Origin of the sequence: Bacillus sp. JJ864, assembly GCF_036963045.1 — a bacterium.
In the GTDB taxonomy this organism is placed as follows: domain Bacteria; phylum Bacillota; class Bacilli; order Bacillales; family Bacillaceae_G; genus Bacillus_A; species Bacillus_A pseudomycoides_C.
Genome location: NZ_JBALLY010000078.1, coordinates 7,801 through 54,700, shown reverse-complemented (window position 1 = coordinate 54,700; position 46,900 = coordinate 7,801). Strand labels below are relative to the sequence as shown.

The 46,900-nt window shown below is 35.2% G+C and carries 44 protein-coding genes and 1 riboswitch; of the genes, 8 read left to right on the top strand and 36 right to left on the bottom strand.

Translation table 11 applies throughout. The features are described from left to right. The 8 genes from V7024_RS13130 to V7024_RS13095 all read right to left on the bottom strand — a co-directional run. Window positions 1-550: AAA family ATPase (locus V7024_RS13130; RefSeq protein ID WP_335520651.1), on the bottom strand; the 550-nt coding region annotated here is incomplete at its 3' end. 64 nt (window positions 551-614) lie between these two features. Beyond that, window positions 615-1,601 carry an ABC transporter permease gene (locus V7024_RS13125; RefSeq protein WP_335520648.1) on the bottom strand — a complete coding sequence of 329 codons (987 nt, stop codon included), beginning with the start codon at window positions 1,599-1,601 and terminating at the stop codon, window positions 615-617. Continuing rightward, window positions 1,598-2,341, bottom strand: coding sequence for an ABC transporter permease (locus V7024_RS13120; protein ID WP_335520646.1), 744 nt, complete (start codon window positions 2,339-2,341; stop codon window positions 1,598-1,600). Before V7024_RS13120 ends, V7024_RS13125 begins: the two co-directional genes overlap by 4 nt. 11 nt (window positions 2,342-2,352) lie before the next feature. Beyond that, window positions 2,353-3,291: an ABC transporter ATP-binding protein gene (locus tag V7024_RS13115; protein ID WP_335520643.1), complete on the bottom strand. Its 939-nt coding sequence runs from the start codon at window positions 3,289-3,291 to the stop codon at window positions 2,353-2,355. A gap of 173 nt (window positions 3,292-3,464) precedes the next feature. Further along, window positions 3,465-4,514 (bottom strand): type 2 isopentenyl-diphosphate Delta-isomerase, encoded by a 1,050-nt coding sequence (gene fni / locus V7024_RS13110; protein WP_335520640.1) that lies wholly within the window; start codon window positions 4,512-4,514, stop codon window positions 3,465-3,467. 12 nt (window positions 4,515-4,526) lie between these two features. Then, on the bottom strand, window positions 4,527-5,675 hold the full coding sequence (gene rpsA / locus V7024_RS13105; RefSeq protein ID WP_335520637.1) for a 30S ribosomal protein S1: 1,149 nt from the start codon (window positions 5,673-5,675) through the stop codon (window positions 4,527-4,529). Window positions 5,676-5,874: 199 nt separating this feature from the next. Then, on the bottom strand, window positions 5,875-6,552 hold the full coding sequence (gene cmk / locus V7024_RS13100; RefSeq protein ID WP_335520633.1) for a (d)CMP kinase: 678 nt from the start codon (window positions 6,550-6,552) through the stop codon (window positions 5,875-5,877). Between the two features lie 209 nt (window positions 6,553-6,761). Further along, window positions 6,762-6,935 carry a DUF5359 family protein gene (locus V7024_RS13095; protein ID WP_335520630.1) on the bottom strand — a complete coding sequence of 58 codons (174 nt, stop codon included), beginning with the start codon at window positions 6,933-6,935 and terminating at the stop codon, window positions 6,762-6,764. Window positions 6,936-7,209: 274 nt separating this feature from the next. On the opposite strand from V7024_RS13095, the gene V7024_RS13090 reads away from it, so the two are divergent. Next, on the top strand, window positions 7,210-8,181 hold the full coding sequence (locus V7024_RS13090) for an asparaginase (RefSeq protein ID WP_335520625.1): 972 nt from the start codon (window positions 7,210-7,212) through the stop codon (window positions 8,179-8,181). A gap of 87 nt (window positions 8,182-8,268) precedes the next feature. Here V7024_RS13090 and V7024_RS13085 read toward each other — a convergent pair whose 3' ends face one another. The 11 genes from V7024_RS13085 to V7024_RS13035 form a co-directional block, all read right to left on the bottom strand. Next, window positions 8,269-9,255 (bottom strand): YpdA family putative bacillithiol disulfide reductase, encoded by a 987-nt coding sequence (locus V7024_RS13085; RefSeq protein WP_335520622.1) that lies wholly within the window; start codon window positions 9,253-9,255, stop codon window positions 8,269-8,271. A gap of 108 nt (window positions 9,256-9,363) precedes the next feature. Further along, complete coding sequence (locus V7024_RS13080) at window positions 9,364-9,894, bottom strand: peptidoglycan recognition protein family protein (RefSeq protein ID WP_335520618.1); 531 nt, start codon at window positions 9,892-9,894, stop codon at window positions 9,364-9,366. Between the two features lie 79 nt (window positions 9,895-9,973). Next, entirely contained in the window at window positions 9,974-10,207 is a 234-nt protein-coding gene (locus tag V7024_RS13075) for a DUF3961 domain-containing protein (protein ID WP_098915306.1), read from the bottom strand. 522 nt (window positions 10,208-10,729) lie between these two features. After that, the gene (gene gudB / locus V7024_RS13070) at window positions 10,730-12,013 is read right to left on the bottom strand and encodes an NAD-specific glutamate dehydrogenase (protein WP_335520615.1); all 1,284 of its coding nucleotides are present in this window, start codon (window positions 12,011-12,013) and stop codon (window positions 10,730-10,732) included. A 247-nt stretch (window positions 12,014-12,260) separates the two neighbouring features. Continuing rightward, window positions 12,261-12,866: a genetic competence negative regulator gene (locus tag V7024_RS13065; RefSeq protein WP_335520612.1), complete on the bottom strand. Its 606-nt coding sequence runs from the start codon at window positions 12,864-12,866 to the stop codon at window positions 12,261-12,263. 77 nt (window positions 12,867-12,943) lie between these two features. Continuing rightward, window positions 12,944-13,843: a MerR family transcriptional regulator gene (locus V7024_RS13060; protein ID WP_335520608.1), complete on the bottom strand. Its 900-nt coding sequence runs from the start codon at window positions 13,841-13,843 to the stop codon at window positions 12,944-12,946. 26 nt (window positions 13,844-13,869) lie between these two features. Beyond that, window positions 13,870-14,646: a metallophosphoesterase gene (locus V7024_RS13055; RefSeq protein WP_335520606.1), complete on the bottom strand. Its 777-nt coding sequence runs from the start codon at window positions 14,644-14,646 to the stop codon at window positions 13,870-13,872. Between the two features lie 186 nt (window positions 14,647-14,832). Beyond that, entirely contained in the window at window positions 14,833-15,324 is a 492-nt protein-coding gene (locus V7024_RS13050) for a LysM peptidoglycan-binding domain-containing protein (protein WP_335520602.1), read from the bottom strand. Continuing rightward, window positions 15,296-15,910 carry a CPBP family intramembrane glutamic endopeptidase gene (locus tag V7024_RS13045; protein WP_335520599.1) on the bottom strand — a complete coding sequence of 205 codons (615 nt, stop codon included), beginning with the start codon at window positions 15,908-15,910 and terminating at the stop codon, window positions 15,296-15,298. The genes V7024_RS13050 and V7024_RS13045 overlap by 29 nt, the downstream gene beginning before the upstream one ends. Continuing rightward, window positions 15,910-17,436: a RecQ family ATP-dependent DNA helicase gene (locus tag V7024_RS13040; RefSeq protein WP_335520596.1), complete on the bottom strand. Its 1,527-nt coding sequence runs from the start codon at window positions 17,434-17,436 to the stop codon at window positions 15,910-15,912. The genes V7024_RS13045 and V7024_RS13040 overlap by 1 nt, the downstream gene beginning before the upstream one ends. Then, complete coding sequence (locus V7024_RS13035) at window positions 17,426-18,487, bottom strand: helix-turn-helix domain-containing protein (RefSeq protein WP_335520809.1); 1,062 nt, start codon at window positions 18,485-18,487, stop codon at window positions 17,426-17,428. Before V7024_RS13035 ends, V7024_RS13040 begins: the two co-directional genes overlap by 11 nt. Before the next feature lie 227 nt (window positions 18,488-18,714). On the opposite strand from V7024_RS13035, the gene V7024_RS13030 reads away from it, so the two are divergent. After that, window positions 18,715-18,963 carry a ferredoxin gene (locus V7024_RS13030; RefSeq protein WP_017152544.1) on the top strand — a complete coding sequence of 83 codons (249 nt, stop codon included), beginning with the start codon at window positions 18,715-18,717 and terminating at the stop codon, window positions 18,961-18,963. 152 nt (window positions 18,964-19,115) lie between these two features. Here V7024_RS13030 and V7024_RS13025 read toward each other — a convergent pair whose 3' ends face one another. Then, the gene (locus V7024_RS13025; protein WP_335520589.1) at window positions 19,116-19,694 is read right to left on the bottom strand and encodes an ECF transporter S component; all 579 of its coding nucleotides are present in this window, start codon (window positions 19,692-19,694) and stop codon (window positions 19,116-19,118) included. Between the two features lie 164 nt (window positions 19,695-19,858). Further along, window positions 19,859-19,995, bottom strand: a riboswitch (FMN riboswitch). 234 nt (window positions 19,996-20,229) lie between these two features. Between V7024_RS13025 and V7024_RS13020 the strand changes: the two genes are divergently transcribed. Further along, a complete protein-coding gene (locus V7024_RS13020; protein ID WP_335520586.1) occupies window positions 20,230-20,913 on the top strand; it encodes a hypothetical protein in 684 nt (227 codons plus the stop codon). A 33-nt stretch (window positions 20,914-20,946) separates the two neighbouring features. On the opposite strand, the gene V7024_RS13015 is transcribed toward V7024_RS13020, so the two are convergent. The 13 genes from V7024_RS13015 to V7024_RS12955 form a co-directional block, all read right to left on the bottom strand. Next, window positions 20,947-21,561, bottom strand: coding sequence for a peptidoglycan DD-metalloendopeptidase family protein (locus V7024_RS13015; RefSeq protein ID WP_335520585.1), 615 nt, complete (start codon window positions 21,559-21,561; stop codon window positions 20,947-20,949). A gap of 84 nt (window positions 21,562-21,645) precedes the next feature. Further along, window positions 21,646-22,227: a cob(I)yrinic acid a,c-diamide adenosyltransferase gene (locus tag V7024_RS13010; protein ID WP_335520582.1), complete on the bottom strand. Its 582-nt coding sequence runs from the start codon at window positions 22,225-22,227 to the stop codon at window positions 21,646-21,648. A gap of 341 nt (window positions 22,228-22,568) precedes the next feature. Beyond that, window positions 22,569-24,305: an ATP-binding protein gene (locus V7024_RS13005; protein ID WP_335520808.1), complete on the bottom strand. Its 1,737-nt coding sequence runs from the start codon at window positions 24,303-24,305 to the stop codon at window positions 22,569-22,571. Window positions 24,306-24,337: 32 nt separating this feature from the next. Next, window positions 24,338-25,054, bottom strand: a complete 717-nt coding sequence (locus tag V7024_RS13000; protein WP_335520579.1) for a response regulator transcription factor — start codon at window positions 25,052-25,054, stop codon at window positions 24,338-24,340. 415 nt (window positions 25,055-25,469) lie between these two features. Continuing rightward, the gene (gene ccsB / locus V7024_RS12995; RefSeq protein ID WP_335520576.1) at window positions 25,470-26,627 is read right to left on the bottom strand and encodes a c-type cytochrome biogenesis protein CcsB; all 1,158 of its coding nucleotides are present in this window, start codon (window positions 26,625-26,627) and stop codon (window positions 25,470-25,472) included. Window positions 26,628-26,641: 14 nt separating this feature from the next. Continuing rightward, complete coding sequence (gene resB, locus V7024_RS12990) at window positions 26,642-28,264, bottom strand: cytochrome c biogenesis protein ResB (RefSeq protein ID WP_335520574.1); 1,623 nt, start codon at window positions 28,262-28,264, stop codon at window positions 26,642-26,644. 152 nt (window positions 28,265-28,416) lie between these two features. Continuing rightward, on the bottom strand, window positions 28,417-28,938 hold the full coding sequence (resA, locus tag V7024_RS12985; protein ID WP_335520571.1) for a thiol-disulfide oxidoreductase ResA: 522 nt from the start codon (window positions 28,936-28,938) through the stop codon (window positions 28,417-28,419). 440 nt (window positions 28,939-29,378) lie between these two features. Next, on the bottom strand, window positions 29,379-30,107 hold the full coding sequence (gene rluB, locus V7024_RS12980; protein ID WP_335520568.1) for a 23S rRNA pseudouridine(2605) synthase RluB: 729 nt from the start codon (window positions 30,105-30,107) through the stop codon (window positions 29,379-29,381). A gap of 290 nt (window positions 30,108-30,397) precedes the next feature. Then, on the bottom strand, window positions 30,398-30,928 hold the full coding sequence (gene spmB, locus V7024_RS12975; protein WP_098915351.1) for a spore maturation protein SpmB: 531 nt from the start codon (window positions 30,926-30,928) through the stop codon (window positions 30,398-30,400). Continuing rightward, window positions 30,925-31,521, bottom strand: coding sequence for a nucleoside recognition domain-containing protein (locus V7024_RS12970; protein WP_335520563.1), 597 nt, complete (start codon window positions 31,519-31,521; stop codon window positions 30,925-30,927). Before V7024_RS12970 ends, spmB begins: the two co-directional genes overlap by 4 nt. Further along, a complete protein-coding gene (locus V7024_RS12965; RefSeq protein ID WP_335520560.1) occupies window positions 31,514-32,635 on the bottom strand; it encodes a D-alanyl-D-alanine carboxypeptidase family protein in 1,122 nt (373 codons plus the stop codon). Before V7024_RS12965 ends, V7024_RS12970 begins: the two co-directional genes overlap by 8 nt. Before the next feature lie 130 nt (window positions 32,636-32,765). Next, window positions 32,766-33,680 (bottom strand): superoxide dismutase, encoded by a 915-nt coding sequence (locus tag V7024_RS12960; RefSeq protein ID WP_335520556.1) that lies wholly within the window; start codon window positions 33,678-33,680, stop codon window positions 32,766-32,768. 107 nt (window positions 33,681-33,787) lie between these two features. Beyond that, on the bottom strand, window positions 33,788-34,279 hold the full coding sequence (locus V7024_RS12955) for a DUF3907 family protein (RefSeq protein WP_335520553.1): 492 nt from the start codon (window positions 34,277-34,279) through the stop codon (window positions 33,788-33,790). 537 nt (window positions 34,280-34,816) lie between these two features. On the opposite strand from V7024_RS12955, the gene mprF reads away from it, so the two are divergent. Further along, window positions 34,817-37,390: a bifunctional lysylphosphatidylglycerol flippase/synthetase MprF gene (gene mprF, locus V7024_RS12950; RefSeq protein WP_335520550.1), complete on the top strand. Its 2,574-nt coding sequence runs from the start codon at window positions 34,817-34,819 to the stop codon at window positions 37,388-37,390. A gap of 4 nt (window positions 37,391-37,394) precedes the next feature. Here mprF and V7024_RS12945 read toward each other — a convergent pair whose 3' ends face one another. Further along, window positions 37,395-38,168, bottom strand: a complete 774-nt coding sequence (locus V7024_RS12945) for a hypothetical protein (RefSeq protein ID WP_335520547.1) — start codon at window positions 38,166-38,168, stop codon at window positions 37,395-37,397. A gap of 388 nt (window positions 38,169-38,556) precedes the next feature. Here V7024_RS12945 and deoD point away from each other — a divergent pair, with 388 nt between their 5' ends. From deoD to V7024_RS12925, 4 genes are all read left to right on the top strand, one after another. Then, window positions 38,557-39,264: a purine-nucleoside phosphorylase gene (gene deoD / locus V7024_RS12940; RefSeq protein ID WP_035435171.1), complete on the top strand. Its 708-nt coding sequence runs from the start codon at window positions 38,557-38,559 to the stop codon at window positions 39,262-39,264. Between the two features lie 186 nt (window positions 39,265-39,450). Next, entirely contained in the window at window positions 39,451-41,268 is a 1,818-nt protein-coding gene (locus V7024_RS12935; protein ID WP_335520544.1) for a sensor histidine kinase, read from the top strand. A gap of 106 nt (window positions 41,269-41,374) precedes the next feature. Continuing rightward, window positions 41,375-41,905, top strand: a complete 531-nt coding sequence (locus V7024_RS12930; RefSeq protein ID WP_090915491.1) for a tyrosine-type recombinase/integrase — start codon at window positions 41,375-41,377, stop codon at window positions 41,903-41,905. A gap of 152 nt (window positions 41,906-42,057) precedes the next feature. Beyond that, on the top strand, window positions 42,058-42,252 hold the full coding sequence (locus V7024_RS12925; protein ID WP_020060167.1) for a DUF3924 family protein: 195 nt from the start codon (window positions 42,058-42,060) through the stop codon (window positions 42,250-42,252). Between the two features lie 144 nt (window positions 42,253-42,396). Here the strand turns inward: V7024_RS12925 and V7024_RS12920 are convergent, their stop codons facing one another. Together V7024_RS12920 and V7024_RS12915 are read right to left on the bottom strand one after the other, a co-directional pair. Next, a complete protein-coding gene (locus tag V7024_RS12920) occupies window positions 42,397-44,355 on the bottom strand; it encodes a beta-propeller fold lactonase family protein (protein WP_438824465.1) in 1,959 nt (652 codons plus the stop codon). 141 nt (window positions 44,356-44,496) lie between these two features. Beyond that, window positions 44,497-46,557, bottom strand: coding sequence for a hypothetical protein (locus V7024_RS12915; RefSeq protein WP_335520538.1), 2,061 nt, complete (start codon window positions 46,555-46,557; stop codon window positions 44,497-44,499). Window positions 46,558-46,900 lie beyond the last annotated feature (343 nt).

Sequence of the window (46,900 nt, the reverse complement as noted above, 5' to 3'; positions counted from 1 at the left end):
CCAATAATCTTCCTGAAATGAGAAAATCACCTATATAAAATTTAGGTTCTTCCCTCGTTAATAAGACAATGCGAACATTTTCTGAGGAATGCTTTAAAAAATATTCCATTGTCTTATTAACATCAACATCCGTTATATAATGAAAATCATCAATAATAATCGTAATATCATCTTTTGTACTTAATAAGTTAATTAAAGCTACAATAATACGTTTCATATCATCTTTATGCATAATCATCTGAAATAAAGAAAAAACCTCTTCTATTTCCTCAATATATACACGCATACTTTCTAACATATAGTACCAAAAAGAAAATACATTATTATTCTCTTTATCTAGTGTAATCCACGCAATTGAAAATCCTTGGTTTTCTTTTACAAAAGAAGAGCATATAGTCGTTTTTCCACTACCAGCTGATCCTTTCACAACTACAAGTTTATAATCGTACAATGTTTCTAATTTTTTTAATAAATTTTCTCTACGTACATAATTTTTCCTCGGCGTTGGAGTCATTAATTTTGTAGAAATGATTTGAACTTCTCTCTTCATTTCATCACCTTGTCATTTGTTTTATACATTTTATTTCCATTTTATATGGTTAACACAGTAAATATCAATATCGACCTTCCTGTACTCTTTTTTTACAAATGATGATACTGAGCATAATGAATAACAAGATAATAAAACTTATATACGTAATTGCGCCTCCATACCGTGCTATATTATAACCATTTTCAAAACCGTCAATAATCGAAAGATACTGTTTTTGCGGCAAAATACTCACAAACCAATCAACTATCCCATCATTTTGTTTAAAAGCAAAGAAGGACCCTGACAGAATAGAAGTAAAAACAATAATGGAAGAAGATAACATCATTGTATTGTCAGTAGTTTCTATAATCGTACTCATAAATAACGCAAAAGATGTTGCGATCATAACAAGGATAGCCAATAAATAACTATATTCTAAATAACTGAATCCTATATCTACCTGAAACACTATCTTCTCGACGATTAATATAATAAATGTTGGAATATATACAATAAGGAATGTAAAAAGAAAATGTGCAAATAAATAGTTACTAATACGTATAGGTGAAGATACAGTACGTGTAAATGTATGATTTTCTTTATCTTCTGTAAAAAAACTCATAAACATGATACTCTCTAGTAATACAAACATACAGAGATAGCCCAAAATATTCGTACCTATTTTCCTCACTCCACCTGGCTGAAGAGAACCGTTACTTTTTTGTTGAAATGCTATCTCCACTTTTTCTTTAAAATCATGCTCTTTAATCGTCCTTACTTCTATTTCTCCATTGTCTTTTGGAATCACTGCCGCATCATATTTTTTCATTACAAATTCAGACATCCTTGGCATCTCATTCGTATTTTTAATAGTAAATCCTTCTACATGTATATCACTCTTGCCTTCTTTTGTTACATACGCAATATTCCCTTTCATTTCAAATTTGGAAGTAAAAAATATGGCAAGCGATATAGAAATAAACGTAAGAAAAATTGTTAAAAGCAGATAATTCTTTTTACTAATAGCCTGCCGGATATTATGACGAAAAACAATTAAAATCTCGTTCATACATAATCCTCCACCTTAAATAGAAATTTACAGCCAACTAAGCCAAAACAAGTTAACAAAACTAACACACTGCCCGTTGTAAGGAAAAGGCTAAAATCTTGATCATATATTATCTTCATCACACATTCTACAACCCACTTTACCGGTGAAATATATGATATTGTCCGAACAGTATCCCCTAGTCCATCAAGAGAAAAGAATACTCCTCCTAAAATTGCTAAAGCGTTATTTAACAAACTTAATATTTTATTCGTTACCTCTTCACTTTTAAACATACAGCAAAACAATACTCCAATAACCGCTGATAAAAAATTAAACAACAACATAATGATAATGACATAGCCAACATTTCTCCCTCCAAATGTTACATGCAGGCCTATATGAGCTACATACATGACAACTAAATAACAAACAGACGTAAAAGTAAATGTAGCAAAAATTTTTGACAAATACAGATAAGAAAGATGAATCGGACTATACATAACTCGTAAATTACTATTTTTCAACCTTTTCTCCATAAAACTATTAGAAGCTGTCATAGACACATTCAAAATGCCATATATCAAAATCGTAACACCATAATAATCATAAGAAGTAATTCCATTCCCCCCATAATTCCCATTACTTAAATAACCAAAAATTAATATAAATAAAATTGGAGAAATTGTATTCGTTAGTAAAAGGACTGGATTCATGACAATATTGACTACATCGCGTTTATATAACACAAAGAAGCTCATTATTTTCACCTTCAATCTCTTAATTTTCTTCCCGTTAACTGTAAAAACACTGTTTCTAAACTTGCACTTTCACTCATAATATTTTTCACTTTCATTCCTTCATTTACAAGAAACGTAATAATTTTATCCAAATTTTCCACACCTTTTAATACAACAACTTCTATTACTCCGTCTTTTATTATTACTTCTTTCATCCCTTCAATTTTAAAAAAGCTCTCTTCTATACCAGCCGTTATCTGTTCACATTCTATGAAATAGCGTTTTTCATCCGCAATATACTTTTTGATCTCTTCTTTTGTTCCTTCTGCAATAATCTCACCATGATCCATAATGATAATTCTCGTCGATATCTCTTCCACTTCCTCCATATAATGGGTTGTATAAATAATCGTAGATCCTTGTTTTTGTAATTGTTGAATCGACTGTAAAATATGATTTCGAGATTGCGGATCAATACCAACTGTCGGTTCATCCATAATAATAACATTTGGTTTATGCGCAATCGCACATGCTATATTCAGCCTTCTTTTCATTCCCCCTGAAAAAGTTTTCGGTTTTTCACTTTTCTTATCCAGCAGTCCAACAAATTGCAGAGCTTCATCTACAGATTGCTGTAATTGTATTCCTTTCAAACCATAAAGAGCGGCAAAAAAAGCTACATTTTGTTCCGCTGATATATCTTCATAAATCGCTAAATCCTGCGGCACAATACCGAGGTTGCACTTTACATATCGCGTATGTTTTTTTACATCTTTTCCTTCAAATAAAATTTCTCCCCCGTCGTACTGTAAAATGGTCGACAAAATATGAATAGTCGTACTTTTCCCAGCGCCATTTGGACCAAGGAAGCATAAAATTTCTCCTTCTCTTACATCGAATGAAATACCCTTTAACGCTTTATAATGTCCATAACATTTTTTTAACTCTTTCACTTCAATTAGCTTTTTCATATCACTCTCTCCTTTCTTCTTCATTGTATGGATTTCATAAACAAAAAAAATCAACCGAATGGTTGATTCATTCGGTTGATTTTCATCTCGCTATTCGTGTGCAGTAAGACCTCACTGATGGAAGTTTCACTATACAGTAACCCCATCAAAAAGTTTCCTATAATGCATTTCATTTAACGCCTACTATATTTTGTTGTATCAATCCCGCGTTGGTTAAGCCAATGGTATGTATCACCTTTAATAACAACTGGTGCTTTCCTAAGCTCAGCGATTGTTCGTACTCCAAGCGCCGTCATAATAAATTGTAAATCTGTATGTAGTAATTCAATTTCTTCAATTAATTTCTCTATACCTTCTTGCATCAAAATCCGTAAAAAATGACCGGCAAATGCAGCTGCTGACGCTCCTAACGCTAATGCTTTCGCTACATCAAGTGCCGTTTGAATACCACCTGACGCAATAATAGAGAGAGAGTTTTGTGTAGAGGATACTTCAATTAAAGAAGAAGCAGTCGAAATGCCCCACTCGTTGAAATAGGAAAGTACTCGCTGTCTTCTTTCATTTTCAACCGCCGCAAAGTTTGTACCGCCATATCCACCAATATCTATAGTAGAAACCCCAATACTTGCTAAATCCTCTGCCGCCTCTTTACTCATACCAAAACCAACTTCTTTTACAATAACAGGAACAGCAGAATACTTAACAATTTGTTCGATTCTCTTTAATGCACCAGTAAAATCGCGATCGCCTTCTGGCATTGTCAATTCTTGAATGACATTCAAATGAATTTGTAATGCATTTGCTTCAATCATATCAACAGCTCGCTTCGCTTGTTCTACTGTTGCTTCACTGCCTAAGTTTGCAATAACAATTCCATTCGGATTCACTTTTCTCACGATTTTAAAAGACGCTGCTTCATTAGCGTCTTTTAACGCCGCCATTTGTGAACCGACAGCCATCGCAAGTTGATACTGCTGTGCAGCTTGGGCTAGTTGTTTATTTATATGTAGTGTGTGCTCTCCGCCACCACCAGTCATCGCATTGATAAAAATCGGCGAACTTAAAACAAGTTCGCCGATTTCTGTTTGAAATGATATACTTTCATAACTTATATTCGGTAAGCTTTGATGAACAAAAGCAACGTCACAAAAGCCATGTGTACGAGACTGTCCAGTAGAAAGAGCGTACTCAATATGTTCTAATTTACGCTTTGCTCTTACCACACACATCCCTCATTATTTCTTTAAATTTTTTAGCTGTTCTCCAATAATATCACCTAATTGGAATGTTGCAGAATCAGAAGTTGGTTCATATTTACTATAATCTTCTGTTACATTATTTTCTTCAAGTGTTTCTTTTATACTTAAAGAAATACGCTTTTCTTCTGAATGAACTTCTAATACTTTTACTTTCACATCTTGTCCGATGTTTAATACCTCATTCGGATTTTTCACATGACGATTTGCGATTTGTGAAACGTGAACAAGTCCTTCTACACCAGGAAAAATTTCAACGAAGGCTCCGAAAGTAACAAGGCGTTTTACTTTCCCATCTAATAGATCGCCTACTTTTACTTGATTTGAAACATTCGACCATGGACCTGGCTGCACCGCTTTCATAGATAAAGAAATACGCTGCGTATCAGCATCAACAGATAACACTTTTACTTTTACAGTTTGTCCCTCTGTTAATACATCAGATGGTTGCTCTACACGATCGTGAGAAATTTGAGAAATATGAACTAAGCCATCTACACCGCCAACATTTACAAATGCTCCGAAGTCAGTTAAACGTTGAACTGTGCCCTCAACAACATCACCTGCTTGTAAAGAAGAAACCGCTTCTTTTTTCTTCTTGTCTAGCTCTTGCTCTACAACTGCCTTATGAGAAAGAATCACACGATTTTTCTCGCGGTCTAATTCTACAATTTTTACTGCTAATGTTTTTCCTTTATAATCAGTAAAATCTTCTACATAATGCACCTCTACAAGCGAAGCCGGAATAAAGCCACGAACACCAAGGTCAACAACTAGACCCCCGTTAACAATATCTTTAATTGTTACATCAAATACTTCACCTGATGTAAATTGCCCTTGCAATACTTCCCATGCTTTTTCTGCATCTACTGCACGTTTAGACAACACTAAATCATCATCTTCTAATTTAATTACTTTCAATTCAAGAGTTTGTTCTACTTCTACAACATCGCTTGCTTTTTCAATATGAACATTCGCCAATTCACTAATTGGAATCACACCATCAGTTTTGTACCCAACATTTACAAATACTTGCTTTTCTTCAACTTTAGTTACTGTACCTGTAACAATATCACCTACTTGTAATGCCTTTGTGTTTACAACTTCTTCATTCATTTTTTCTACCATGGAAATACCTCCCTACTAAAATGGCAAAGCATCTTTATGTATATACGAAATGGAAACAATGGCTTCCATTTGCATGTATGTAAAATATTTAGAAAATATCCTCTTTTACTAACTTCTAACAAATTGATGAATTTGTCAAGAAAATTGTCTCTTTATTAACAGACAGAAACAAAAATAAAGGAAGGGGTTCCCCCTTCCTTTATTTTGCGAACGTTACCGATACAATATCCATAATCTTTTGAACTACTTCTTCAATTGATAAAGACGTTGTATCTAATTCAATTGCATCCTCAGCTTTTTTTAATGGAGACACTTCACGTTCAGAATCTAATTTATCACGGCGCGCAATTTCTTCTTTTAGTTGTTCTAAGTTAGAAGGAAATCCTTTTTGTGTGTTTTCTAAATGTCTTCTTTCAGCTCGCTCTTCAACAGAAGCTAGCATAAAAATCTTCACTTCCGCATTCGGCAATACATGCGTCCCAATATCACGCCCATCCATAACAACGCCGCCCTTTTCGGCTAAAGCTTGCTGACGACGTACCATTTCTTCACGTACAAGACGATGTCTTGCCACAATCGATACGCGATTTGTTACTTCTGGTGTGCGAATCACTTCTGATACATCTTTTCCGTTTAAAAAGACAAGCTGTACATTTTCACCTTGCTGAAATGAAATGTCTATATCCCTAATGATTCCCATTAACTGTTCTTCATTTTCAATATCAATGCCTTGCTCTAATGCCGCATATGTTACGGTACGATACATTGCACCCGTATCAATATAAACATAAGACAATTTTTTAGCAACAATTTTAGCAACCGTACTTTTCCCTGCAGCTGCCGGGCCATCAATTGCGATTGAAATTCGTTTTTCCATTGTAACACCCCATTTTCACTTATAAGAACAGAAGGAAAAGCAGGTATTCCCTGCTTTTCTCAACATCGTTTCGTTTTACATTAACTGGAAGTAAAAATCCGATTGGTTCCATTAACGATCAGCTTTTTTCACTAATAACCGTTTCACTTTACCCCGTTTCAAGTCCTCAACTATTGTAGCACACTCTTTCTTAGAAGCAAATGAAAAAACTATTGATTTACCTCCAAAATATTTGTTATAACCCCTTTTGTAACTCCTTCATAATAGACCACTTTCGATACATATTTCGCTATGTTTTCCTCTGTTAAAAGCAATTGGACAATACACAAACAAAGACATTGTCCAATTAGTAACCAAATTAAAATTTTCTCCATTGTTTTCAAGACATACAACTCCTTCTCTTTATTATTTCACTCTAGCGGACACTGAAACTTCCACCTTAAAATTGTAAAGTGGACACCTGTTGACGGACAGAATGAAACTCTCCTTTCTCACTTTCCCCCGCATTAACGGGCAGTAAGTCCCCCACTAACGGAAGTTTCACTTTATTTTCATTGTGATAATTGCTTAGAAGTTTTATACTTTTCCATTGTCGAATCCGATCAAATCATGTTATGTTCTTAATGTATTTGCATTGATTGGAGAGGAGTAAAGGCATTGAAAAAAATTCTTGTTTTACACACAGGTGGAACAATTGCGATGGAGGAAGATAAAGAAACTGGAGTTGTTCAACCAGGCGCACAAAATCCACTTTTAAAATTCATTCCAAATTTAGAAGAAGATATCGAATTAATTGTTGAAGATGTCTTTCACCTTCCATCTCCTCACATGACACCAAATGAAATGCTGCAATTGCAAGTCATGATTGACGAGAAGGTTAAAAACGATAACGTGCAAGGTATTGTCATTACACACGGAACAGACACATTGGAAGAAACAGCTTATTTCCTCGACTTAACTGTACAAGCCAATGTTCCAATTGTCGTTACAGGAGCAATGCGCTCAAGTAATGAGTTAGGAGCGGATGGTTTATATAACTTTTTGTCAGCAGTAAAAGTTGCGAGTAGTGAAGAGGCAAAAGGAAAAGGCGTTCTTGTCGTATTAAACGATGAAATTCACTGTGCAATGAATGTGACAAAAACACATACAAGTAACGTAGCAACATTCCAAAGTCCACAATACGGACCAATTGGGATGGTAACAAAGCGTGGTGTTGTCTTCCATCACGCATTAGTGCATCATGAAAAATATGCTGTCACACAAATTACAAAAAATGTTGTCATATTAAAAGCGTATGCTGGTATGGATGAAACATTATTGGCTGCAATTGAGCAATTGTCAGTTGATGGAATCATTATCGAAGCACTCGGACAAGGAAACTTACCACCGCGTACACTTCCTGCTCTGCAACGTTTAATAGATAAAGAGATTCCAGTTGTTCTTGTTTCTCGCTGCTTTAACGGAATTGTCCAAGATGTATATTCTTACGAAGGCGGGGGCAAACAATTGAAAAATATGGGCATTATCTTCACATATGGTTTAAATGCTCAAAAAGCTCGTATTAAGCTACTTGTTGCACTGGAAGTAACAAAAGAACAAACAGAGATTCAATCTATGTTTAAGCATTAAAATTTGATTGTAACAAAAAAACACCTCCGTCTAATCCTTAAGCCTACGAATTAGACGGAGGTGTTTTTCATTTTGTACCCGTTCTTACTAATGTTTCTGTTCTCGAGCTGCAATGAGCTGCGCAATGGCATCCCCATGAAATCGACCATTTTCTATAAAAATTTCATTTGCATTATTACCAGCAGCAATTACACCCGCGATAAAAATTCCTTTCACATTCGTTTCCATCGTTTCTTCGTTATACAGTGGTCTTCCTGTTTCAGAATCAATTTCCACACCCATTTCTGTTAAAAAACTATGATCTGGATGATAACCTGTCATGGCAAAGACAAAATCATTTGAAACCATATATTCTTCGGTACCCACTGTATATGTGACTGTATGTTCTGTAATTTCTTTTACATGTGCACCGAATTCCATTTTTATCGTTTCTTGTCGTACTAACGCTTCAAATTCCGGTAAAATCCACGGTTTAATACTAGGAGAATATACTTGACCTCGATATAAAACCGTCACACGTGCTCCGCATTTTACAAGCTCTAACGCTGCGTCTATACTTGAATTCTTTCCTCCTACAACGATAACATCTCGATTAAAATAAGGATGCCCCTCTTTGAAATAATGCGTTACTTTTTCTAACTCTTCTCCAGGAATATTCATATAATTAGGATTGTCATAATATCCTGTTGCGATAACAATATATTTTGCACTGTACTTCTCTCGCTCACCGTCACTCTTTAACGTTTGAACAAGGAAAGTATCTTCTTCTTTCCGGACTTCTTCCACTCGTTCAAACGCGTTCACACGTACATGCTTCCGCTTCACTACTTCCCGATAATATGCTAATGCTTGATTCCGAACAGGCTTACGGTTTTCTGTAATAAAGGCTACTCCACCAATTTCTAGTTTTTCACTAGAGGAAAAAAACGTTTGATGTGTTGGATAATTATAGATTGCATTAACAATATTCCCTTTTTCAATCACAAGTGGATTCATCCCAACATTTTGCATCGCAATCGCTGCCGCTAATCCGCACGGTCCGCCGCCGATGATAATTACTGTTTCCTTTTGCATGTAAGGCTCAACTCCTAGTCTTCTACTCTCTCTATCCAAATAAACAAGAAAAAACCTACTTTCAGCAGTAGGCACCTATCTTTATTGTATTCATTTTTCATATATTTGTCATCTATACGATACGTACATGCGATAGACGTCCGCTAAAAATTGTCGAAAAGGTATACCTTGATTATTTAATACGTGTTCCGGATCAATTTTACGAGTAGGATCAAGCTTTTTATGTGAAACAATATCTGTCCTTGGATTCAACCCAAAATTATGACACAAATAGGCATGATACCATGTAAAACGTGTATATGCATCCCAAAAATTTATATTCCCACCGTAGCAAAGTTCAACACCAATTGCTGCGCTATTAGCATTGTAACCATATATTTCATTATCTGTTGGAACATTGTATCGAACATGGTAAGCTGCCTCATTGATCGGAACAATCTCGAGTATGGTTGTATCATCAATAAATGTATGAGCTGAAGCTTTCGGTTGCACTTCGTTAAAATAGTCTCGATTCCCAATCGCATTACTACCCGGATTCCCAGTGTCATGACTGACAATAAAACGAACTTTCGGTAGTGGAATGCCCGGCCGAGAGCTTCCATAATTAATGTAATTTCGCTGTATAGGAAACTTCGCCATTCACATCATCTCCGCTCTTATAGAATAATCTTCCTAATCTTATATGTATTCAGATGATGTGTCCCTATCGCAAACATTATTATGAAAACAGAAAATCCATCATATTCGAAACAAATACCATAAATAATAACACACTTACTGCCACCGTATAGAAACCATAAAACCAAATTTCATCTTGCTTCGTTTCTAAACCAAAAAAACGATTCACTGTATGCAAGAAGGAATACTCTTTCACGTTCTTCTTACGTAAATTTTCAACTCGCTCCATTACATGTGTTGGCATCATAAAACGTTGCTGTGCAGTCGTTTTCATTAAAATCTCTCCTTTATAATTAGCAGATGTTTTCCATCAATGAATACCAAATAAACTTTTCACTGTGGAACTTTCACTTTATTTCCGTTTTTCTATCTAAGGAGAGCATAGCACAAATGTTCTGTTAGAACAAGTGTTCTTTTTTGTTTTTTTTACAAATTCATGTAACCCATAAGCAATACAACTAATGCGCATACACCTGTGATGATTGGACCGATAATACATATCCCGAACAACAGAGAAGCAAGCGCTTCCCCTAGCAGCTGAAAAGGCGATATTTTTCACGTTTGTTTTTCCTCTAACTTCTTTTCTAAATTCATAATTCGTTGTTCTAATTCAACTACTCGTTTCATTAGATCTACTTGCACTTTTCTCACCCTTTCCCTCATGACTTTTCCATATCGCTTTAACTGACAAAAGTAGAAAAATGAATGGATCTTTTACTTGATCTTGCAATCTAATTACGACAAAAAACCGCAACTTCCTTTAAGGAAATTGCGGTTTTCATAATCAATAATCGATTTATACCCAGCCTCTGAAGCGACTTGCTTCTGCCATTTTACGAACACCAACCATATAAGCTGCTAAACGCATATCCACTTTACGAATTTGCGCTGTTTCGTAAATAGAAGCAAACGAGCTTACCATTACTTTTTCTAAACGAGCCTCAACTTCTTCTTCTGTCCAATAGTAACCTTGGTTGTTTTGTACCCATTCAAAGTAAGAAACTGTTACGCCACCAGCACTTGCTAATACGTCTGGAACAAGTAAAATGCCACGTTCAGTTAAAATTTTCGTTGCTTCTAATGTTGTAGGGCCGTTTGCTGCTTCTACAACAATTTTCGCTTTAATATTTGCTGCATTTTCTTCTGTAATTTGATTTTCAATGGCAGCTGGTACTAAAATATCACAATCTAGTTCTAATAACTCTTTATTAGAAATTGTATTATTGAACAATTTCGTTACTGTACCGAAGCTATCACGACGGTCTAATAAATAATCAATATCTAGACCATTTGGATCATGAAGAGCACCGTAAGCATCAGAAATCGCAATTACCTTCGCTCCCGCATCATGCATAAACTTCGCTAAGAAGCTACCTGCATTTCCGAATCCTTGTACAACAACACGCGCACCTTTAATATCAATATTGCGCTTTTTCGCTGCCTCACGAATACAAATTGTTACACCCTTTGCAGTCGCTGTTTCACGACCATGAGATCCACCTAAAACAAGTGGCTTCCCTGTAATAAATCCAGGTGAATTAAATTCGTCAATGCGGCTATATTCATCCATCATCCATGCCATAATTTGTGAATTTGTAAATACGTCTGGAGCCGGAATATCTTTTGTTGGCCCTACAATTTGACTAATTGCTCTTACGTAGCCACGGCTTAATCTTTCTAACTCACGGAAAGACATTTCACGTGGATCACAAATGATACCACCTTTACCCCCACCATATGGTAGGTCAACAATACCACATTTTAAGCTCATCCAAATCGAAAGTGCTTTTACTTCATTTTCCGTTACATTCGGATGGAAACGAATACCACCCTTTGTCGGACCAACAGCATCATTATGCTGAGCACGATATCCTGTAAATATTTTAACAGTCCCATCATCCATACGAACTGGAATCTTCACTGTCATCATACGAATTGGTTCTTTAAGTAATTCATATACTTCGTTTGGATAACCCAATTTTTCTAAGGCTTCTTTAATAACAATTTGCGTCGAATTCAACAGTTCAAAATGTTGTTCTCTTTGTTGTGTTTGTGTTTGAGCTCCCTTTTCGGCTACCATAGTAAGTAAACCCCCTGTAATTTCACTTGTTTAGTAAACCTTCATTGCCTAGTATACACTCTTAAAATAGGAATGCAAGAGAAAACGCTAACAAATATATGCAAACCTTTTTTATTTTTGCAAACGTTTTCAACATCATTATAGTCTTTTTATTGTTTTTAGAAAAGCGAAATACTTAAAAAGTTAACATTTTTTATATAATATAATGTTTAAATACTTTATATAAAGAAAGCCTCAACTATATCACTTAGCTGAGGTTTTCTTTTGCGATAAAGTATTTGTAGATTTGTTTAATTGCGTCACTCGCCATTAGCTCTTTTCCATATTCCATCATTCGATAAATTGTAATTGTAGAAGAACTACCAAACTCTGCTAAAATGGCAATCATATCTTCTTTCAATAACGTAGCTGTTTCCTCTTCTAACCATAAATAAAAACGATCTTGCCACCCATAAAGCTTTCCGCCTGTAACTCCAAGACTATATAAACGACCAGCTAAAGCAATTATATCGTCTAATGAAGTAAATTCGTATAATATATGTTCACTCTCATCAAGAGTAACTTGCATTTCAATAAATTCATCTTGAAATTCTTCTTCCGTATCTAACTCTTGATTTTCTTTTGTAACAATAACAACCATACCTTGTGCTTGTAATGAAAACACTTCCACTGCAATTGGACCATCCGCTTCAAAACCGAGCTCTTTATTTGCTTCTTGCATCATATCTCGAAATAGTTGTTGTACTTTAGGAGCATTTTTCCATAAATCTTCTTTCGTGAGTCCACGTTCTGACAAATCATCGAACGTTAGAAAGATTTTTATTTTATTATAATTTAAACGTTCCAGCCTCATCCCGTAACCTCCTTACGCAACCGTTGCATCTAATTTTTATTATATGAAACAGAAAATAGATGGTTCTCTTCGAACAACTATTCTGACATTTTTAACCATTCATCCCATTCTTCTGGCGTATCCCCAACAAACAAATTACAAATCTCTTCTTTTTCTTCATTAGAAGCAAACCTAAAAGCAAAACCACTAAGTCCGATAGAAAGATTTTTATATTGTTCATGTAATCTCTTTGCAAGTTGAACACTTGCCATTATATTTTCTTGCATTGTACAAGAAATAAACAAAAATTTAGGATTTACTCGTGTAATTACATCATGAATGCCGACTTCTTCTATGCCTGTCCCAATATAGATTGTTGGAAAGCCTTTTCGGCGTAAATATGTTGTAAAAATAAACAATTCGAGTTCATGTAATTCTCCTGGAACGCATATAGAAAGCACCTTCGATGTTCCTGTATTCGTGGGTATACTATAATAAATCGCTCCCATACGTGATTGTAAAAGAGAAATTGCATATTGTTCCTCTGCACTTGTTATTTTTTCATTCAAGCGTTGCTCTCTTAACTTGACCAGCAATTTTATGAACACATCTGTAATCACTTTATCTATAGAAAAAATGCTAAAAGCTTCGTTCAATAATTCGAGAGCTTGTATTTCATCAAATTTTAACAAAGAATACAAGATATCGTCTACTAAAAGTTCTACTTTATTATATTCTTTTTCTAATAAATTGTGATTTTGCAATTGATTATTTTCTAATAAATTTACTGCTTGTCCAATGGTAAAACCTTGATTCAGTTTATTAATAAGCCATTTAAAAATTTGAACATGTTCTTCTGTATATAAACGATGTCCAGCATCATTACGTTTCGGTGTAATGATTTGATATCGTCTTTCCCAAGCTCGCAATGTTCCTGGATGTATACCGAGCATATTGGAAATTGCTTTAATATTATATTTACCGGTTGAATTTGGCATATATCTTCCCACCTTAAAAAACAACGTCAATCTTCTCTTCGTAATGTAATCAAATGCGTTTGTGCAGGAGCTCGAAACCGTAGTGGTACAAATGTTGTTCCATAACCATTACTTACAAACAAAGTCGTATGTGGATATTCATACATTCCACCTTTCAAAAAACGTGTAGCATGAAACAACCGAATTTGTCCACCGTGCGTATGACCACTTAATATACAAGAAATACGTTCCGTTCCATTTAATTTATATAAAATATCAGGATTGTGGCTCACAAGGATGCGAAAGCCCTCTTCTTCGCAATCCGCTAACGCTAAATCTAATCGATCACGCTTCAAACCTACATCATCGACACCTAGTAACCATATTTTTTCTCCAAGCTCCGATTCAAATAAAGTCCCTGTATTATCTAAAATTTTCACGCCATTTTGAAGAAGTAACGCGTCTAATTCGTGAAAATCAATTTCATAATCATTATTTCCCCAAACAAAATATACTTGTCCAAGTTCATTTAACCGTTTAATATTATCAGCTACTCGTGATAGAGGTACCCCTCGTTCCGCTAGATCCCCACCTATAATAACAAGATCTACTTTTCCTTTTACTTTCTGTATTAAAGATTGAGATACCGTTCTTCTGTGAATATCTGAAATGAAAAAAATTCGAACTTCTCCAAAACTTATTGGGAAATTCGCAAATGATATGCTGTGCTCTAACAATGTATCACGTATCGCTTCTTTATACATCATAATAAAACAAACAATTACAATACATAAAATGAAACAACCTAACACTATCCATGTCATACACTTTCCCCATCTTTCTTCTTAACAGAATATGACCACATCAATTTATGAAGAGAGAAGAATAACTTCCTGTAAAAATAAGATTGTTACGACTGAGCAGTTATCCCCCACCTCTCTTCTTCAAATTCCTCATAATCATGAGATGGGGGTCTTACTGTCCGCGAATAGCAGGATAAAATTTTCTTTTTATTTTTTCTGTTCTGACCCTGTCTTCTTCGGAATTTTCAACACCTGTCCTGGCTCTAATTCTCCTGCTACCTCATTGTATTTCTTTATAATCGCTATTCCATCTTCGTTCGGAAAATATTTCTTTGCAACCTCTTCCAAGGTTTCTCCTTCTTTTACCGTATGAAACTGAAATGTCTCTGATGATTTTGATTCATGATTTGTTTTCTTTTTTGAATCATAAAAAATAACTTCAAATGCACTATGTTCAGAATCAGTACTTGATTTTCCGTTTTTTTCCGCAATGTAACGCTCTGTATACCATAAAACCCCAATCGGGAGCAGGATAAATAATACTGTTAAAATTCGAACAAAAAAATGCTTTATTTTAAATTTTGATTTTTTATTTTTTTTGTCTTTATGAACTTCACTACGCGGCGGTAAACCCTCTTTTTCTGTTTGCGTTGACTCTTCCATATTCTCCTCAAACTCTGTTGTCTGTCTCGTCGTCATCTCGGTCACCACCATCTTTCGTTTGATTTCTTAATTGTAACCCCATTATGAAATCGACTAAAAAATGCGCAAAAATTGTAATTAATAAATTCCCTGTATATTGAAACACATAACCAAAAACAATGCTAATCAGCAATACAAAACAAAATAAAAACGGCTTGGTAATATAGCGAATATGTAAAACAGCAAATACCACACTCGCAAAAATTAAACCAAAATATGTTTGTATCACACCACGAAATAAAAACTCCTCTGCTGTTCCGATTAAAAGAGTAACAGCCAACACTTGAAAAACAGACATGCCTTGAAACATGCGATCATTAATTCCACCGTCATCAAACCATGATTCAGGAAAAAGATTCATTGCAATATAATCCAACAAAACAATACTACAAGCTACTCCTCCACCTATAAAAAAAACAGATGAAAAATCCCAGGACCACAAATTCAAAAATGTATCCATACTCGGAAAGAATGTATACGCTAATAGTATTCCCACACATATAACAATTGCTTGTGTAATATATAAATTCAGTCGGATTTCTTTTGGGCTCATGTCTTCAATACTTTTCTTACGTATATCCATCATTCCTTCCCTCTAAATCCGAAGAGCAATTGTAACTCTGTTTCCCAATTATAGTCGAAAACAGGTTGTCTCGCTTGCTTTTTTTTATAATCTTCCATATGAATCCCACAACAATTACAACAATTTTTCGGCTGTATTTCCTTTACATATCCAAACTTAGAAAGAATTGCTTCTCTTTTACAATCTGTTCGCCATATCCATTCTTTCATCGTTTCTAGTTGACCATATTTATTATAAAGCCGCGTTCTTACTTCTGTAATTAATTTCTGCTCAGCCTCATCTGACAAGAATTCAGTCATCAATTGCCTATGTTGGATGATTTTCATCTTTTCGAAATGATATCGAATAAATCTCCAGTATTGTTCATTTAACCCCGCTGCATTATAGCAAATTTCTTCTATATCTTCTAACGATAACACTTTCGTTTGTGGGGCTGTTTCTCGCAATAAAGAAAATAAAAAACGAATTTGTTGTTCATTTGGTAATTCTTCTTCAATAATGGAGAGAGGCAAATCATGATCAAGCGGGCTACATAACAAAATAGCAATGCTCGGTTCTCCATCACGGCCTGCTCGTCCAATTTCTTGTAAATAAGATTCTATATTGATTGGATAATGGAAATGGATAATATACCGTGTATTTTGCTTATTTACTCCCATACCAAACGCACTTGTACAGACAACAATTTGCAGTTGATCGTTCATAAATTGTTGCTGAATTAACATCCGTTCTTCGTGTTCCATTCCCCCGTGATAATATGCAATATCATCAATACCTTCATCTCTTAAGTACGCTGCAAGGCGTTCAGTCCAAGCCCGACTTGAACAATAAACGATTCCAGGTCCTTGTAAATATTTCACATAAGATAATAATGCTTCTTTTTTCTCTTGAATCGTTTGTACAAACTCGACTTTCATAGCGATATTAGGACGATCAATCGAATATAAGTGCTGCTTCACATCTTTCAAATGTAAGCTTTCAATAATATCTTGTAATACTTCTTTCGTAGCTGTAGCTGTTAAAGCAAGAACCGGCGGATAACCCATTGATGCAATAACTTGATCTAGCTTTTTATAATCTGTTCGAAAATCATATCCCCATTGAGAAATACAATGTGCTTCATCCACAACAAATAAAGAAATATGGATTTTTCTTAGTTCTTTTAGCAACACATCTGATTGCAACATTTCAGGAGATACAAAGACAAATTTATAGGAATGCAACCGCCGCATCGCTTCTTTTTTTTCTATTATTGTCCGAAAGCTATTAAGAGCAATAACTTGATTTTTCACTATATATTTTAATTGTGTAACTTGATCTTCCATTAAAGACAATAATGGTGAAACAATCAGTACCGTTCCATCTTGTACAAGACCTGGCAGCTGATAACAAAGTGATTTTCCGCCTCCAGTTGGCAGCATCGCTACAACAGAGTTTCCCCTTAATAAATCTGCAACGACTTCCTTTTGCCCGGATCGAAATGTTCGGTATCCAAACCACTGATATAAAATATCTTCAAGTCTCATATAATCCCCCTACTCGAGCTAATACAAGACGAATCTCAAAATAGGAAACATGCTCTCCAGCAGCTTGTTTTAATATTCGCAGCTTCCGTGTCTGTAACTTCTCAATCATGTTCTGTATTTGCTTCATTTTTTCTTTTTCTATAAAATGCTCCACCTGAAATTCTTTCTCACGTAATGCAATTTCTACAATATGATCTTCAATTGTTGCAACTTTTAATTTCCTGATCCGCGCAATTTCATCCATAGTTCTTCCTTGTTTCCATAATTGATACGTTTTTTGTGTGGATATACTAAATAAATCTGCTTTTTCGTTTGGATACGCAATGATTTCTGTTAACAATGGAAACTGCTGGTTCTGATGTTGCACTTGTTGAATGATGAAATGAATTGTTCCCCAAAACAAAAGATATACGCGAAGTGCATCTTGCTTCATCATATCGCCAAGCTGATCTGTTGTATAACCAATACGATGGTATCCCGTGAGACGGTACACTAAAATAGTCGCTTCTAATGAAGTCACATTCATTAATATTAAATTTATTTCTTTATATAACTGTTCCGCTAAATATTCTCTTGAAACAGAAGAGCTCATAATAAATCGTTTTACCCAAATCGTGATTTCTGTATCTTGTTGAATCGGAAGAAATTTCACATTTTGCTGCTTTAAATTTGATACAGTTTGTATAATTAAGGATAATCTTTTCCAAAAACTCTCTCCAAGTTCACCGTAATGCAGGCCATGTAAATGTTTCGGGAAGTAAAATATTTTCTCCCATTCATTTAATTGTTTCTCTCCTACTTCGGATAAAATGTAAGTATTTTCATGTACACATGTAATAAGTTGTGCGTTTAATAATGTTTCAATCTGTTTATCATAATCATGACGTCTTAAAGATTTATATACACCAAATAAAAAGGAAAGATGAAACATATTCCCATCCTGAAATGTTTGTGAAGAACGCTTTCCTTTTAAAAGGTGATAAATGGAAGAAACTGTCCGTTCACCTTTTAATTGCTTTAAACAGTATAGTACAGTATATTGTAGCTGCAATGTCGCTTCCATCCTTTCACTCTACTTCTACTACCATTGTAACAAAATGCAACTTATTTAGATATTTTAAAAACATCATGAATGACTAAAGAAATTAGTTGACAGATCTAATTGATAAGCATTATCATTATAATTTTGTATTGAAAAGTTATAAAAACCGTTTTACAATAAGATTAGAATTTTTATCAGTGTTTTTATATATATATTCTCGAGGAGGTAATTCAAAGATGGCAAAATATACAATTGTTGATAAAGATACTTGCATTGCATGTGGAGCTTGCGGAGCTGCTGCACCAGATATTTATGATTACGATGATGAAGGTATTGCATTCGTAACATTAGACGATAACCAAGGTATCGTTGAAATTCCAGATGTATTAATCGATGATATGATGGATGCATTTGAAGGTTGCCCAACAGATTCTATTAAAGTGGCAGATGAAGCATTCGACGGCGACGCATTAAAATTTGAATAGCCTCCAGAAATAACCCTCAAATGATGAGGGTTATTTTTTATTCTATAAAAAATAATACCCCTTCTAAACGAATGGAAACTTGTCGGCAATCAGGCTTTTACAGGATAAAAAAGCATCAGCAGAAAAATATCCACTGATGCAAAATCTTCTATTTATGCATTTTTCATTTTTGCAAACACCCATACTTTTAATCGAGAAAATAAAGGAACAAACACAATTGTTACTATAATTCCTTTAATTAAATTAAAAGGTAAAATTGCTGCCACAATCATTTGACGCATTGCACCGCTAGACATAGCAGGTTGACCTAAGAACCAAGTGTAAGCTGGTAAAATGATGAAATAATTTAGTACACTCATAATTAGTGTCATACAAATTGCCCCTAACATCAATCCAGTTGTTAAACTTTTAATTGTGCGATGTTTACGGAACAAAATAGATGCCGGAAGAATAAAAAGACATCCAGCAATAAAATTCGCCGTTTCCCCTACTGGCACTCCCGTTAAACTTCCTTGGATACCATAATAAAGAACGTTTTTTATCGCTTCTACAATTACACCTGAAAGCGGCCCAAAAATAATTGCTACAATTAATGCTGGGACATCACTAAAATCAATTTTCAAAAACGGTGGTAATCCTGGAAATGGAAAATCCAGCATCATTAGCAAATACGCAATGCTCGATAGCATCGCAATGCTCATCATTTTTACTACACTCTTTTGTTGTTTCATAATTCTTTCTCCTTTTCCATCGATCATCTCATGGAAAGTGGAAAGGTTCTGCTATGCCCTAAAATTCTAGATAAAAAAAACCCTTTGCATCCGAAACGCAAAGGGAGAAATTTTAGGTACATCAAATAGACGTTCAAATGCTTATCTTTTTTGAACGCTTGAACCTCCATCTTCTCCCATCCAGACTGTACTGTCGGCTTTGGAATCGCACCAAATCCTGCCTTAACGGCTCGCGGGCTTAGAACAAATACATGTGTTCATCACCGCCGGTCGGGATTTTCACCCTGCCCCGAAGATAGACCGATATTCTATTTTCCTCATCATTATACAACAACTTTTAAACAATGTGAATGAAAATGCCTCTTTTTCCTTCACATTGCATGACATTCTAATGACTAGTAAATAATATGACAAAAAAGAACATTTTTTCGTGTTTGTCCCTAATTGTTGGCAATTCTCTAGCCATTCATATGCGAAAGTGATAAGATATGATATTGTTAAGAAAACAGCATTTTCTTACAGTGGAGGAAATGTCATGAGTAAAGAAAAAAAACAATCAATTCAAGAAGTTATGAAAAAAAATCTTCGCAAAGAATATTTTTATTTAAAAAAAGAATTACTGTTCTATTGTCCTGTTGACTCAGGAAAATTCTCAAGAGACACATATTATGCTGCCTTTGATATACATGGAATTAGCATATACCAATATGACAAAAACTCAGACAGTAAACTAAAGCTTTGCGAACGACACCCATGGAAAAGCTGGAGAAAAGTCAAAATCGATCATTATTTAACAAAAACCCAATTCGTCTTTCAGGGGGAACGGAATTGGATCCTTTCTTTGTTTCATCAAGGAAAGAAGGCAGAGAAAATTGTTCAAACTAATACATCTTTAGAGATAGAGATTGTTTCTAGACCATTTTTTAAAAAACTGCCGGGTTATCGTTCCAACACAACATTAAATATGTATATTGGAACAATCTGCTATACTGCACTGATTGCATTTGTATTAAAACTGATCGTTCCATTTCAAGTCCAAATTGCTTTGTACTCACTATCCCTTGGCTGTATGTTACTTGGCCTGCTTTGTTTTGTTATCGGCCTTATTGAACCTACTATTGTCCTATTTAGAACAGAAGAAAAAACAAGGGCGAAAGTATTTTATTATTATAGCTATTTAGCAATTTCCGGATTTATCTGCCTGTTTATTTTTTGGTAACAAACGAAAGAGCTAGTCTTCCTAGCTCTTTTTTCAATTAATATGTAATTTTTGCGAAGGATAAATGTTATCTTTTTGTAAGTGGTTTTTCACTTTCAATTCTCCAACAGTTGTACCAAACTTCCTAGCAATGCTCAATAGTGTATCCCCTTTTTGTACAACATATACAGAAGCAGATGCTACCGTATTTTGTTTTTCCCCAAGTATTTGCAGCGGATTAACCGCATATGTTTTCGCTATTGTCCAAGATCCTTTATGAGTTTCTAAATGTAAATGCGCTCCATTAGAATGTCCTGTATTCCCTACTTGTCCAATTATTTGCCCTTGCAAAATCTCTTCTCCCTCCCTCACAAGTCGTTTATTCATATGTGCATATACAGCTTCATAATCTCTATGTTTAATAAATACAACATGACCATAACTATTAGAAAAATAAGATTTTGTTACAATGCCATCATGCATAGCTACAATTGAAGTGCCTATTGGTGCAGCAATATCAATGCCAAAATGCTTTCCATTTCTCGTTCCAAAATAATCACTAATCCGTCCCTCTACCGGCCACGTCCACTGTTTTTCTTCAGCAGCACCTTCTGCTTGTCCTATAAAAAAAACACAAAAGAAAAACAATATAATCTTTAAAGCTTTCATTGTAAATCCTCCGTTTTCTATAATCAACCACACTTTTTCTATTGTGGTTGATTATAGAAAAAAGTATACAAAAAAAGAAAGAGTCTATTTCTCTTTCTTTTCTACTTCATCTCGAAACACAATCGCACTTCTTTCATACTCTACATCGTTTACATGAGAACGAGCATTCACAACCCTTGCAACTGCAAATAAATAATCCGATAAACGATTTACGTATTGCAAAACATGTTCATTTATCTCATCTTGTTTCTTTAAAGAAACAATGCCCCGTTCTGCTCTTCTTGTAACAGTGCGAGCGATATGAATAATCGCTGCTCCTTCACTTCCTCCTGGCAAAATAAAACGTTCCAGCGGCGGTGCTTCTTTTACATATACATCAATCTTTTTCTCTAGAAAAGTAATGATATCCTCCGTTACTTTATACGGAATTTTTTTCTTCACAATCGCTAAATCCCCGCCGCAATCAAACAACTCATGCTGAATCTTTTCAAGTTCTTGATAAATATCTTGAAACAATTCACCTTGCAATAGTGTCATTGCATGCCCAATAAACGAATTCGCCTCATCAAGTGTTCCGTATGCCTCCACACGCAAATCATCCTTATCTACGCGTCCCCCGACAAGACTTGTTCTGCCCTTATCTCCTGTTTTTGTATAGAGCTTCATACTTTTCTCCCTTCTCTTATATACTATTTTACTATATGAATCCATTTTGATTTTCCAACATATAGACTGCTGCTATTCAGAAAAAAAGGAGCTTCCACTCGCTTTTTCTCTTTGTTTAAACTTCGCATGTGGCAGGAAAAGGCCCTGACCGCTTCTATGCATGGCCAGATGCTCTCGCCCACCTAAAAAAAAGATGGTTTTATGTCGCTTTTTAATTTGGATTTATATAGACTAGAGATACTTACCCATAAAAATTCAATTGGTACTCATTAGAGAATTCAGCCCCTACTACTCATTGTTTCACTCTATAAAAAAAGCTTATCAAAAAGATAAGCTTTTCATCATACTTCTGATGGTAAATATACAGAGAATGTTGTACCCTCACCTACCACACTCGACACTGTTATTTTACCCTCATGTCCTCGCACAATGTTTTTGGCAATTGCAAGTCCTAAGCCTGTACCACCTGCTTTCCCGCGTGTACGAGCTTTATCTGCTTTATAAAAACGCTCAAATAAGAACGGAATATCCTCTTCTGGAATACCAACCCCAGAATCTGAAACTTCGAATACAATTCCGTTATTTTTCTCATCAATAATAAGCGATACTTTACCACCGGTATTTGTATGCCTCAACGCATTATCAATTAAATTTGTTAACACTTGTTCCATTCGATCAGGATCAAAAGAATGCTGTTTTATGGAAGTTCGAAAATCAACGAGTAATTGAACCTCTTTTTCCTTTGCTATTCCTTGAAACTTCCGTGCAATCTTTTCAACAAATGGAACGACATCTACCTCTGATATATGTAATTCTACATGACCGCTCTCCATTCGAGCTAAATCTAATAACTCATTCACAAGACGCCCTAATCGGACAGATTCATCATAAATGATTTGCACAAATTCGTGCACTTCTTCTTTCGTTTGAACAATATCATCTAAAATTGCTTCACTATATCCTTGAAGCATAACCATCGGTGTACGTAATTCATGCGAGACATTTGCAATAAAATCTTTCCGCATTTTTTCTAGACGGCGCTCTTCTGTCATATCACGAAGTACTGCAACAGCCCCTCGAATTTTTGTCTGATTGTATAGCGGTGTCATCAATACAACATAATTCCCTTTTTCTAAATTAATTTCCACAACTTGTTGCTGTTCACTTTCTACAACTGAATGGAACAATTCAACAAGCTCAGATGGCAAACTTACACTTACCTCTATCTCTTTTTCTTCATGCCATACTTGTAAGAAACGCTCTGCTGGCGGATTAATTACAACAACTTCTCCTTCTTGATTTAACGTAATAACACCATCGGCCATACTACTTAAAATGCTAGAAAGCTGTTCTTTTTCTTGCTGCAGGGCATTAATATTAAACTTTAATTGTTTCCCCATTTGATTTAAAGCTGTTGCCAATTCACCGATTTCATCTTGCGAAACCGTTGGTACCTTCGCATCAAATTTCCCGCGCGCTACTTCAAAAGCTACTTCACGCATTTTACGAAGCGGTGCTGTAATTCGGGTTGATAAGAAAAACGCAAAGAATGTTGTTAAAATAATTGCAATCCCCGCAGATAAAAAGATAAAATCTGTCGATTTTTCTATTCCCTGTTTTGGTACTTGTAACGATTGGTATACAAAAACTGCACCATCTTTTGATGACTTTAACGGAACACCAACGACCATAATATCATTTTCATGATTCTTCTTGTTTTTTTCATCTGGGACGCTTTTTATTTTTTGTACCTTTTTACGCTCTGTAAATACAGCTTGCAACTCTTTGTCATGTTTTAAATCATCTAATGTTAATGTTACCAATCCTCGTTGAGTCGGAGAAGCAGATACTTTGTCATCCTCTTTAATAATAATAATCCGCGAAAGAGGGTCAGCGAATTTATATGCGATATGTTCTATCGTCTTCTCATCCGCTCCCTCTTCTATTAATTCAGAAACGCTCGTTGCAACATTTGTCAGCCTCGTTTCTCCCATTGTCACATAATAATTGTCGAAAAACTGAGAAAGTAAAATAGCGACAAAGCCCAAGACGAAAGAAACGAGGAGTAAAATGGTCATCCATAGTTTTCCAACAACACTTTTCCAAAGCATCAATCGTTCACAACCTCAAACTTGTAACCAACACCCCATACTGTTACAATCATTTTCGCTGCACTTGCTGATTTTTTACTTAATTTCTCACGCAAACGCTTTACGTGCGTATCAACCGTACGTAAATCACCGAAAAATTCATACTGCCATACTTCTTTTAATAATTGTTCACGGTCAAACACTTTATCCGGTGCCTTCGCTAAAAATAGTAATAATTCATATTCTTTTGGTGTTAAATTCACTTCTTCTCCGTCCGCTGTAACACGATGTGCATCATTATCAATTGTTAAGTGTGGGAATACAATAACATCTTTTGTTGTTGTATCTTGCGTAAAGAATGTTGTTGTAACGGAACGACGGAGTACGGCTTTTACACGCAACACAACTTCACGCGGGCTAAACGGTTTTACGATATAATCATCTGTACCCACTTCAAATCCTTGCACTCGATTTATTTCTTCTCCTTTTGCCGTTAGCATAATAATTGGTGTTGCTTTTTTCTCACGAATCCCTTTACAAACTTCAATACCATCTATTCCAGGCATCATAATATCTAAAAGGATAAGATCATAATCAATTTGCAAGGCTTTTTCTAAAGCCGTTTCTCCGTTGTCAGCTTCATCAATGATGTACTGCTCTCTCTCTAAATACATTTTTAACAAACGACGGATACGATCTTCATCATCTACAATTAAAATCTTTAGTTCATTTTCCATAGCTATCCGCTGTACACATACACGTCACAACGGTTCACACCTACCTTTCTTCAATACAGTCAAACTTTCCTTATGAGAATTAGTTAAATTAATAGGACACATGCTAGCCGTAATTTCCCGTTAAAGCGAAATAACTTTTCACAGACAAACCTCGCCATGATTAGAAAGTTCACCCTTGCATTATGTTTCACATAAATAACAAAATATGTTCATGTTTTTTCCGAAAATATGTATTTTCTCTGAACTATACAATTTGTCCTCGACATCATTTTACAAAATCACTCTATACTTTGTCATGTTTTTCTCAAAAAAGAAAAAAATTTAACAAAATTAAAATAGGAAAGTGACAGTCACCTTCCTATTTTATACCGCAATAATGAACTACACAATAGAATTCGTTGAACTCCAATACTTGTTATGCATACGAATGCAAACCTGCAATCACTAAGTTCACTGCTACAAAGTTAAACATAATAATTGCAAAGCCAATTACTGCAAGCCAAGCTGATTTTTCACCGTGCCACCCTTTCGATAAGCGTAAATGTAAAAACGCTGCATAAAAGAGCCAAGTAATAAGTGCCCAAACCTCTTTTGGATCCCATCCCCAAAAACGTGTCCATGCAATTTGTGCCCATATCATCGCAAAAATTAATGCACCTAACGTAAAGACTGGGAATCCAATTGCGACAGAACGATATCCAATTTCATCAAGTAACTCACTATCAACTTTCTGCAGTGCAGGTTGAATCGCTGCTGCTACTCGTTTTCGTAAAATTAATCTTAGGAGAATATAGAGCCCCGTTCCTACAAATACTGACCAAATCACAGTGTTTAATTTTTTCGCATTGATAATAGCTGGTGTTTCTATTACAGGCTCAAATTTTTCAGCTGTAACTAACTTTCCTTCATGAGGACCGACTAAAGCAGGTAAATTATATATCATTTCTGCTTGTTGCTCATTTTTATTCATCCATTGGAACTTCGCTTCATACTGTACACTTGAAAAAGCAGTTGTTGCTACTATAAATCCAATTACACAAACAAGCGAAAAAATAACTCCTTCCAGCCAAAATGTTTGCTTGCTTTTTTTTGACTGGTCCACATTTTTTAGTAAATATATAACTCCCGTAATAAAACTAATCGATAAAATAGCTTGTCCAGCCGCTGCTGTTGTTACATGAATATGAAGCCAGTTACTTTTTAACGATGGAATAAGCGGATTAATTTCTCTTGGAAACATACTTGCGTAGGCTATTAGTAAAATAGCAACTGGAAGCGCAAATAAGCCAAGTATACTTGTCCGATACATAAAATAAATAATAATAAACGCACCGACCATCATCATACCGAAAAATGTACCAAACTCAAAAAAATTACTAACCGGTGCATGCCCTGATGCAATCCATCTCGTAATAAAATATACTGACTGAGCAGTAAAGCCTAAAATTGTGATGGTTATCCCGACGTTTGCCCACTTTCGCCCTTTTTCTTTTATCGCTCCCCCAAAGAACAGTGTTGCAACTAAATACAATACGAAAGCAGTAAATAAGAAATTACTACTTATTTCTACCATATTCTCTCCCCACCTCAACTAATTTTTTTCTCATTTACTTTATCGTTTGGCTGTGGAATATTTGTCCCTTCTAGCACTTTTTCGATCTCTTTTCGCAAACCATACCAATTTTTATTTGTATGACCAGCAATCCACCATTCATTTTCAACACGCTGCACCCAAATACGACGATGATTCCAATACATCCCCTGGATGACACCTACCATAAAAATAAAGCCTCCTAAAGCGATCACCCAAAGTGTTAAATCTTTCCGAACAGTAAGTGCTGTAACGTTGCGCATTTCTACACCTGCAAAAGACATTTTGTATAAGTTGTTTCCTTCAGGCTCGATATTTTGTTGAATTCCAACAAAACTCACTTCTCCATTTGGCATTTCAGGCGTAAACATTTTAAAGACAAAAGCAGGATTATTAGGAATCTTCGTTTTTGTATTTGGCTTTCCGCTTTCATCAAAGTAAAAATCAGGAAAATAACTTAACAAATGCAGAGAATATCCATTTCCTAAATCGTATGTTTCTTTTGGATTTGCTAGATCAACTGTAATCGGACCCCATTCTTGACCGCCTTCTTTCTTTTTTAAAAAGAAAGACATTTTACTAAATTCGCCTTCTTTAAAATCAACTTGGTACAGAGCATAGTCATCAAATTTAAGAGGGTCATTTACTCGAATGTTATACTCTTTCACTTTCTCAAGCTTCGGCTCTTCACCAGCAACACTTTTCCCGACCACTTTATACAATACAGCATTTGTTTGATAGTTTTTCGCAATCATCTTATTTCCAACTCGATCAATCGCATCATTAAACACTTCATTTTCTTTACTTTTATCATAAACTTCTTTAATAAATTTTTCATTTTTCAAATAATAATTTCCGTCTGTTCCAGGAATTTCTTTCGTTTCACCTTCACGAAGCCAAAGCGATGCATCTACATACATACCAGGGACAAAACGAAGCATCGTTCCAAATAAGAAAATAATAAGACCAATATGATTTACATATGGACCCCAGCGTGAAAAACGACCTTTTTCTGCTAGAATATTATCTCCTTCCACTTGAATATTATATTTTCTCTTTTTCAAGTTCTCTTTCACACATTCAATCTCTTCTTTTGTCGCAAGTGCTGTTCCATATAAGCGCTGTCTTTTTAAAAAACTCGGATGTCTTGTTACCCTTTGTTTTTTGAGCGCCTTATATAAAGGAACAACACGATCTAAACTACATATAACAAGAGAAATCCCAATAGATGCTATCAAAATCATATACCACCAGGAACTATATAAATTATTAAATCCTAATTGATAATACAATTTCCCAAGGAAACCATACTGCTGTTCATAATATTCTCCTGGCGTAACAGTTGGTGGAATATACATTTCTTGCGGAAAAATCGTTCCAATCCCAGACGCGATAAGTGTAATAACAATAAACCATATTCCAACTTTTACGGAAGAAAAAAAGCTCCAAATTTTATCTACCACTGTTTTTGTTTGCGTAATAGAACGCCGCGCGCTCCCTTCATATCGCATATCTAGTAATTTTGTATCCTGCTCATCTTCAAAAGGCTTTCCGCAAGCTTCACAAAAAACTGTACCGATTGGGTTTACATGACCACAATCACATTTTACTTGTCCCAAATTTTCCACCGCCTTTTTTCTTAATTTCTATGTATCTGTGTTTTTTAAGTAAATTAACGAAATACTCAGAAATCTCATGATAGGTACTGAAAGTCCATGTACAGCACCTCGGCTGACGAAGAGCCCTAATAGATTTTCTATACTCTTCTCATTTAAGGAGTAATTTTCTTTAAATATTCTTCCATTTGTTCTTTCGATTGTGTACCTGTAATTTTTTCGATAATCTTGCCATCCTTATCAATTAAAAACGTTGTCGGTAGTGGACCTACACCATATGTATTTAAAATTTCTTGTCCTTTATCAACGGCTACAGGAAATTTCAGCCCATATTGACTCACAAAATTTTTCACTGCGAGTTCTGTTTCGTCTGCATCTAATGCCAATATTTCAACACCTTTTTCCTTATATTTCGGATACAATTCATTCATATATGGCATTTCTTTCTCGCAAGGTTTACACCAGGTTCCCCAGAAATTTAAAAATATCCCTTTTCCTTTCAATTCTTTTAACGTAATCTTTTTACCTTCTAAATCCGTAGCAACGAAGTTTGGTGCTTCTTTTCCTACTTGCACTTTCTCTTTATCAACAAAAAAGTTTTGATATAATGTAAACCCTAATGCCCCTCCTAATAGGAGCAAAATAATTATGCGAAATAATAGTCTATTTTTCTTCATGGTGTCTCTCCTTCCTTAACTGAATAAAGAAGTTTAGCACATACTAAACTTTTCTATAAAAATACCTATTGAAAAACCGACATAAAACCCTTCTTTTTAGGTGGGCAAGAGGATCTGGCCATGCATAGAAGCGGTCAGGTCCTTTTCCTGCCACATGCAAGGTTTAAAACAAAGGGAGAAAGCAAGTAGCAATCATGTATTTTTCTGCATAACAGCGACTTATAAAGAAAAGCAGCGCCGACTGTTTAGGCCTGTTGGCTAAGGTTCTTTCGCATAGAAGGTGTTTTTTACCTTCTCGTGTGGAAGGTTCTTAGACATGAGGGCCTAGGAGGCAGAGCTAGACAAAGATGTCAAAAAATTAAAATGAATCTATATATGTATCCACTTCTATCAGCAAAGATTTCTTTACTGATAGAAGCTTTTATATCCAATACTCAGTATTATCTCGGTTTCGTTGAAGCAAGAGCACGAAGTTGTTTTACTTCATGAGGAGATAATTCTCTTGCATCCCCTGGGCGTAAATTACCTAACTCTAAAAAGGCATAACGTTCACGCTTTAATTTCATCACTTTACATCCAACTGCTTCAAACATTCTACGCACTTGGCGATTTCTTCCCTCATGAATTGTCAATTGTACAATTGCAATCTCTTTACGTTTATCCCAAGAAAGAATTTTCACACGTGCAGGCGCCGTCTTTCCTTCTTCCAGCATAACGCCTTTTTCTAACATACGGATTTTTTCACCAGTTAGCGGACCCTTTACCTTTGCCACATATGTTTTTTCAACCTTGTACTTTGGATGCATTAAAATGTTCGCAAACTCTCCGTCATTTGTCATCAATATTAAACCAGATGTATCATAGTCTAATCGGCCAATTGGAAAAAGACGCTGTGGAATTTCTGCAAAGAAATCTGTGACCACTTTTCTTCCTTTATCATCAGTTACACTCGAAATAACACCCGTTGGTTTATATAATAAAAAGTAAGCAGGTATTTCTTTTTCGAGAGGAATGTTGTTTACTTCAACTTTATCTTGCACACTCACTTTCGTTCCTAGTTCGGTCACGACTTTTCCATTAACCTTAACTTTACCTTGTTGAATGAGTTCTTCTGCTTTTCTTCTCGATGCGATTCCTGCTTGTGCTATTACCTTTTGTAGTCGTTCCATTTCGTTTCTTCACCTCAAATTCATCTTACCTTCATTAGAAGGACTTGGCAACTGTCTAGCCTTGATGGCAGTTCCCCTTACTTACCGTAAACAACATCACCAACTTTATAAGCTAATAAAGGAATAAAATACATTTTTCCTCTTTATTATGATTTACTCCCTTCCATTCGCTTACAACAAATGTTCACGGTTTTGTCAAAAATAATCCATAAAAAAGCCACTATTAAGCACATTCTTAATAGTGGCTGTATCCGTATTATAGTCTAATTTGAATGAAAAATGAACATTTATTACTGAAACATAAGTGAAACAAATACAATTGAGCACACAATCCCAATTAAATCAGCAAATAAGCCAACCTTTAATGCATCACCCATTTTCCGAATCCCAACCGCTCCAAAATAAACTGTTAAAATATAAAAGGTTGTATCTGTACTGCCTTGCATCGTAGACGCAAGTCTCCCAATAAACGAATCTGGTCCATATGTGGCAATTAAATCCGTTGTAATACTTAACCCTGCTGATCCGGAAATAGGACGAATAAGTGCAAGAGGAACAATTTCTGCTGGCACATGGATAGCATCTAACATTGGTTTCATTACATGTATCATTGCATCTAACGCCCCTGAAGCCCGAAAAATGGAAATAGAAACGAGCATACCAACCATAAACGGCAAAATAGATACCGCAATTTGAATTCCTTCTTTCCCACCTTCTACAAATGATTCATACGTCGGTACTTTTTTTATCGTCCCATATAATAGAATAAATCCAATCACACATGGAATAACCCATAAAGAAATCGTATTAACGAGGCTCATTTTTTCTTCCCCTTTCTACTTCTTTTTCGGTAAAAATAACGATCAATCCAAATTGCTCCAATCATAGATAAAATCTGAGCGATAAACGTTACGCCTACAATCTCAGTTGGATTTGCAGAATGATACGTCATCCGAATCGAAATAACAGTAGTGGGAATAAGTGTAATAGCCGATGTATTTAAAGCAAGAAATGTTATCATAGAGCGGCTCGCAAAGTCTCTTCCTCCATTTAACTCTTTTAAATGTTCCATTGCTTTAATCCCCAGCGGTGTGGCTGCATTTCCTAATCCAAAAAAGTTTGCCATCATATTAGATAAGATAAAACCCAGTGCTGGATGATTCTTCGGCACTTCTGGAAAGAGTTTTTTTACAAGAGGCATAAACAATGCAACAAGTTTCTTTAGCAGACCAGCTTCCTCGGCAATTTTCATTAAACCAAGCCAAAAAACAAGAACACTAATCAACCCGATACAAATGGTTACGGCATTTTTTGAACCTTCGAAAACTGCTTTATTCACTTCATCCATCGTTCCATTAAACATTGCATATACAATACCAATTACCGCCATCGCAACCCATATAATATTAACCATCTATTTCCACACCTAACATGTGAGAAAATACTTCTTTAAAATCTTTCCAAAACAAACCTGTAGTCACAATAAGTTTCCGTTTACTATAAAAAAGGTTACGCTCTCCAACTTCTTCATCATTTAAATAGGCAACGGCACGCCCTACTTTTTCTCCATCTATCAGCTTGGCCGATTTATCAAATTCAATTTTCAATGTAACCTTTTTAGCTTCGTCTTCCGTTAGTGGCACTAACAAATCATTTTTCGTATATATATGATTTGTATACTTTTTGTCTTGCAGTTCAGAAAGGGGGCCCTTCGCTACTACCGTAGTTGCTGTATATTGTTTAAATCCTTCATTAAATAAGTACATATGGTCATCCCAATCACTCGAAGCTTGCAATGTTACAACAATCAAATCTAGCCCATCCTTTGATGCAGTTGTTACAAGTGTTCGCCCTGCCTTTTTCGTAAATCCAGTTTTCCCTCCTGTTGCATACTCGTACATAGAAGTAACAAGCTTATGTTTATTTTTCCATGGATAGTCCCATACTTTAGACTGATACGTTTTCGTTCCAAAAATTTTACGAAATGCCTCATTTTCCATGGCATACCTTGTTAACAGTGCCATATCATATGCTGAAGAATAATGTGTCCCATCTCCGTCTAAACCATGTGGATTAGAAAAATGTGTATCCTTCATTCCAATTTGTGCTGCTTTTTCATTCATTAAATAAACGAATCCATCTATACTCCCGCCAACATATTCTGCAATTGCCTGAGCTGCATCATTTCCAGAGCGCAGCATTAAGCCATATACTAAATCTTCCAACGGTACTTTCTGTCCTGGTTTTAAGTAAATCGCTGACCCTTCCACCCGAACTGCTGTATTACTAATGGATACCTTTTCTTTCATTTCCCCTGATTCGGCCGCTAAAAGTGCGGTCATAATTTTTGTAATACTTGCGATTTTTTCAGATTCATGCTCTAACTTTCCATATAATACACGCCCCGAATGTTGCTCCATCAATACAGCATTACGTGCACTAACATTTTTCATTTGCGCATATGTATCATGTGGCAACATACTTGCACATATTATTATAAGTACAATCACGATCCATCTTCTTCGCATATATTCACGTCCTTTTTGGAACTTTTTGTACAAGTGTATGCTTGGACCTTTAAAATATGAATGGAAGTTGATAGAAGGACTAACTGCATAAGTATAGAAAGGCAACTAAAAAAGACGCATTGTGATGCGTCTAATATGGTATCCACTGTAAATTTTTTGCACTTTCAAATCTTTTCTCTACATCTCCCCAGTTGACAATATTCCACCAATTTTTAATATATTCTTCTTTTCGATTTTGATACTGTAAATAATATGCATGCTCCCATACATCCAGTACTAATAAGGGAATTGTATCCCACTGCGTAAATAATTGATGAAGTGTACTTTGTAAAATTTCTAATCGTCCGGAACGAGGTGCCCAAACGAGAATGGCCCAGCCTGAACCTTCCACCTTCGCTGCTGCTTCTGTAAAATGTTTTTGAAAACGTAAATAACTCCCAAAATCTTTTTCAATTTGTCTTGATAAATCTCCGTGCGGGCTACCACCACCACCTTTTTTCATATTGTTCCAAAAAATAGTGTGTAAATAATGTCCTGAACCATGGAAGGCAGCTTCTCTCTCCCAATGCTTTATTAAATCAAATTGATTTGTTTTTCTTGCTTCTGCCATCATCTTCTCCGCTTTATTCAATCCTTCTACATAACTACGATGATGCTTATCGTGGTGCAGCATCATAATTTCCCGTGAGATATAAGGCTCTAGCGCATTATACGGATACGGAAGCGGCGGTAGAGTATGTCCGCCAATTGGTACAGAAGCTTCTACATAATTTCTTTCGTATAAAACATATTGTTCTGAGTCAGGCATTAACGCTTCTTGTAAGTAGTGTTGAATATGTTCGACATCATCACTAATTTCATAAACAAATTCAGCATCGTAGTCATATTCATTTTCTTTTATCCGATCTAGTAGCATTTGAATTTTATATGCAAGCATATGAACATCATACACTTCTGTTGCTCGGCTATCTAATACGTGGAGAACACTTTCGCACCAATTTTCAACTTCATGAAAGTAATCAGTGAACACTTCTTGCTGACTCATATGACACCTCCATCAATATATCCTCTTTAAATGTATTCAAAATTACAGGCGTATATGACGGTTCGAAAAGCAAAAGAAGCTAGGAATTCTCTAGCTTCTTACAGTCGTTAATATTTTTGTATCATTTTCGTTTGATAGTCTGTCTCATAATATTCTAGTTCTTCACGCAACATTTGAAATTTCCCTTCTAGCTCTTTCATCATTTGTTCAATAGAAAAAGGAGGTTGCTTTTGAAACGCAATTGAATTCTTTCCTGTATAAGCTGATCGACTATTTTCATACCAATGATCATTTTTGGGTGAAAAAAACTCTGCAATTACTTGATGATAGATTTTATATAACGTTCTTTCCGCTGCATTTTTTCGAAACGGCGTATTATTCAGTAATACGCAGCAAGCATCTAAACCTTCTTCACAAAATACAAGCAAGCGCCGAATTGAAGTTAACAATCCAGCAAAATATTGTTCATCGCCTTCTGGTGTTTCTTCTAATAATAAAGGTAACGTATGATAGTTTACATATTTTGTCATCACTTCAATTACTTCTCCCAAGAAAACAGTTACTTGCTGCGTTTGGTTTTCAACCATTAAATTGGACATGCTAGTTTCTCCCCCTACCATTTAAGCTAATTTTAAAAGTTGATTTTTCTGTTATGTATTTATTCTGAATCAATCTCTTGACAACACGCCTTACCACCATTATTGTTTCTTCATCAAAATATACGCAAAAGTCTTTTAACGTATTAATATGTTTTGATTTTCGATTTTAAAAACAGATTTCCTTCAAAAGAAATAAATTCTTTCAAAAAATCTTCAAAATAAAGTGGAATTACTTAGTTTTTAGAAGTTAGATTCTTACCGAACATGTATAGCGTACAATGCCTTTTCTACTCTAGTTTGTATATAAGTGGTGAAATGTAAAAAGTTTAACGATGTGTTTGATTTCATTTTATATTTATAGCTACTGTAGACCACAGCTCTTATCTGTTCTCCATTGTATTCAATTTATCAATAGAAAATATTTATAAATATAGAGATTACAACTAAAATTTCAATGAATTTTTCTTTTTATTTTTATTGAAGTTTGTCATAATAAAACTATTGCCTCAGTTTTCTTATACAAGGAGAGTTGTCTTTATGTCGTTTTCATGGAAACGTATATTACAAATTGGAAAATTTATTTTTCCCTTTGTAGTATTAACAATTGTGTTTTTTCAAGCACGAAAAGAACTATCTGGTATTTCATTTCGAGAAGCAGTTGAAACGATTAAGCATATTCCACCAGGTGGGTTTTTCTTAGCGGTTACGCTCGGTGCATTAGCTGTTGCTACAATGTTTTTTTATGATTTTGTTATGCTGCGGCATTTACAAGCTGATATCCCAGTTAAAAAGATTTTCCGTATTTCTTGGACTGCTAATACATTCAATGGATTTATAGGATTTGGTGGTCTTGTTGGGGCAGGTATACGGACTATGTTATATCGCCCTTATGTAGAGGAAAATGGTAAACTTATTCGAAGTATCGCCTGGATGACAACGGCCTTTATTAACGGACTAGCATTATTATCTTTTCTCGGCTTGATTGGGGTATTAGATACAAGATTTATTTTACATGAAAAACCTTGGCTATGGCCTGTTTTCATCTTTTTCGCTCTTTTTGTTCCATTATACATAGGTATTTCCAAAATAAAAAATCGCAAACAAAAAAAAGAAGAACAACAAGTAGAAAAAAATCCAACTGTCCTCTATTCATTAGTTTCATTAGTAGAGTGGGTATCAGCAGGCATAGTAATGTATGTCATCTTACTTCTATTCGGAATTGAAATAGAGTTCCATAAATTTCTTGGTGTATATGTCATTGCAGCTCTCGCTGGCGTTGTGAGTCTTGTACCAGGGGGGCTTGGTTCCTTTGATCTTGTTTTCTTAACAGGGATTGGACAATTCGGCGTAGATACAGGTGTATTACTCCCTGCTATGTTACTATACCGCCTTGTATATTATATTTTACCGTTTGGTCTCGGGTTAATTTTTGCAGCATTTGAAATGACAGGAGCTGCTTTAAAGAAATTTGAAGACAAACCGTTCATTGCACCTGCCCTCGAAACAACCGGAGTCATTTGGTCGTTGCAACGTGATTTTCTAGGAAAACTAGGTTCTTGGGCATCTGCAGCATTAACAATTTTCGCGGGACTTATGGTGATTTTTTCTACCATTTTTCCAACAAGTATTGAACGGGCTCATGCACTTCATATTTTAGTTCCTAAACACCTTATACAAATTTCCTTTAGTTTATCACTAACATTTGGTATCTTACTCGTTATTTTATCACGCGGGATTTATCACGGAACAAAACGTTCCTATTATATGACGATGGTATCTCTAATCGGTGCCGCGATTTTCAATACACTAAAAGGAATTGACTTAGAAGAAACCTTTATCTTACTCATCGTACTCACTGTACTATATATGATTCGCAAACGGTTTGTTCGGGAAAAAATGACGGTTTCATTCTCAGATGTAATAAAAGTTTGTCTCTTTATACTTATTACATTATATCTTTACAAAAATCTTGGGGTACAATTTGCACAAGCCAAAGAAGTATTTAAACCTGATTTTGTTGTTCGGAATATTAAACAAGTACAACGCAGTGCCATTGCAGCAGCTTTTTTTGTACCAAGTTTTCTGCTAATTGGTTCTTTGATTGCCAATCGTTTCAAAAATAAATTTCCCGGGCAACCAGCCAATAGGGCACGACTACAGCACTTTTTAGATGAACACGGTGGAAACGTGCTAAGTCACCTTGGTTTTTTAGGAGATAAACAATTCTTTTTCAGCAGTGACGGAAAAGCAATGATTCAATTTTCTCCTGCAGGTAAGCGTCTTATTGTACTCGGTGATCCAATTGGACAACCCTCTTCTTTTCGTAAAGTTTTAGAAGAATTTCTAACAGATGCGGATCGTTTCGGATATATTTGTGTATTTTATCAAATTGAAAGTAAATGGATGAGTTTATATCATGATTTTGGTTATAACTTCTTCAAGCTTGGGGAAGAAGCAGTTGTCGATTTGAATGATTTCACAATTACAGGAAAAAAACGAGCTGGATTGCGGGCAACTTTCAATCGTTTCGAGCGAGAAGGTTATACTTTTGCAATTCACGAACCGCCATTTTCAGATGAATTGTTTGATGAACTAAAAAAGGTATCTGATGCATGGCTTGGGGGAAAAAAAGAAAAAAGCTTCTCTCTTGGCTATTTTGATCGTGATTATATAAACCGTGCGCCCATCGCAACTCTCTCTGATATTGATGGGAAAATTATTGCCTTTACAACATTTATGCCAGTATACCAAGATGGCGAATTATCTGTTGATTTAATGCGTTATTACCCTGACGCACCAGGCGGAATTATGGATGCTATGTTTATTCATCTATTCCAATGGGCAAAAGAACATAACTATCACTTTTTTAATATTGGAATGGCTCCGCTATCTAATGTCGGATTATCAGCACAATCATTTTGGTCTGAGCGCGTCGCAGCAGCCATTTTTAATAACGTTCGTTATACATATAGCTTTAGCGGCCTGCGACATTTCAAAGAAAAATATAAACCAACATGGAGCGGGAAGTATTTAGCATTTCGGAAAAATCATTCCTTACCAATTACGATGCTCGCTGTAACAAAATTAATCGGAAAACGAAAAGACAGCTAAGTTTTTAGCTGTCTTTTCGTTTCTGAACTTGTAATGTAAACTGTTCTTCATATTTCTTTCCGTCTATATAAAAAGTACCCCATATTTTATAAATCCCTTCACTCGGAAACGTAACGCGAAATTGTAATTGTTCCGCATCATTATTAGGAACAACGTATAGAAAATGTTGTTGTCTCTCATCCACTATACGTAATTCAGAACGTTCTCCTGTATTTGAGCGAAACTTTATCTTTTGCCCTTTTCCTATTTGAAATTGAAACGTTAATGTTTCTTCTTCATTCGGATGTAGCGTACGAAATAAAAGCGATGTTTTGTAAGGACCAATATTTTTTGTTAATATCGTATCCACAGCAATTGGATTTTGTTTTTTTTCTACCACTTTATTTCCTACCACTATATTTTTTTCAGCAAACTGTTTGGTTGTATCTCCTGTTTCTTCATATAGAAAAATCGTATATTCTCCTTCTTTTTTAAACTGATAGGTAGCTTTGTAAGAACCATTCCCAACAAAAGTTGGTCTCACTTGATACGATTGTGTTAACTGCTTGTCCACAATAAACATGCGAATGTGGTCGTTTACACCGCGAATTTCAGCTCCTTTTTTATTTTGCAATTGAAATATAATATTCGCGATTTCATTTACATCCATATCATGCAGTTGCCACTTCACTTGCTGTATCTGCCCTGTTGTTTCTTCACTATTTTTATATTTTTTCATATAAAAGCCTCCAAGAACAATAAGAAGCAAAGCAATAACTGCTATAATTACATTTTTCATGAAATCACCTATCTATTTTTAAGTAAATTGTAACACGATTCTGATTATTACATATACAAAAACATCTATTAGTGCACAATTAATTTATTCTGTCTGAAGTAAGTAATAATTACTCTCTACGAATAGTAGGTGTCAGCACTTTTCCTGTCGCGTGCAAGGCTAAAACCGATGTAAGAAAGCGAGTACAATGAATTCTAAAATGAAACTTCCATCAGAGGAGTTTTCTTCCCCCATTTCCTTTGCTTCTCCCTGAATTTTGAGGTGGAATCTTATTCTCCCGAATAGCTGAATAGATAGAAATACACTATTGTAAACGCTCTACTTCGTGTATACTACAAGGTGAAGTAATATTAAGTAATACCGATTTACATAACAAGGAGGATTTTATATGAGCATACACATTGGAGCAAAAGAAGGCGAAATTGCAGAATCAATTTTATTACCTGGAGATCCTTTACGTGCAAAGTATATTGCAGAAAATTTTTTAGAAGATGTAACATGCTACAACAATGTGCGTGGTATGCTAGGATTTACAGGAACATATAAAGGAAAACGTGTCTCTGTTCAAGGTACAGGTATGGGAGTTCCTTCTATTTCTATTTACGTAAACGAGCTAATTCAAAGCTATGGGGTAAAGAATTTAATTCGTGTTGGAACATGCGGTGCAATTCAAAAAGACGTAAAAGTTCGTGATGTTATTATCGCAATGACTGCTTGTACAGACTCTAACATAAATCGTTTAACATTCCCGGGATTTGATTTCGCACCTTGTGCAAACTTTGATTTATTGAAGAAAGCATACGATGCTGGTATAGAAAAAGGGTTACACATCCGCGTTGGTAACGTCCTAACAGCCGATGTATTTTACCGTGAGAGCATGGATATGGTAAAAAAACTTGGAGACTACGGTGTATTGGCTGTTGAAATGGAAACAACTGCACTATATACATTAGCTGCAAAATACGGTGTAAATGCATTATCTGTCTTAACAGTAAGTGACCATATCTTTACCGGTGAAGAAACAACTGCGGAAGAACGCCAAACAACATTTAACGAAATGATTGAAATTGCATTAGATGCAGCAATTCAATCATAAATCCGATAAGAACTTGTCATACGTCTGGCAAGTTCTTTTTTATCCCTCTACTAATAGATATCTCATTTTATATGACTTTTTAAAATAAACTCTCTCAGCATGTGAAAGATTTTCTCTCCTGCTGTGTTTATTCGTTTGTTATAATAAAGTGATGAATATGGAATTTACAACTTATGAGGTGAAAAAGTGAAAAAAAGAAGTATTGTGTTTAAGCTTTTCTTATTAACATCAGCGTTATTTACTGCTACATTTTTACTCTTTTTCCTTGGACAATCACTGTTTTTAGAGAAATTTTACATTAATAAAAAAGTTCATACGGTCCAGACTAATTTCGAGAAATTTGTAAACAAATATGAAAAAAGCAACGGGTCCTTCGAGGAACTCTCAAAGTTAAAACAAGAGTTTTATGAAAAAACAAGCGCTGAACTCGTGCTATTAGACCGCAATGGCATTATTAAAGATGATAAAAATTATCATATTGAAATTGTTGATAAATCCAATAAAACATTTTTCATTCCATTGAATAATACGTTCACAATTTCCGAATATTCTTCGTTTATCAATTTAGGATTAAAAGTTTCTGATCCAATCCGTGTACAAGGAATCTTAAAAAACGATATGATTATTCCGGTTGCGATTACTACTGCTGATAATAGAACATGGCAAAATGATAATATCATTTCAGATTTAAAGCTATTTGGCATCCAACTTACAGATGTCAAAAGAAACTTATATGCAAAAGATTTTAGTAATAACGTAAACACCTTTGATGGCACCATATCAAAATTACACACTCCTTCCACTAACGATATTCGCCTTGCAAATAAGGATACATTAATGCAAGGCATCCAACATTGGGAGCTTTCGGTCGCATTAGGGAAAACAAATACGAATGAAATGACAACATATACATTAGGCGGGGAAAACGAAATCAAAAGTCAGATTTTTGTTAAACCTGTTATCACAAATGGAGAAATAAAAGAATTTGCATTTGCAATGACATCATTGCAGCCTGTTAATGAGGCTATGCTTGTTTTGAAAGATTATTATGTCTATGCGTTAATTATCGTCTTTATTGTCATTATTTTATTATCGTTCTATTACTCGAAAATCATTGCAAATCCTCTTATTAAAATGAATCGTGTTACAAAAAAAATGGCTAACTTTGATTTCTCTGAAAAACTCCCTATATCAACAGAGGATGAAATAGGAAGTCTATCAAGTAGCATTAATTCTCTTTCTGTAAATTTAAAGGACCGAATCGATAAATTACATGTAGCAAATACAAAGCTACAAAAAGATATTGAAAAAGAACGACAACTAGAAAAAACAAGAAAAGAATTTATCTCTGGCGTATCACATGAATTAAAAACGCCATTAAGTGTAATCCGGAGTTTCGCTGAAGGTATTAAAGATGGCGTAAGTAAAGACACTTCGTATTATACTGACGTTATTTTAGAAGAAACTGATAACATGAACCGCCTTATTGTCGAAATGCTAGAACTCGCAAAACTTGAATCTGGCACATATAAATTAGAATTGGAAAACTTTTCGATAGGAGAATTAATTCAACAAGTATACACAAAGCTATTGTTTAGTATCGAAGAAAAAAATTTACAAGTAGAGCTTGCATTTGATTCCAATATTTATGTACAAGCAAACCGAAATCGTATTGAACAAGTCGTCGTCAATTTATTAAGCAATGCGATTCGCTATACACCAGCTGGAGAACAAGTCAAAGTAACTGTCAGTGAGTATGAAGAAACAGTACAAGTTGAAATTGAAAATAACGGTGCGCCGATTCCCGAAGAAAGTTTAGATAAAATATGGGATCGCTTCTATCGAATAGATGCATCACGTAGCCGTCATACGGGCGGAACTGGTCTTGGACTATCCATCGTAAAAAATATCTTAGAATTACATCATGCTAATTACGGCGTTTATAATAAAGAAAATGGCGTTGTCTTTTACTTTCATTTGCCAAAAGTGGAAGTAATCAAATAATTTGTCCTAATTTCACGAGAAGTTCACATGAAATTCACACACTTCCTTTACAGTAATAACTAGTTAATCCTTTCCTTTACACATATAAAAGAGGAGAGTGCGTGAAATGAAACAAGTTGGACAACCAATTCAAAACGAAAAACAATTAGAAAAAATCAAAGATATACTAATACAATCATCAAAACGTGATGCTTTATTATTCGTATTAGCTGTAAATTCAGGATTAAAAGTAAGTGAAATATTGCAGTTAAAAGTTGGCGATGTTATCGATGAAAATGAGCATGTTCGTCATTCTATTTTGTTCTATAATGACAAAATGAAAAAACATAAATGGTTCGCTGTAAATGAAGAATTGCAACATACAATTGAACAATATATGAAAGAACGAAAAGTATGGAAGCGCAATGAACCATTATTAAAATCTCAAAAAGGAACAAAATCTATCACAAGACAACATGCTTGGTACATTTTAAACAAAGCGGCAAAAGAAGTTGGTTTAGAAGGGATTAGCTCGCATACACTTCGCAAAACATGGGGATATTGTGCTTATAAATCTGGCGTAGATATTGCTTTTTTACAACACTTTTTTGATCATAGTACTCCATCCAAAACTTTAAAATACATCGGTATTGCTTAACAATACTTACTGTAGGGATTATAAAAAGAAGGTAACTATTTCGAAAATAGTTACCTTCTTTTTATATACTTTCTGTAACACCTTATATATATCTTTCTCTTTTCTTGTTTCTCTCCTCTTCTAGTGATACTCTAATAATAGGGGGGAGAAATATGAACACATTAACAATTGAATTACCGAAAGAAACATTAGAAAAGCTAAGTTTATTGCAGCAAGCTTACAAAAAGAAAACAGGTACTGTCGTTACCGAAAGTACCCTTATTCAATCTCTTATTTCCAGAGAATTTATTCAAGAAGTTACACCATTTGATTTACAGGAATACGTACAACAAAAAGAACAGCGCTAACATTTAACTTTGATTAGTAAGCGCTTTCTCGGCTGATTATTAGTTGAATCAAACTTGTCATTATAGGCAATAAGACTCCCACCTCTCTTCTTGATGGTGGGAGTCTTACTATTCGCAAATAGCGGGACAAACGCCGCTATTTTTCTATTGAATTGATTTTACATATTCCGCAATTGCATGTACTTCCTGCTTCGATAGCTGTGGCTTTTCTTCATATTGATGTTTGTCTACTGCCTCTTCAACGGTTTTCGCACTACCATCATGTAAATACGGTGCTGTCGCCCACACACCGCGAAGTGTCGGGGGATCAAAGTACCCTTTTTGCCTTTTATTTTGGAAAGCACCACGTGCATCCCCATCATAACCTGTATCCGTTTCATTGGCCGTTCCGATGTTATAAAGAAAGTTTGTATTGTTCGTCGTTAATTTACTATTTTCATCAACAGCTTTTGTGCTATTTGTGAAATTATCACCGCCATGACACGTTAAACAATTTGCCTTTCCTTTAAATAATTTCTCTCCGTCTTTCGCAGTAGATGTTAATTCTCCATTTCCGTGACGATACGGACTTTTTGGAACAGGGAACGAATTCGGATCATCTAAAAAAGCTTGCAAAGCATCATACATATGTTGCACATCTTTTGGAAGTTCTTTTCCAGGATCTAGTTCCATCATACCGCCCATTTCACCTTGTACGGTATGGATATAATCTGTAAAATCATCTCGTGATCCATCCCACATAAACAAACCAGTTTTTGTCGTTAAGACGTTACTTGGTACATTTCGCTTCCCTTTTGGTGTCAATAGTGATAAACCATTTATTTCTCCATCACTATGACATGTTGCACAGCTCATCCAGTTGTTTCCCGTAATCGCTGCTGCATATTTGTCGCTATTTGCACTGTAGAAAATTTCTTTTCCTTCACGTACAAGTTTTGATAAGGAATCTTTTTCAATTAATTTAACTGTCTTCTTGTCAGCTTTCACTTTTGCATATGAATCATCTCCCCCTGTTTCTAGGAAAGCCAGATCATGACTCATCGCATTATGAACTACTAATGTGTTTTCTTTTGGAAGCAACGTAATACCGCGTGGATTACTTCCTGGAATGCGCCTTACAATTTGTGTTGCATTTCCTCCACGTGTTAAATCAAACATTATAAGATCTTCACTACCAGACATAACTACAAATGCCTTCGTGCCTTTTTCATTAAAAACTACGTCATATGGATTTGATACAATCATCGTTTCATTTTTTGTATCTTTCACATTCATCGCTTCGAATAATTGTTTCCGCTGCTTTATAATTTCCTCATCTTTTTCTAAATCAATAATCGACACAGCTGGGAAAACTGTTTCTTCAAACTGAATGGGTGTATCTACATTTGTAAGCATATGTGGAACCCAAGCTGTTTTTCCATCTGGTGCAATAACAAATTGCTCTAATGTATTTGGAATTCCTTGACTCTTTTTATGGTCTTCTTTGTCCGGTGAAGATGCAAGTGTAATCACTTTCTTCACTTTATTACTCTCTGTATCTACAACACTAATTTTCCCCTCTAAATAGTGCGGTACATACAATTTCTTTCCGTCTTTTGTCATTGCAAGCGTACGTGGGCGATCACCAATTTCGATCTTTTGTACTGTTTTCTGCTTCTCAAGATCAATAACTGATACGTTACCGGAGCGAAAATTCGATACATATAACTTCGTTCCATTTGGATTTGTAACAACACCAAATGGTTCAATTTCAGTTGGAATTCGTTCAATCACTTTCTTCTTATCAAGTGAAACAACATCAACTTTATTATCGTACATACAAGAAACATATAATTTCGTTCCATCCGGACTGATTGTTAATTGTCTCGGTTCTTTACCAACTGGAATCTCTGACACTACTTTTCTACTTTTTGCATCCATAACTGTTACTGTATTAATATCAATATTTGCTGTATAAATCCATTTCCCATCAGCACTCGTTACAATGTTATTACTATGAACAGCAGTGCTTCGCTTTTCTTCTTTTCCTAATGTTTTCATCCCACAACTTGCAAAAATCGCTATACATAGGAGTAATACAACCGCCATAAACAATCGCTTCATTATCTAACCCTTCTTTCTCACTCTACCGAGCATTCCCTGTTATCTATATCTCCTACTGATGGAAAGTTCACCTTGTTACACCCTTTTTTCATAAAAACCGAACAAGTTTATCAACTTGTTCGGTTTAGTAATATCATAAACTTATTTTTCTTTCTTCACTTCAACATTAACGAGAATTGGGGCAATACCATACTTACCGTGACCTGATTGAATTTGCGGTACATTGTCCTTATCAGCATTCCCAAACTTCCCTTTTATATAAACATCGCCTGTATCCCAAAACTCACTTGTTTGCATCCCTTCTTTTAATGAAGGTCCATTGATTACTTGTTCATAAAAATCAACATAACGAGAAGTAATCGTTTTTTGTTCTAATGAATCATATTTCGTTTTATCCGTATCTGTATTACTTAAATTTTGCAATGCAACACGCAACACTGCTGATACACTTCCAGCTGTATACGGCGTATATTTCATTTCACCTTTTTTCGTTTCATATGCATGTGCTTCTTTATTCCACATTTTACGATCTACTAAATCATATAGTTTACGCGCTTCTTCGCGATACGTTTCATCCTTCGTCGCTAAAAAGGCCGCTGTTAATCCTCGGATTGCTCCAAGCTGCGCTTCTAATGTAACAGGTTCAGTATCTTGTCCTTTTCCAATTGTATAGCTATTTGCCATAAAACCATCTTTTGTTTTCATATTCTTTAATAAGAAATCTGCTTGCGTCTTAATCATATTAAGGGCACGTTTTCCTTCTTCTGTTTGTAAGCCTTGTGCCTCTGACCCGCTTGCATATCCAACCGGCATACCATCAATGGCACGCTGAAATATACGAAGTGCTTCTACCATATAACCTACGTCAAACGTATCAATACGTTTGCCTTGTTCTGTTCCACTATGCTCTGTAACAAACGCACCTGTATCCTTATTATAATGCATTGCTTCAATATTTTTAAAGACTTGTAACATGACATCACGATTCAATGAATAAGGATCATCTGCTTTCACATCATTCGCTACATCAAGATCTGTATTTTCTGTTGCCGCTTTGGCAAAAGGCGTACCGTCAAATGCTGCTTGGAACGCTCGGTTTACATTTTTATTATCCAGACGCTGATCTGCCATTCCGAAAAATTCGGCAGTTGGCCATAACATCATCCATTGATCGCGAAGCATACTACGTGCGTCTTTCACTTCTAATTGACCAGCTTTCGCAATGCCATTCTTTTCATCTTCATTTACTTTAATCTCATGAGGTAAGTAAACAAGACCACTCTCAGGGCTATATTTACTTCCTGCTCCGTTCGTTAATTGCTTTGCATTCGCATCATAGAATAGACCATCGCGAATATATGCAAGTTTATTCCAAATTTCTTCTGTCAAAATAACACCTTGCATACCATCAGCACTACTTTTTCCAAGGCGAATATTCGGATCTTGATCTTGCGTATTTGATGTAGCTTCTAATTCTTCGTCCTTATCTACTGTATGAAAACCACCTAAAAAATCCCCTGCCCATAATGTTTGCTTTAAAAATGTTGAACCGTACGCTGCTGGTGTTAACGTTTTATTCATTTTCGAACGGTCCCAGCGCAATGTTTTAAAATCCATTTGGAAAGCTGGTACATATGTATTATCATCATTTTCTGCATATACGGACGTATCTACTTTTTGCATATAATGAGGGTCACCACCAGCATATTCCATAAATGTCGGATACATATTTGCAAAAATTTCTTTACGTGGATATCCTACACTATCTGCTAGTGTATAAAAACGCTCTTCTAGCCAAGACGGAGCTTCTTTATTTGTTTCTTTTGTCATCTTCTGTACAATTGGTGCATCAAGCAAATGGAAGCCAAGTCCTGATTTTTCTACTACCTCATACATCCCTTCTTCTGAGTATTCATAAGACTCAATGCCAGCTATATAATCAAATTTCGTTGGTTTATTTCGTTTTTTCGCATCTAAAATATCTAAATCCAGCCCTAAACCTTCTGCTAACGGTTCACCAGCTAATTCGAATTCTGCATATGCAAACATATTTGCTGCTGTATCAAATGTATAATCCGTTACTGGTACACTATATGTACTTTTTCCTTTTGCCGTTTCTTCTTTCTTACCTGCACACCCTACTGAAAGTAACAGTGAGGAAACAACAGCAACTGTTGTCATCACTTTCCATGGATTTTTCATCTATTCCCGCCCCTTTGAATGATACTGATAATTATTATCACATAAACGTTGTTATTATATTATTAAATCCGTTTTTTGTAAACTTTAAATTTTTTAAGAAAAAAGATACAAAAATCATTGACATTGATAATGATAACCATTATCATTTATTACGAATCCAACAATTGATGAATCAACCAAACGCTCAGTAACATTGTTACCCCTCTTTTTTCATAAAGAAAAACACTGTACATTCCCCCTGTTTGTACAGTGTTTTTCTTTTTATCCCGCTATTCGTGGGCAGTAATACTCCCACCTCAAAATTCTGCAAAAGCATTGTCCAGCTCCAGCGGCTAGAATCTCC

Excerpts from the sequence above, each read along its gene's own strand:
- deoD (WP_035435171.1), top strand. The coding sequence starts at position 38,557 with ATGAGCATACACATTGGAGCAAAAGAAGGCGAAATTGCAGAATCAATT.
- V7024_RS13015 (WP_335520585.1), bottom strand. The coding sequence starts at position 21,561 with ATGAAAGCTTTAAAGATTATATTGTTTTTCTTTTGTGTTTTTTTTATA.
- V7024_RS13065 (WP_335520612.1), bottom strand. The coding sequence starts at position 12,866 with ATGAGGCTGGAACGTTTAAATTATAATAAAATAAAAATCTTTCTAACG.
- V7024_RS12945 (WP_335520547.1), bottom strand. The coding sequence starts at position 38,168 with ATGAAAAATGTAATTATAGCAGTTATTGCTTTGCTTCTTATTGTTCTT.
- V7024_RS13000 (WP_335520579.1), bottom strand. The coding sequence starts at position 25,054 with ATGGAAAATGAACTAAAGATTTTAATTGTAGATGATGAAGATCGTATC.
- V7024_RS13120 (WP_335520646.1), bottom strand. The coding sequence starts at position 2,341 with ATGAGCTTCTTTGTGTTATATAAACGCGATGTAGTCAATATTGTCATG.
- V7024_RS12925 (WP_020060167.1), top strand. The coding sequence starts at position 42,058 with ATGAACACATTAACAATTGAATTACCGAAAGAAACATTAGAAAAGCTA.
- V7024_RS13045 (WP_335520599.1), bottom strand. The coding sequence starts at position 15,910 with ATGGATATACGTAAGAAAAGTATTGAAGACATGAGCCCAAAAGAAATC.
- V7024_RS12955 (WP_335520553.1), bottom strand. The coding sequence starts at position 34,279 with ATGTCCAATTTAATGGTTGAAAACCAAACGCAGCAAGTAACTGTTTTC.
- V7024_RS13020 (WP_335520586.1), top strand. The coding sequence starts at position 20,230 with ATGAGTAAAGAAAAAAAACAATCAATTCAAGAAGTTATGAAAAAAAAT.
- V7024_RS13085 (WP_335520622.1), bottom strand. The coding sequence starts at position 9,255 with ATGCAAAAGGAAACAGTAATTATCATCGGCGGCGGACCGTGCGGATTA.
- spmB (WP_098915351.1), bottom strand. The coding sequence starts at position 30,928 with ATGAGCCTCGTTAATACGATTTCTTTATGGGTTATTCCATGTGTGATT.
- rluB (WP_335520568.1), bottom strand. The coding sequence starts at position 30,107 with ATGGAACGACTACAAAAGGTAATAGCACAAGCAGGAATCGCATCGAGA.
- V7024_RS13115 (WP_335520643.1), bottom strand. The coding sequence starts at position 3,291 with ATGAAAAAGCTAATTGAAGTGAAAGAGTTAAAAAAATGTTATGGACAT.
- resA (WP_335520571.1), bottom strand. The coding sequence starts at position 28,938 with ATGAAGAAAAATAGACTATTATTTCGCATAATTATTTTGCTCCTATTA.
- V7024_RS12920 (WP_438824465.1), bottom strand. The coding sequence starts at position 44,355 with ATGAAGCGATTGTTTATGGCGGTTGTATTACTCCTATGTATAGCGATT.
- mprF (WP_335520550.1), top strand. The coding sequence starts at position 34,817 with ATGTCGTTTTCATGGAAACGTATATTACAAATTGGAAAATTTATTTTT.
- V7024_RS12915 (WP_335520538.1), bottom strand. The coding sequence starts at position 46,557 with ATGAAAAATCCATGGAAAGTGATGACAACAGTTGCTGTTGTTTCCTCA.
- ccsB (WP_335520576.1), bottom strand. The coding sequence starts at position 26,627 with ATGGTAGAAATAAGTAGTAATTTCTTATTTACTGCTTTCGTATTGTAT.
- V7024_RS12930 (WP_090915491.1), top strand. The coding sequence starts at position 41,375 with ATGAAACAAGTTGGACAACCAATTCAAAACGAAAAACAATTAGAAAAA.
- V7024_RS13040 (WP_335520596.1), bottom strand. The coding sequence starts at position 17,436 with ATGAGACTTGAAGATATTTTATATCAGTGGTTTGGATACCGAACATTT.
- V7024_RS12960 (WP_335520556.1), bottom strand. The coding sequence starts at position 33,680 with ATGAGTCAGCAAGAAGTGTTCACTGATTACTTTCATGAAGTTGAAAAT.
- gudB (WP_335520615.1), bottom strand. The coding sequence starts at position 12,013 with ATGGTAGCCGAAAAGGGAGCTCAAACACAAACACAACAAAGAGAACAA.
- V7024_RS13075 (WP_098915306.1), bottom strand. The coding sequence starts at position 10,207 with ATGAAAACGACTGCACAGCAACGTTTTATGATGCCAACACATGTAATG.
- V7024_RS13050 (WP_335520602.1), bottom strand. The coding sequence starts at position 15,324 with ATGACGACGAGACAGACAACAGAGTTTGAGGAGAATATGGAAGAGTCA.
- V7024_RS13060 (WP_335520608.1), bottom strand. The coding sequence starts at position 13,843 with ATGCCAAATTCAACCGGTAAATATAATATTAAAGCAATTTCCAATATG.
- V7024_RS13025 (WP_335520589.1), bottom strand. The coding sequence starts at position 19,694 with ATGAAACAACAAAAGAGTGTAGTAAAAATGATGAGCATTGCGATGCTA.
- V7024_RS13055 (WP_335520606.1), bottom strand. The coding sequence starts at position 14,646 with ATGACATGGATAGTGTTAGGTTGTTTCATTTTATGTATTGTAATTGTT.
- cmk (WP_335520633.1), bottom strand. The coding sequence starts at position 6,552 with ATGGAAAAACGAATTTCAATCGCAATTGATGGCCCGGCAGCTGCAGGG.
- V7024_RS12965 (WP_335520560.1), bottom strand. The coding sequence starts at position 32,635 with ATGCGAAGAAGATGGATCGTGATTGTACTTATAATAATATGTGCAAGT.
- V7024_RS13030 (WP_017152544.1), top strand. The coding sequence starts at position 18,715 with ATGGCAAAATATACAATTGTTGATAAAGATACTTGCATTGCATGTGGA.
- V7024_RS13010 (WP_335520582.1), bottom strand. The coding sequence starts at position 22,227 with ATGAAGCTCTATACAAAAACAGGAGATAAGGGCAGAACAAGTCTTGTC.
- rpsA (WP_335520637.1), bottom strand. The coding sequence starts at position 5,675 with ATGGTAGAAAAAATGAATGAAGAAGTTGTAAACACAAAGGCATTACAA.
- V7024_RS13125 (WP_335520648.1), bottom strand. The coding sequence starts at position 1,601 with ATGAACGAGATTTTAATTGTTTTTCGTCATAATATCCGGCAGGCTATT.
- V7024_RS12970 (WP_335520563.1), bottom strand. The coding sequence starts at position 31,521 with ATGGTTAATATTATATGGGTTGCGATGGCGGTAATTGGTATTGTATAT.
- V7024_RS13005 (WP_335520808.1), bottom strand. The coding sequence starts at position 24,305 with ATGACCATTTTACTCCTCGTTTCTTTCGTCTTGGGCTTTGTCGCTATT.
- V7024_RS13080 (WP_335520618.1), bottom strand. The coding sequence starts at position 9,894 with ATGGCGAAGTTTCCTATACAGCGAAATTACATTAATTATGGAAGCTCT.